This is a genomic window from Streptomyces sp. NPDC043746 (assembly GCF_056436485.1).
In genome coordinates, this window is sequence record NZ_JBWKCM010000015.1 from 1 (window position 1) to 46,506 (window position 46,506).

Genomic DNA, 46,506 nt, shown 5'->3' on the forward strand with positions numbered 1-46,506 from the left:
GTACTGCAGGGGGGACCCTGTGGGAGAGTAGGACGCCGCCGAACAATTTTTCTGGGAAAGCCCCGTACCGTATGGTGCGGGGCTTTCCTGCGTTCAGCGGCAGGTTGAGGCCCCGACCAGCTACAGATAGTGGCTGGCAGGGAGCCCCTTCTCAGAGACGGCCTGCGGCCTTCAGGGCCAGATAGGCGTCGGAGAGGGCCGGAGCGAGATCGTCCGGGGTGGCGTCCACGACGACGACGCCGTGGCGCTGGAGTTTCTCCGCCGTGCTGCGCCGTTCGGCCTGGGCCTGGGCGCCGGCCGCGGCGTCGTACACCGCGTCCACTGTGCCCCGGCTCTCCGCCATCTCCTCGATCCGCGGATCGGACACAGCTGCCAGCAGAATGGTGTGGCGTTGGGTGAGCTGAGGGAGCACCGGGAGGAGTCCCTCCTCGACGGCGGCGGTCTCCAGGCTCGTCAGAAGGACGATCAGCGAACCGCGGGGAGCGTCCGAGAGGGCTGTGGTGCTGAGGCCTCGGGCGTCCGTCTCGACGAGTTCGGGCTCCAGCGAAGCGAGGGTGCCGACGACCTTGGCGAGGACGTCGCCTCCCGTGGTCCGGCCCTGCACGCGGGCCCGTACGCGGCGGTCGTAGGCGAGGAGGCCCACGCGGTCCCCGGCACGTGTCGCGAGTGCGCTGAGGAGGAGCGCGGCGTCCATGGCCGCATCGAGGCGTGGGACGCCGCCCACCCGGCCAGCGGAGGTGCGTCCGGTGTCCAGGACGATCAGGATGTGCCGGTCGCGTTCGGGACGCCACGTCCGGACCGCGACTGCTGACTGGCGTGCTGTAGCCCTCCAGTCGATGGAACGCGTGTCGTCCCCCGGTACGTAGGCCCGCAGACTGTCGAACTCCGTGCCTTCACCCCGCGTCAGCACGCTGGTGCGGCCGTCGAGTTCCCGGAGCCGGGCGAGCCTGGAGGGCAGATGCTTACGGCTGGCGAACGCGGGCAGCACCCGCACGGTCCACGGGACGCGGTGGTGCCCCTGGCGCGCGGCGAGGCCGAGGGGGCCGTAGGAACGGACGGTGATGCGCTCGGCCTGGCGGTCGCCGCGACGGGTGGGGCGCAGCACGGTGGTGAGACGCCGCTGTTCGCCGGGAGGAACCGTCAACGCGTGGCGGGAGGAGGCCTGTTCGCTCCCCGTGGGCCAGCTGCTCGGCGGCCAGGCGTCGCGGAGCTGCGCCCGCAGCCGCCGTCGCGACGTATTGGTCACGGTGAGTTGCACTTCCGCCGCTTCACTGAGTCGAACGGATGTATCACCGGATCGGGTGAATCGGAGCGGGCGCACTGGCGCTGCCAGGGCATAGTCGCACAGAATCGCTAGTGAGAGCGGTGCGTTGACGGCGAGCATCCCGGTCCAGCTCGGAGCGAGGATGCCTACGGGGAGTGATCCCAGTGCGGCCAGCAGTGCGGTACGTCCGGTGAGGGCCATGGTCACCGCCTCATCGGGGTACGGGGACGTGGGCGAGCACCGAGGTGATGACGGAGTCGGGGGTTACCCCCTCCATCTCTGCCTCGGGCCGCAGGTGGATGCGATGACGGAGCGTGGGGAGCGCCAGGGCTTTCACATCGTCCGGGGTGACGTAGTCCCGGCCGGTGAGCCAGGCCCAGGCGCGTGCGGTCGAGAGCAGGGCGGTGGCGCCTCGGGGGGAGACGCCCAGAGCGAGCGAGGGGGATTCGCGCGTGGCACGACAGATATCCACGACATAGCCGGCGATCTCAGGGGAGACCGCGGTTTTGGCGACGGCTGAGCGGGCCGCCTCCAGGTCGGCGGGGTCGGCGACGGGCCGTATGCCTGCTGCCTTGAGGTCCCGTGGGTTGAAGCCGCCGGCGTGACGGGTGAGGACGTCGATCTCGTCCTGCCGGGAAGGCAGCGGCACCGTCAGCTTGAGCAGGAAGCGGTCGAGTTGGGCTTCCGGGAGCGGATAGGTGCCCTCGTACTCGACCGGGTTCTGGGTGGCGGCGACCAGGAAGGGGTCCGGCAGCGGGCGCGGTGTGCCGTCGACGGTGACCTGGCGCTCCTCCATCGCTTCCAGGAGGGAGGCCTGTGTCTTGGGAGGGGTGCGGTTGATCTCGTCCGCCAGCAGCAGGTTGGTGAAGACCGGGCCGGGCTGGAAGGAGAACTCGGCGGTTCGGGCGTCGTAGACGAGGGAGCCCGTCACATCGCTCGGCATGAGGTCGGGGGTGAACTGGACGCGCTTGGTGTCGAGTCGGAGGGAGGCGGCGAGTGCCCGGACCAGCAGGGTCTTGGCGACACCGGGGACTCCTTCGAGGAGGACGTGTCCTCGGCAGAGCAGGGCGACGACGAGTCCGGTGACGGCAGGGTCCTGGCCGACCACGGCCTTGGCGATCTCGGAGCGGAGGGCCTCCAGGGAGGCGCGGGCGCCGTCGGCGGGCTCCGGAGCCGCAGGGGTCGCCAGGACCGCTGTGGGGTCGGCCGGCTCGGGGGTCGGGGCGCTCATGAAGTGCGTACCTCTCTTTCGAGGGCGTCGAGGTGGTCGGCCAGCAGGACAAGGGCCGCGTCGTCGGCGGGGGCCGGGCCGAAGAGCAGGGTGCTCAGTTCGCCGTCCGGGGTGGTGGTACGGGCGGCCACGGCAGGGAGGAGGACGTGAGGAGTGTGGGCCTCGCGGGCGGTGACGCCGGTGAGGCGGGCGATGCGGGCGCGTGCGGCGGTTCGCAGCGATGCGGCTGCCCGGTCGCGGGCGTTGGTCTTGCGGTAGAGACCGGCGCGGCCTTCGGCGGATTCCGAAGCGCGGATGGAGACCGGCAGCTGTTCCATGACCAGGGGGCCGAGCCGACGGGACCGCCAGATCGCCGCGAGGACGGCGGCGAGGGTGAGTTGGAGTGTCCCCCAGAGCCAGCCGGAGGGGATCAGGTCGAGGAAGTCGCTCTCGTCGGCGGAGGTCTCCTCGCCGGTGCGACCGCCGTCGTCGGGGGAGCCGTCATCGGCGGTGGCGGATGGATCGGTGAGAGAGGGGAGGTACCAGACGAGATGGGGACGCGAACCGAGGAGTTGCAGGGCGAGAGAGGCGTTGCCCTGTTGGTCGAGACGCTCGTTGTGGAGGAAGTCGGGGGAGCCGAGCAGGACGGTGTCGCCGTCTCCGCGCGCCGGGCGTATCAGGAGGCTGGGGGTTCCGTCGCTCGGGTAGCAGGCGGTGGCGGAGGAGCCGGGAGCCGTGTAGCGGATGCCGCCCATGTCCGCCGTGCCGGCGCTGCGGGCGGCGGGGAGTGTGCAGGACGGAGGGATCGCGTCCACCGGGCGGTGGGATTCGGCGCGTACGCCGGGGGCCAGCCTGGACACGGCCGCTGGGCCGGGGGCGATCAGGAGGGTGCGGCCGGTGGAGGCGTTGGCCGCCTCGTGGAGTCGGCGCTGTTGCGAGGGGGTCAGGAGGTTGGGGCCGGTGACCAGGAGCGTGGTGTCGGATCCCACCGCCGTGGTGGCTTCGTCGAGGGTGGTCGCGACGGTGATGGACACCCCGCGTTCCCTGAGGAGTTCCGCCGCGGCGCGGCTGCCCTTCGGGCCGGGGGAACGGGGGTCGAGGTGCCCGTAGTCGGTGCCGGAGCGGACCGCGGCGAACGTGATGCCCGCGATCACGAGGACGAGCAGGGCGATCAGCGGTCCTCGCGCGCGCTTCCAGACCTGGTCGGGGGTGGGCGCGGTCGAGGTGGGGGAGGGGGCCGCGGTCATCCGGCGGCTCCTCGGGGGGCTCCGGAGAGTATGGGTTTCGCCTCGTCCAGCTCGGTGTCCAGGGCGCGCAGGGACAGGTATGCGGGTCGGCCCGCGGTGCGGCCGCCGTATGTGACGTCGTCGAACTCCCGGGCGGCGGAGCGGAGTCGGGTGGCGTGGTCGGGCAGGACGCGGCCCGCTTCCGCTGCGGCTTCGTCCGCCGTGCGGCCGGGGCGGAGGTCGAGCAGAGCGCGTTCCTCCAGGGACCGGACGATGGCCCGCATGCGTTCCTGGACCGCTTCGGTCCAGCGGAGGGCGGTGGCGTGGGCTTCGGCCGCGGCTCGGTGCTCGGCGGCGCTGCGGGGGCCCTCGCTCTCGAAAAGGGCGTCCGCGGTGGGGCGGGAGAAGCGTTGCGGGGTGCCGAGCCGCCACCAGAGCGCGACGGCGAGGCCGACGACGAGAAGGACCACGACGACGAGCCCCGCAGGGCCGCCGGGGGCGACGCTCGCGGCGGCGTCGAACACTCCCGTGACCAAGTCCCAGAACTTGTTCAGTGCGCGCTGGAGGAAGCTTGGATCGTGCTCGTGGTACATCGGCTTGGACAGCTCGGTCTCGGCGGCCTCCCGGGCCGGGACCCGCGGAGTGTCCACGGGTATGTCGCCCGCGCCGATGACCTGCCGTGCTGTTGTGGCGCCCCCCGCCCCCGACACCTCATCAGCTCCTAGGGGTGTCGGTGTCGTGGCCCGGGAGTCCCGCGGCCCGGGCCAGGTCGAGGTCGAGCGCCTCGCGGCGGATGCGCTGGTCGACGTAGAGCAGCGCCATCACCCCGGCGAGGAAGGGGTAGGCGAGCGTCGAGACGATCACTTCGCCGATGCCCGTGACGATCAGGAAGGGCCAGCTCAGGGAAGCGGCGCCGGCTTCGGGAAAGTCGCCTATGCCGACTGCGCCGGCGACGGCCATCAGGAGGACGACCAGGATGGAGACGGCCAGGCTGAGCAGGAGGACGATCAGCTGAGACAGGGCCAGGATCCCGAAGGTGCGCCACCACGCGCCGCGGACCAGCTTCGCCGACCTTCGCAGGGCCGCGATGATGCCCTGCCGCTCCAGCATCAGGGCGGGGGCGGCGAGGGCGAAGGTGATGTAGAGCCAGGGGACCACGACGCACGCGGCGGCGAAGCCGAGCAGTACGAGCACCGCGCCCGCCTTGCCGCCGACCAGGAGTCCGGGGGTGACGCCGACGGTCATGACGGTCAGGAGTACCAGCATCACCAGAAGGGTCAGCCCGATCAGGGGGAGGATCCGCGGGCGGGCTTCGGCCCAGGCCTCGGCCAGTGTGACGGGGCGGCCCAGCACCGAGCGGCTGATCACCACGGTGACGACGGAGGTGGTGAACAGCGTGGCGATCAGGGCGAGGAGAACGGCCGGGGTGAGGGAGACCAACGCTGTCCGGAGGGATTCGGAAGCCTGGCGGAGGGCTTCGGTGCCGGACGCGTTCGGGTCGATGTCGGTCGGCTTGGGCAGGAGATAGCGCTGCATGAGGACGACGGCGACCTGGACGACCACGGAGACCGCGAGGCTGAAGCCGAGTGCGGTGCGCCAGTGGGCGCGCAGGGCCGAGACGGAGCCGTCGAGGATCTCACCGAGGCCCAGGGGGCGCAGCGGGATGACACCGGGCTTCGCGGCCGGGGGCTGTGCGCCCCAGGGGCGGCGCTGCGGTCCACCGCCCCAGCCAGGGGCGGGCGGTCGCGCACCAGGGCCGCCGACGGGGTTGCCCGGCGGGGACCACTGCCCGGGAGGCGGCTGCTCGGGGGACCACTGTCCCGTCGGCGCGCTTCCGTCCTTGGGCTCGGAGGGGCGGGGAACGGCCGCCTCCTGGCCGTCGGAGGGGGCAGATCCGGGCGTCGCCCAGCCCGGAGAGTCGTTCATTCTCGCTCCTTCACCGTCCTGACCGCTCATCGGCGCGGCAGGTTGGCAGCCATCGTGCCACGGGCCGGTGCGCCGCGGACCGGGAGCCTTCTCTCCTTCGTGCCTTCATTTGTGGGCGGCTCACCGGGCAGACTGGGCGGATGGCTGATCAGGACGTGCAAACGCCGGTGGGCGAAGAGCCTCCCGCGCTTTCCGTGCTCCGTTGGGACGAACTTCCGGAGGGCCCCGTACTGGTGCTCCTCGACCAGACGAGGCTGCCCGCGGAGGAGGTGGAACTGGTCTGTACGGATGTGCCCGCGCTGGTGCGGGCGATCCGGACGCTGGCGGTGCGAGGGGCCCCGCTGCTCGGGATCGCCGGAGGGTACGGGGTGGCGCTCGCGGCGGCGCGGGGCTACGACGTGGCGGAGGCGGCCGGGCTGCTGGAGGGGGCGCGGCCCACCGCGGTGAACCTCGGTTACGGGGTGCGACGGGTGGCCTCGGCCTACGGGGCGGCGGCCCGCAAGGGGGCGGAGGCGTCGGAGGCCGCGGCCGTGGCCCTGGCCGAGGCGCGGGCGCTGCACCGGGAGGACGCCCGGGCCAGCGCGCGGATGGCGGAGCACGGGACGGCGCTGCTGGAGGAGCTGCTGCCGGGGCGGGGCTACCAGTTGCTGACCCACTGCAACACCGGGGCACTGGTCTCCGGGGGCGAGGGGACAGCGTTCGCGGTGGCGTTGCGAGTGCACCGGCAGGGGCGGCTTCGCCGCCTGTGGGTGGACGAGACCCGGCCGCTGCTCCAGGGGGCGAGGCTGACGGCGTACGAGGCGGCGCGCGGCGGGATGTCCTACAGCCTGCTCACGGACAGTGCGGCGGGGTCCCTGTTCGCCGCTGGGGAGGTGGATGCCGTGCTCATCGGGGCGGACCGCATCGCCGCGGACGGCTCGGTGGCCAACAAGGTGGGGAGCTATCCGCTGGCGGTGCTGGCGAAGTACCACCATGTGCCGTTCATCGTGGTGGCGCCGACGACGACCGTGGACATGGAGACGGCGGAGGGCACATCGATCATCGTCGAGCAGCGTTCCGGGCAAGAGGTGACGGAGGTCACATCGCCGCGGAGCGGGTCGACGGCGGGTGGAGGTGGGATGGTCGTCGCACCCCTCGGGGCCCCGGTGTACAACCCGGCTTTCGACGTCACGCCGCCGGAGCTGATCACGGCGATCGTCACCGAGGAGGGTGTCATTTCCCCGGTCACGGGGGTCGGACTGGCCGAGCTGTGTGCCAGGTCATCGCAGGTAACGATTAGCTAATGGGATGATGTCGATTATGAAGGGACGCGTCCTTGTCGTCGACGACGACACCGCACTGGCCGAGATGCTCGGGATTGTGCTGCGTGGAGAAGGTTTCGAGCCGTCGTTCGTAGCGGACGGCGACAAGGCACTGGCCGCATTTCGTGAGGCCAAGCCGGACCTGGTGCTGCTCGACCTCATGCTGCCCGGAAGGGACGGCATCGAGGTGTGCAGGCTGATCAGGGCCGAGTCCGGTGTGCCGATCGTCATGCTCACTGCCAAGAGCGACACCGTCGATGTCGTGGTCGGCCTGGAATCAGGTGCCGACGACTACATCGTCAAGCCGTTCAAACCGAAGGAGCTGGTCGCCCGCATCAGGGCCCGCCTGCGGCGGTCCGAAGAGCCCGCGCCGGAGCAGTTGGCCATCGGTGACCTGGTCATCGATGTGGCCGGTCACTCCGTGAAGCGGGAGGGACAGTCCATCGCCCTCACCCCGCTGGAGTTCGACCTGCTGGTCGCCCTCGCCCGCAAGCCCTGGCAGGTCTTCACCCGTGAGGTCCTGCTGGAGCAGGTCTGGGGCTACCGGCACGCGGCCGACACCCGGCTGGTGAACGTGCATGTCCAGCGGCTGCGCTCCAAGGTCGAGAGGGACCCGGAGCGGCCGGAGATCGTGGTGACCGTCCGGGGGGTCGGTTACAAGGCCGGGCCGAGCTGACATGGCCGAGGGCAGCGCTGCTCCGAACCCCGGGGAGCCGGGAGTCCGTACGGGGCGGGCTGCCGGTCCGGGACGGAAGGCTTCTCGTATGAGCCGTTTCCTGCAGGGCGGCCGGTTGTTCCAGGACCGGGCGCCTGGTGGTCCCGTGCCCCGTCTTCTGATGCGGTGGGTGCGCCGTCCGTTGCTGCCCGCCGTGCGGTTGTGGCGGCGCAATCTGCAGCTCCGTGTCGTCGCGGGCACGCTGCTGATGTCGATGGGCGTGGTGCTGCTGCTCGGCTTCGTCGTCATCGGGCAGGTCCGCAACGGCCTGCTCGACGCGAAGGGCAAGGCGGCCCAGACCCAGGCCGCCGGTGGCTTCGCCGCCGCCCAGGAGCGGGCGAACGCCTCCCTGGCCCCGGGCGGCCAGGGTGCCGAGGGCCCCGACGGGGTGACCGCCAGCACCTCCTGGCGCACCGAACTCGTCGATCAGCTCGCGAGTGGCGGCAAGAACGCCTTCAACGTGGTCGCCCTCAGCGCGGACTCGACCAACGAGGGCGCGGGCAGCCGTGCCCCCCGGGGTTCGGGCAGCGTCGAGGCGGCCAGCGTGCCTGAGCGGCTGCGCCAGGACGTGGGCAAGGGCCAGGGCGCCTTCCAGACGTACTCCCTGATCCGCTACTCCAACGGCAACGAGTCACAGCCCGGCCTCGTCGTCGGCAAGCGGCTCTACGACATCGACCAGCACCCCTACGAGCTGTACTACCTCTTCCCGCTCACGCAGGAGGAGAAGTCCCTGACGCTGGTCAAGACGACCCTGGCGACCGCCGGGCTCTTCGTCGTCGTGCTGCTCGGGGCCATCGCTTGGTTCGTGGTGCGTCAGGTCGTCACCCCGGTGCGGATGGCGGCCGGTATCGCGGAGCGGCTCTCCGCCGGGAAGCTCCAGGAACGGATGAAGGTCACCGGCGAGGACGACATCGCCCGGCTCGGTGAGGCCTTCAACAAGATGGCGCAGAACCTCCAGCTGAAGATCCAGCAGCTGGAGGAGCTCTCCCGGATGCAGCGGCGCTTCGTCTCCGACGTCTCGCACGAGCTGCGGACCCCGCTCACGACCGTACGGATGGCCGCCGACGTCATCCACGAGGCGCGCGTCGACTTCGACCCGGTCACCGCGCGTTCGGCCGAACTCCTCGGTGACCAGCTCGACCGCTTCGAGTCGCTCCTCTCCGACCTGCTGGAGATCAGCCGGTTCGACGCGGGCGCGGCGGCGCTGGAGGCCGAGCCGATAGACCTGCGGACCGTGGTGCACCGGGTGATCGGCGGTGCCGAGCCGCTCGCCGAGCGCAAGGGCAGCCGCATCCTGGTCGTCGGCGACGACCAGCCGGTGATCGCCGAGGCCGATGCCCGGCGCGTCGAGCGGGTGCTGCGCAACCTCGTGGTCAACGCCGTCGAGCACGGTGAGGGCCGGGACGTCGTGGTGCGGATGGGGGTGGCCCAGGGCGCGGTCGCCGTGGCCGTACGGGACTACGGGGTCGGGCTCAAGCCCGGTGAGGCGACCCGGGTCTTCAACCGGTTCTGGCGCGCCGACCCGGCGCGGGCCCGGACCACCGGCGGCACCGGCCTCGGCCTCTCCATCGCGGTCGAGGACGCCCGGCTGCACGGCGGCTGGCTCCAGGCCTGGGGCGAGCCCGGCGGCGGCTCCCAGTTCCGGCTGACCCTGCCGCGTACGGCGGACGAGCCGCTGCGCGGTTCACCGATACCGCTGGAGCCCGAGGACTCCCGGCGCAACCGCGAGAGCCGGGAGCGCGACGAGGCGCCGACGGGCGAGAACCGGCTGCTCTCCGTGCCGAGCCAGACCGGGGCGGCGATGCGCTCACCGCTGCCCGTACCGGGCTGTGGTCCCGCCGTGCCGCACCCGGCCCCCGCCTCGGTGCACCCGGCGGCCCTGCCCGGCAACGGGGCCAGGGTCGTGGCCCGCCCGGCACCGGAGCGCCCCGGCGGCGCCGACTCCCCGGCGCACCCTTCCGACCAGGAGGACACCACTCGTGGGTACTGACCGCCGTCGTGGCGGCCCCGGACGCGGCGTGCGGCTCACCGCGCTGCTCGGCTGCTCCGTCATCGTGCTCGCAGGCTGCGGGTCGATGCCGGTGACCGGTGACGTCAAGGCGGTCGACGCCTCGCAGCCGGGCGACTCCCAGGTGCAGGTGTACGCGGTGGAGCCCCGCGAGGGCGCGGCGCCCAGCGAGATCGTCGACGGCTTCCTGGAGTCGATGACCAGCGACGACCCCGGTTTCCGGACCACCCGCAAGTATCTGAGCCGGGCGGCCGCCGAGACCTGGCAGCCGAGCGAGGGCACCACCGTGCTCGCCCAGGCCCCCAACCGCAGCGGCCCCCTCCTCCAGGACGAGGAGCGCCGCGACGCCGAGACCTCCTACACGCTGACCGGCGAGAAGGTGGCGGCGGTCGACGCCCAGAGTTCGTACCAGCCGCTCGCCCCCACCGACTACTCCCAGGTCCTGCACCTGGTGCGGGAGGAGGTGGCGGACGGGAAGACCGAGTGGCGCATCGACATCGTGCCCGACGGCCTGGTCCTCGGGCAGTCCGACTTCAAGCGGCTCTACCGCTCCGTGAACAAGTACTACTTCGCCACCGGGCGGACGGACGGCCGCCCGGCGCTTGTCGCCGACCCCGTCTACGTACGCACGGGCACCGACCCGGTCACCCGCATGAGCACGGCGACGCAGACGGTCAGGACGCTGCTGGAGGGGCCGACGAACTGGCTGCGGCCCGTGGTCGACTCCCGGTTCCCCACCGGGACCGCCCTGCGCAAGGGCGTCGTCGCGCTGGCCCCCGACGACCAGAACGTGCTGAAGGTGCCGCTCAACGACAAGGCCGACAAGGCGGGCCGGGCGGCCTGCCGGATGATGGCCGCCCAGGTGCTCTTCACTCTGCGGGACCTGACCTCCGCCCGGGTCGAGCAGGTGGAGCTGGAGGGCGGCAAGGGCCGGCTCTGCGCGCTGGACGCGGACGAGGCGGCGAAGTTCTCCTCCGACAGCGGCTCCGACGGGCCCGACAGCCAGTACTTCATCGACGCCAAGGGGACGGTCCAGAAGATCCCCGGCGCCACCGGGGGCAACGGCACCCCCGAGGCGGTGCACGGCCCCCTCGGCACCGGCGCGGCCGCGATGGGCGCCGTCGGCGTGGCCCGGGACGAGCAGCGGGCCGCCGCGGTCTCGGCCGACGGGCAGCACCTCTACGTCGCCTCCCTGGTCGCGTCGGGCGAGCTGGCCCCGCCCGCGGTGACCAGCGCGGGCAAGAAGGCCACCGACCGGCTGTCGTCCCCGAGCTGGGACGGGCGGGGCGATCTGTGGGTCGCCGACCGCGACAAGGCGCGCCCGCGGCTGCTGCGGTTGGTCGAGGGCGAGGGCGAGCCGCAGGAGGTCCGGGTCCCGGGCCTGGACGGCGGGCGGATCGAGGAGCTGCGACTCTCGGCGGACGGGGTGCGCATCGCCCTGCTGGTCACGGCGGACGGGCACACGACGCTGAAGATCGGCCGGGTCGAGCGGCGCGGGACCCAGGAGGCGCCCGAGATCTCCGTCGAGGACCTGCGCCAGGCCGCGCCCCAACTCACGGACGTCTCGGCCATCTCCTGGTCGGGCCGCAGCCGTCTCGTGGTGGTGGGCAAGGAGGCGGGCGGCATCCAGCAGGTGCGGTACGTGCAGGCGGACGGTTCCACGCCGTCCTCCGGTGCCTCCGGAGTGCTGCCGGGGGTCAACCAGGTCCGGGCGGTCGCCGCGGCGGACGACGAGGTGCTTCCGCTGATGGCGGAGACCGAGGGCGACGGCATAGTGAAGCTCTCGCCGGGGGACAACTGGCAGACGGTCCTGGAGGAAGGCACCTCACTGGTCTACCCGGGCTGACGCCGGTTGCAAGCCCCTGGGGGGATCGGGCCTCCTGCCGGTGGTTGTCCACAGGGGTGGTCCGTCCTGCGGTGTGCGGGCACTGTGGAGCCATGCGGGAGTGGTGGGGGGAGTTCTCCGGTCTGGTCCTGCCGGTGGCCTGTGCGGGCTGCGGAAGAGCGCGTACGGAGCTGTGCTCGCTGTGCGGGTCGGCGCTGAGCGGGGCGGTTCCCCGGAGGGTGCGCCCCTCGCCCAGGCCTGCGGGGCTTCCGGCGGTGCATGCGGCGGCGCCGTACGAGAACGCCGTACGCGCGGTGCTGCTGGCCCACAAGGAGCGCGGGGCACTCGGGCTCGCGCGCCCCCTCGGACGGGCCCTGGCGGCCTCCGTACGGGCCGGGACGGGGCAGGTGGGGGCCGTGGGACCCCTGCTGCTGGTGCCCGTACCCTCAGCGCCCTCCGCCACCGCGGCACGCGGTCATGATCCGGTGCGGCGGATCGCCCGCTCGGCGGCGTGCGAGCTGCGGCGCACGGGGTGTCCGGCCCGGGTCCTGCCGGTGCTCCGGCAGCGCCGTGCGGTCGTCGACCAGTCGGGGCTGGGCGCCCGGGGAAGGCGGGCGAATCTCGCCGGGGCGCTGGAGGTGGCGGGCGGGGCGGAGCGGCTGCTCGGCCCCGGAAGGGTGGTCCTGGTGGACGACCTGTTGACGACGGGATCGACGCTGGCCGAGGCGGCGCGGGCCGTCGCCGAGGCGCTCGGGAGCCCCCGTGGTCCCTTCGGCGACCCGGTGTGCGCGGCGGCGGTCGTCTCTGCTTCTCCGTCCGCCTTCGAAATAAACCGGAACTGACCGAGAACTTGCATCGTTGCAGGTAATGGGAGGGCGAGACCCCTTGAACGGAGGTAAGTGCCGGTAGCGGGTGCCGATACCCGGGTGCGCAGGCTATGTTCGGTGGTGAGGAGCGGTGAAGGCCGAACCTCGATGAATGCACCTTGAGGTTTCGGGCAGGTAACTCACCGATGGACCGGAAGCAGCCGAGCCGGTGGGGTAGTGACCTCTCCGACGGGGGAGGAGGAGGCGAAAGTCACCGAGTCCGAGGCCCCTGGGGATCACCGGGGGCTGGTGCAAAAGGGAGATGCCCCGCCGTTTGAGCGGGGCGATCCGGGAACGGAGTTCTGCGTGGACATCGTCGTCAAGGGCCGCAAGACCGAGGTGCCCGAGCGGTTCCGCAAGCACGTGGCCGAGAAGCTGAAGCTGGACAAGATCCAGAAGTTCGACGGCAAGGTGATCAGCCTCGACGTCGAGGTGTCCAAGGAGCCGAATCCCCGTCAGGCCGACCGTTCCGACCGGGTGGAGATCACGCTCCGTTCGCGCGGCCCGGTCATCCGGGCGGAAGCGGCAGCGGGTGACCCCTACGCAGCGCTCGACCTGGCCACCGGAAAGCTGGAGGCCCGGCTGCGCAAGCAGCACGACAAGCGCTACAGCCGCCGCGGCAACGGCCGTCTCTCCGCCGCCGAGGTCGGGGACGTGGTGCCGGGTGTCGCCTCGTTCGACGAGGACGGCGAGTTGGTCGGCGAGCAGCCGTCGGAACCCGTACCGACCACGAGGGTCGGATCGATCGAGGTGCAGGGCGAAGGGCCGCTCGTGATGCGCGAGAAGACCCACACCGCCGCACCCATGGCGCTCGACCAGGCGCTCTACGAGATGGAACTGGTCGGACACGACTTCTACTTGTTCGTCGACTCCGAGACGAAGGAGCCCAGTGTCGTCTACCGGCGACACGCCTACGACTACGGCGTCATCCACCTGAGGACCGACCCGCTCGCCGCTGACGAAGCAGGCGGCGCGGGCGGTGCGCTCGGCGGCTGACGCCCCACCACCACGGTGCCCCTGGAGCGGTTTCACGCCACCAGGGGCACCTGCGCGCGGGTGCAGGATCACCGCTGGGGCGTCGCGGCATGGAATCATGGCGTCCCGAGCCAACCGGTGTTCGCCGGAACGCCGTTGGCGGACGACCGATGACTATCAGGCCGTGGCCTTCAGGGGGAGGAACGATGGTGGACACCTTCGGGCCCGTGCGCGGTGCGAGAGGCTCCGACGACGACGGCGCCCATGCCGTCGACGACGTGGACGGCCCCCCGCGCAAGGAGCCGATCAGGGTCCTCGTGGTCGACGACCACGCGCTCTTCCGCAGGGGGCTGGAGATCGTCCTCGCACAGGAGGAGGACATCCAGGTCGTCGGTGAGGCCGGAGACGGTTCGGAGGCGGTCGACAAGGCCGCCGACCTGCTGCCCGACATCATCCTGATGGATGTGCGGATGCCCAAGCGCGGAGGCATCGAGGCCTGCACCGCCATCAAGGAGGTGGCCCCCAGCGCGAAGATCATCATGCTGACGATCAGTGACGAGGAGGCCGACCTCTACGACGCGATCAAGGCGGGCGCCACCGGATACCTCCTCAAGGAGATCTCCACCGACGAGGTGGCGACGGCCATTCGCGCCGTGGCCGACGGACAGTCCCAGATCAGCCCCTCCATGGCCTCCAAGCTGCTCACCGAGTTCAAATCGATGATCCAGCGCACCGACGAGCGGCGGCTCGTCCCCGCCCCCCGGCTCACCGACCGGGAACTGGAAGTGCTGAAACTCGTGGCGACCGGCATGAACAACCGGGATATCGCCAAGGAGTTGTTCATCTCCGAGAACACGGTGAAGAACCACGTCCGCAATATTCTGGAGAAGCTCCAGCTGCACTCCCGCATGGAAGCCGTGGTCTATGCCATGCGGGAGAAGATCCTCGAAATCCGCTGACCCGCGGGACAGCACCTCAGCGGTGGGCCCGCTGGAGCGCCCGGCCGATCTCGTCCCTGAGCGGGTCGCGCAGCTCCGGGGCGTCGATCCGCTCCAGCCGGATGTCCGTACAGCCCACCCAGGCCGCCGCCTCCACCAGAGCCTGGGCCATCGGGGCGACCGCCTTCGGACCGGCCAGCGAGGCCTGCCGGGCGACCAGCGTGGTGCCCTCGCGCGCCGGGTCGATACGGCCCTGGAGCTTCCCGCCCGCCAGCAGCGGCATCGCGAAATAGCCGTGGACCCGCTTCTGCTTGGGGACGTACGCCTCCAGCCGGTGCGTGAAGCCGAAGATCCGCTCGGTCCGCGCCCGCTCCCAGACCAGCGAGTCGAACGGCGACAGCAGCGTCGTACGGTGGCGTCCGCGCGGCTCGGCGGCCAGCGCCTCCGGGTCCGCCCAGGCGGGCTTGGACCAGCCCTCCACCGTCACCGGCACCAGCCCCGAGTCCGCCACCACGGCGTCGAACTCCTCGCCCCTGAGCCGGTGGTAGTCCGCGATGTCGCTGCGGGTGCCCACGCCCAGCGACCGGCCCGCCAGCGCGACCAGCCGCCGCCGGCACTCGGTGTCGCTCAGATCGTCATGGAGCACCGCGTCCGGAATGGCCCGCTCGGCCAGGTCGTAGACCCGCTTCCAGCCGCGCCGCTCGGTGCAGACCACCTCGCCGTACATCAACGCCCGCTCGACGGCGACCTTGGAGGCCGACCAGTCCCACCACTCCCCGCCGTTCTTCGCGCCGCCCAGCTCGGTCGCCGTCAGCGGGCCCTCCGTACGCAACTGCTTGATCACCGTGTCGTAGACGCCGTCGGGCAGATCGTGGTGCCAGTGCGGGCGGGCCCGGTAGGCGCGGCGCCGGAACGCGAAGTGCGGCCACTCCTCGACGGGCAGGATGCACGCGGCGTGCGACCAGTACTCGAAGGAGCGCCCGCCCGACCAGTACGCCTCCTCCACCGCGCGCCTGCCCACCGCGCCGAGCCGGGCGTAGGGGATCAGCTCGTGCGAGCGGGCCAGCACGGAGATGGTGTCCAACTGGACGGCCCCGAGATGGCGCAGCACCCCGGGCACGCCCGCCCGGCGGTCCGGAGCACCCAGGAACCCCTGGGCGCGCAGCGCGATGCGGCGGGCCTGGTCGGCGGAGAGTTCGACTGCGGGAGGCGGCACAGGCGTCATGTGTCGAACCCTAGACCGCACCACTGACAGTCAGGGAGGGAGCACCGGCGGCGGCCTCACCGCGCTGTGTCCGGGGCGGCACCGTGCCGCTCGGGGAGGTACGGGTGGGTGCCCGGCAGTCCCAGGTCGGACGGGAGCAGCGCCGCCGTCCACGCGTCCCGCCGCACCCCCTTGTTGAGCAGCCCGGACCGCTGCTCGCCCTCCAGCCGGAACCCGGCCCGCAGGGCGACCGCCCGGGAGGCCACGTTGCCGATCTCGGCGCGCCACTCCAGCCGGTCCGCCCCGAGCGCGGTGAAGGCCCAGCGGGCGGAGCCGAGCACCGCCTCGGTGACGTACCCGCGATTGCGGTGCTCCCGGGAGGACCAGTAGCCGACCTCGTACGTCCCCGGCCGGCTGCGGCGGTCGACGGACAGCGCCCCGACGAGCGCGTCGCTCTCCTGCAGCACCAGGGCGAAGCTGTAGGCGGAGTCGTCCCGCCACCCCGCCGGGGCGAGCTGGGCGATGAACAGCTCCGCGTCGGTGAGCCGGTACGGGGAGGGGATCACCGTCCACCGCTGGATGTCGGGGTCCTGACAGGCCGCATGCACCTTGTAGGTGTCCTGCGGGCCGAACGGCCGCAGCAGAAGGCGTCGCGTGGTGAGAGTGATCGGCTCCATACAGTGATTCTCATGAGCGGGGATCCGTGACGCGAGCACTTTTGGGGCTTCCCGGCACCTTCCGCGCCTCTCGTCCGTTGTCCGGGAGGGTGCGGCAAGGTCCACGCGACGGCAGCCCTCCCGACGCGGTGGTGTCCTCGCTTACGATGGCCGTTGCGGTGGGGCCCACCTGCCGTGCCCGCGCCAGAGTCCATCACACGACCCAGTGCCAGGCCCGACCGGCAAGGAGACCAGCCTCAGTGTCCGTCTTCAACAAGCTCATGCGTGCAGGCGAAGGCAAGATCCTGCGCAAACTGCACCGCATCGCGGACCAGGTCAGCTCCATCGAAGAGGACTTCGTCAACCTCTCCGACGCCGAGCTGCGGGCGCTCACCGACGAGTACAAGGAACGGTACGCGGACGGCGAGAGCCTGGACGACCTGCTCCCCGAGGCGTTCGCCACGATTCGCGAGGCCGCCAAGCGCGTTCTCGGACAGCGCCACTACGACGTACAGATCATGGGCGGAACCGCCCTGCACCTCGGCTATGTGGCCGAGATGAAGACCGGTGAGGGCAAGACCCTCGTCGGCACCCTGCCCGCGTATCTCAACGCGCTCTCCGGCAAGGGCGTGCACCTGATCACGGTCAACGACTACCTGGCCCAGCGCGACTCCGAGCTGATGGGCCGGGTCCACAAGTTCCTGGGCCTGACCGTCGGCTGCATCGTCGCCAACATGACCCCGGCCCAGCGCCGTGAGCAGTACGCCTGCGACATCACGTACGGCACGAACAACGAGTTCGGTTTCGACTACCTCCGCGACAACATGGCGTGGTCCAAGGACGAGCTCGTCCAGCGCGGCCACAACTTCGCCGTGGTCGACGAGGTCGACTCGATCCTCGTCGACGAGGCCCGTACGCCGCTGATCATCTCCGGCCCGGCCGACCAGGCCACCAAGTGGTACGGCGACTTCGCCAAGCTGGTGACCCGTCTCACCAAGGGTGAGGCGGGCAACCAGCTCAAGGGCATCGAGGAGACCGGCGACTACGAGGTCGACGAGAAGAAGCGGACCGTGGGCATCCACGAGTCCGGCGTCGCCAAGGTCGAGGACTGGCTCGGTATCGACAACCTCTACGAGTCGGTCAACACCCCGCTCGTCGGCTATCTGAACAACGCCATCAAGGCGAAGGAACTGTTCAAGAAGGACAAGGACTACGTCGTCATCGACGGCGAGGTCATGATCGTCGACGAGCACACCGGCCGTATCCTCGCCGGCCGCCGCTACAACGAGGGCATGCACCAGGCGATCGAGGCGAAGGAAGGGGTGGACATCAAGGACGAGAACCAGACCCTCGCCACGATCACCCTCCAGAACTTCTTCCGCCTCTACGACAAGCTCTCCGGCATGACCGGTACGGCGATGACCGAGGCCGCCGAGTTCCAGCAGATCTACAAGCTCGGCGTGGTGCCGATCCCGACCAACCGGCCGATGGTCCGGGTCGACCAGTCGGACCTGATCTACCGCACCGAGGTCGCCAAGTTCGCCGCCGTCGTCGACGACATCGCGGAGAAGCACGAGAAGGGCCAGCCGATCCTGGTCGGCACCACCTCGGTCGAGAAGTCCGAGTACCTCTCGCAGCAGCTCTCCAAGCGCGGTGTCCAGCACGAGGTCCTCAACGCCAAGCAGCACGACCGGGAGGCGACGATCGTCGCCCAGGCCGGCCGCAAGGGCGCGGTCACGGTCGCCACGAACATGGCCGGCCGAGGCACCGACATCAAGCTCGGCGGCAACCCGGACGACCTCGCCGAGGCGGAGCTGCGCCAGCGCGGCCTCGACCCGGTGGAGAACGTCGAGGAGTGGGCGGCCGCGCTGCCCGCCGCGCTGGAGGCGGCCGAGCTGGCCGTGAAGGCGGAGTTCGAAGAGGTCAAGGAACTGGGCGGGCTGTACGTCCTCGGCACGGAGCGGCACGAGTCGCGCCGGATCGACAACCAGCTGCGCGGTCGTTCCGGCCGTCAGGGCGACCCGGGCGAGTCCCGTTTCTACCTGTCGCTGGGCGACGACCTGATGCGCCTGTTCAAGGCCCAGATGGTCGAGCGCGTCATGTCGATGGCGAACGTCCCCGACGACGTCCCGATCGAGAACAAGATGGTCACCCGTGCCATCGCCTCCGCCCAGTCGCAGGTCGAGCAGCAGAACTTCGAGACGCGCAAGAACGTCCTGAAGTACGACGAGGTGCTCAACCGGCAGCGTGAGGTCATCTACGGCGAGCGCCGCCGCGTCCTGGAGGGCGAGGACCTCCAGGACCAGATCCGGCACTTCATGGACGACACGATCGACGACTACATCCGGCAGGAGACCGCCGAGGGCTTTGCCGAGGAGTGGGACCTGGACCGGCTGTGGGGCGCCTTCAAGCAGCTCTACCCGGTGAAGGTCACCGTCGAGGAGCTGGAGGAGGAGGCCGGGGACCTGGCGGGCGTCACCGCCGAGTTCATCGCCGAGGCCGTCAAGAACGACATCCACGAGCAGTACGAGGAGCGCGAGAAGACCCTCGGCTCCGACATCATGCGCGAGCTGGAGCGGCGCGTCGTCCTCTCCGTGCTGGACCGCAAGTGGCGTGAGCACCTCTACGAGATGGACTACCTCCAGGAGGGCATCGGCCTGCGGGCCATGGCGCAGAAGGACCCGCTGGTGGAGTACCAGCGCGAGGGCTTCGACATGTTCAACGCCATGATGGAGGGCATCAAGGAGGAGTCCGTCGGCTACCTGTTCAACCTGGAGGTCCAGGTCGAGCAGCAGGTCGAGGAGGTTCCGGTGCAGGACGCGGCCGAGCGCCCGTCGCTGGAGAAGGAGCCCGCCACCCCCCAGATCCGGGCCAAGGGCCTGGAGGCCCCGCAGCGCCCCGACCGGCTGCACTTCTCCGCCCCCACGGTGGACGGCGAGGGCGGGGTCGTCGAGGGCGACTTCGCCACCGACAGCGCCGGTGCGACACGCTCCACCGACGGCATGACGCGCGCCGAGCGCCGCAAGGCGCAGAGGAACAGCGGTGGCAGCGGCGGTCGCCGCCGTAAGAAGTAGCAGCGGCGGTGCCGCAGCGGCAGGGGCCGGACACCTCGGGGTGCCCGGCCCCTGCCGTCGTGCGAGGGTCACCGCCGTCCCGGGCCGACGGGGACCAGGGGCTCGCCGCCCAGTTCCACGGCGGCGCAGCGCCAGCGCTGGTCGGCGCCCTGTTCCAGGCGGAAGGCCATGGCCTGGACCCTGTCTCCCGCCGCGATGCTGGCGAACGCCTCGACCACCCCGGTGGCGGGCTGGGCGCCGTGGCAGTGGCGCAGCACCGGGCGGGTGCCCCGGGCGGCCCCGAGCGGGACGCCGGGGGCCAGTTCGGCGAGCTGGTCGTAGGCGTCACCGATGGTGTGGCCGAGCATCCAGTGCACCGGGCGCTGGCCGCTGAGGACCGCGAGCAGCCGTTCCGCGAACCACTGATGGGGCCGGGGCGGGCGGTGCGGCTGAAGCCGCCGGGATCGCTGGGGAGGTACGGCCTGGGGCCTGCGCCGATCGTGGCGGCCGGCGGGCCTGGAGTTGTTCGTGCTCATGTTCATCGCCCCCGTGACGTGAACCGGGCCCGGTTGATACCGGGCGGTAACTTGTGCTGGGGATCTTCTACGGGGGCGGTCGGCAACACCGCAAGGGGCTCCCGCGCCCAGTCGGGGGTCCGGCGCGATTCACCTATCCGGGGCACGGTCCTTGTGCCGCAAGGGCCGGAGCGGGGGTGACGGGGCGCCGGGCGTGGACGGGTGCCCCCGGTTGCCGAAACCCGAAAGGGGGCTCCCCACGTATCCTGAACGCGTCTTCCGACTACGAAAGCGGCCTGCCATGCGCGTGTACGTCCCCCTGACCCTCTCCGGTCTCGCAGCGGCACACGCGGCCGGCGAGGTCGGCCCGGGGCCGCTGACGGCCTACGCGGTCACGCCCGGGCTGCGCGAGTGGTACGTCTCCGACGACATCGAGGAGCTGGAGTACGCGGCGCTCAGCCGGGCCGCCGCCGCTTCGCTCCGGCTGATCGCCGGGGACCCGGGCGCGGCCCGGCGCCGGATCGTCGTCGCCGTCGACGTCCCCGACGGGGCCGCCACCACCGACCCCGACCAGGGGCTGAGCGCCGCCTCGCTCGGCGAGGTGCGCCTCGCCGCCGCGCTGCCGCTGGCCAAGGCGGCCGCGGTGCACGTGGACGCCGACGAGGCCGAGAAGGACGTGGCCGCGGCAGCGGCGGCCCTGGGGGCGGCGGACCTCGGGGACGACGACGCGCAGTTCACGGTGGACGGGGCGGAGGACCACGAGCTGCTCTGGTTCGGCGTCCAGGAGATTCCGCAGCTCATCGGTTGACGCCCCGCGCACGGCCGGCGCTTCTGCGTTGTCAGACCCTGCGGGTACGTTTTCTGTATGACACCCGGGAAGACACGCACCCATCTGGTCTGGGACTGGAACGGCACGCTGCTCGACGACATCCACGCCGTCATCCACGCGGCGAACGCGGCCTTCGCCGAGGTGGACCTGGCGCCGCTCACCCTGGAGCAGTACCGGGAGACGTACTGCGTGCCCATACCCCGCTTCTACGAGCGGCTCCTGGGCCGGCAGCCCACCGCGGCCGAGTGGGAGCGGATGGACGACATCTTCCACCGGTACTACGCGGAGCGCCGGGTCACCTGCGGGCTCACCGCCGGGGCGGAGGAGCTGCTCGCGCGCTGGAAGCTGGCCGGGCACAGCCAGTCGATCCTGAGCATGTACGGGCACGAGCACCTCGTGCCGGTCGTGCGCGGGTACGGGATCGAGTCCCACTTCGTCCGGGTCGACGGGCGGACGGGTCCCTCGGGCGGAAGCAAAGCGCTCCACATGGAGCGGCACTTCGAGGAGCTGGCGTGCTCGGGCGGGATATCCCCGGAGAACTCGGTGGTCATCGGGGACGCGGTGGACGACGCGGTGGCGGCGGCGCACGTGGGGGCGCGGGCGGTGCTGTACACCGGGGGGGCGCACAGCCGGAGCAGCCTGCTGGCGGCCGGGGTGCCGGTGGTGGACAGTCTGGGGGAGGCGGTGGCGCTGGCGGAGACGTTTTCCGCGTAGCGGGTGTGGTGAGGGCGTGCGGGGGCGGTGCGGCGGGGCGCGGAGCGCTGCCCCGGGCCCGGTCCTCAGGCGCCGGACGGGCTGAAGAGTGGCCTCAGACGCCAGACGGGCTGGATTTGCCGGGCGAGCTGGTTTGGTTCGGTGGCTGGGGCAGCTGGGCGTGAAAAGACGTCCTCAAACGCCGGACCGGCTGGACTTGGCCGGACGGCCGGACAGGCCGGATGTGGGCGGGTCGGGCTGGGGCGGCTGCGGTGAGCGGATGTGGCTGGATGTGGTCGGGTCAGCTGGATCGGCTGGTTGCGCGGAGCACCCTCAGGAACTCCCGCATCCACGCCGGGTGGTCCGGCCAGGCCCGGGAAGAGATCAGGGGGCCGTCCACCACCGCCTCCGTGTCCTGGAACTCCGCGCCCGCGCTCTGCATGTCCGGCTCCAGTGCGGGGTACGCCGTGACGCGGCGGCCGCTGAGGTTGCCGGTGGCCGCGGTGATCAGGGGGCCGTGGCAGATCTGGGCGACCGGGCGGTCCGCGGAGAAGAAGGCGCCGATGATCTTGCGCAGCTCGGCGTTGTTGCGAAGGTACTCCGGGGCCCTGCCGCCGGGGATCACCAGGGCGATGTAGGCTCCGGGGTCCACCTCGGAGAAGGCCAGGTCGGCGGGGAGGGTGTAGCCGGGCTTCTCCGTGTAGGTGTCGTAGCCGGGCTCGAAGTCGTGGACCACGAAGCGCAGCGTCTTGCGTTCGGGGGCCGCGATATCGACCTCGTACCCTTCCTCCAGCAGCCGCTGGTAGGGGTAGAGCACTTCGAGGGACTCGGCGGCGTCGCCGGTGACGATGAGGACCTTCTCGGGCATGACGCGCTCCTCAGGGCTCGTGGGGCTGTTTCCGCGCCCCCGGTAACAGGTTGCCCCCGTTGCGTACATTCGCCAAGGCCATGCACCGCACTGTCCGAAGTGTCGAAGTTCGATGTCTTCTTTTGTACACATGCGGCTCATGACGGGGTGGGGTGAAGGGGCGATAGCCTGGTGCCGTGATCAGCGCGATATGCCTCGGGGGCAGCGAAGCCCCCGGCCGCCGCCCGGAGTGCCACCGCACCCGGGCGATCCGCGATCTCCCGACCCCGGACCGGCCGCCACGCACGGCCCACACGGTCCCGGGTGACTCTCGAAGCGGCATAGCGTCGACCCCGACCGGAACCCCTGTGTCGTGGCGGTACGTCGCCTTTCTCACCTACGTCACGCAACGGCGCGCGACAGGAGCCAGAGGACATGCAGACCAAGCTGGACGAAGCCAAGGCCGAGCTGCTCGCACGGGCTGCCCAGGTAGCTGACAACGCCTCGGGCGGTGGTGTCGGTGGCCCGGGCGGTACCCCCCGGGTGCGGGTCGCCGCCGACGAGGACGCCCGTCCACGTCAGGACGCGGCGCTCGCCTACCTTCAGCGCTACTACCTGCATACGGCTCCCGAGGACCTCAGCGGCCGGGACCCGGAAGACGTCTACGGCGCCGCCGCCTCGCACTACCGGCTCGCCGAGAACCGTCCGCAGGGCACCGCCAACGTCCGCGTGCACACGCCGACCGTCGAGGAGAACGGCTGGACCTGCAGCCACTCGATCGTCGAGGTCGTCACGGACGACATGCCGTTCCTGGTCGACTCCGTCACCAACGAGCTGTCCCGGCAGGGCCGCGGCATCCACGTCGTGATCCACCCACAGGTCACCGTCCGCCGCGATGTCACCGGCAAGCTCATCGAGGTCCTCTCCGGGGGCCCCGGCACCCCGAAGGCCTTCAAGGCGGGCCGGAGCACCAAGGCCGAGCTGCCGCACGACGCGCTCGTCGAGTCCTGGATCCACGTCGAGATCGACCGCGAGACCGACCGCGCCGACCTCCAGCAGATCACCACCGACCTGCGCCGCGTCCTGTCCGACGTACGGGAGGCCGTCGAGGACTGGGGGAAGATGCGCGACGCCGCCCTCCGGATCGCCGACGACCTGCCGGGCGAGCCGCTCGACGACCTCCCCGACGAGGAGGTCGAGGAGGCCCGCGAGCTGCTGCGCTGGCTCGCCGCCGACCACTTCACCTTCCTCGGCTACCGCGAATACGAGCTGAAGGACAGCGACGCCCTCGCCGCCGTACCCGGCACCGGCCTCGGCATCCTCCGCTCCGACCCGCAGCACAGCGTGGACGAGGACCACCCGGTCAGCCCGTCCTTCGACCGGCTCCCCGCCGACGCCCGCGCCAAGGCCCGCGAGCACAAGCTGCTGGTCCTGACGAAGGCCAACAGCCGGGCCACCGTGCACCGCCCCAGCTACCTCGACTACGTCGGAGTGAAGAGGTTCGACGCCAAGGGCAACGTCGTCGGTGAGCGCCGCTTCCTCGGCCTCTTCTCCTCCGCCGCCTACACCGAGTCCGTGCGCCGGGTGCCCGTCATCCGCCGCAAGGTCGCCGAAGTGGTGGAGGGCGCGGGCTTCTCGTACAACAGCCACGACGGCCGCGACCTGCTCCAGATCCTGGAGACCTACCCGCGCGACGAGCTGTTCCAGACCCCCGTCGACCAACTCCGCGCCGTCGTCACCTCCGTGCTCTACCTCCAGGAGCGCCGCCGACTCCGGCTCTACCTGCGCCAGGACGAGTACGGGCGCTACTACTCCGCGATCGTCTACCTCCCGCGCGACCGGTACACCACCGGCGTACGCCTGCGGCTGATCGACATCCTCAAGGAGGAGCTGGGCGGCACCAGCGTCGACTTCACCGCCTGGAACACCGAATCGATCCTCTCCCGGCTGCACTTCGTCATCCGGGTCCCCCCGGGCACCGAACTGCCGCATCTCACGGACGCCGACGCCGACCGCATCGAGGCCCGCCTCGTCGAGGCCGCCCGCTCCTGGGCCGACGGCTTCGGAGAGGCCCTCAACGCCGAACTGGGCGAGGAGCGCGCCGCCGAACTCCAGCGCCAGTACGGCCACTCCTTCCCCGAGGGCTACAAGGCCGACCACTCGCCGCGCGCCGCCGTGGCCGACCTGGTCCACCTGGAGACCCTCAAGGAGGGCCACAACGACTTCGCCCTCAGCCTGTACGAGCCGGTCGGCGCGGGCCCCGGCGAGCGCCGCTTCAAGATCTACCGGACCGGCGAGCAGGTCTCCCTCTCCGCCGTCCTCCCGGCCCTCCAGCAGCTCGGCGTCGAGGTCGTCGACGAGCGCCCCTACGAGCTGCGCTGCGCCGACCGCACGCACGCCTGGATCTACGACTTCGGGCTGCGGATGCCGCAGGCCGGCAGCGGCGGCCACCTCGCCGACGACGCGCGCGACCGCTTCCAGGAGGCGTTCGCCGCCGTCTGGAAGGGCGAGGCGGAGAACGACGGCTTCAACGCGCTGGTGCTCGGCGCCGGGCTGAACTGGCGCCAGGCCATGGTGCTGCGCGCCTACGCGAAGTACCTGCGGCAGGCCGGTTCGACCTTCAGCCAGGACTACATGGAGTCCACGCTCCGCAACAACGTCCACACCACCCGGCTGCTCGTCTCGCTCTTCGAGGCCCGGATGTCGCCCGGCCGCCAGCGGGCGGGCACCGAGCTGACCGACGGGCTCCTGGAGGAGCTGGACGGGGCCCTGGACCAGGTCGCCTCGCTCGACGAGGACCGCATCCTGCGCTCCTTCCTCACCGTCATCAAGGCGACCCTGCGCACCAACTTCTTCCAGAACGCGGACGACGGCACCCCGCACGCGTACGTCTCGATGAAGTTCGACCCGCAGGCCATCCCGGACCTGCCCGCGCCCCGCCCCGCGTACGAGATCTGGGTCTACTCGCCGCGCGTGGAGGGCGTCCACCTGCGCTTCGGCAAGGTCGCCCGCGGTGGTCTGCGCTGGTCGGACCGGCGGGAGGACTTCCGTACGGAGGTGCTCGGCCTGGTCAAGGCGCAGATGGTGAAGAACACCGTCATCGTGCCCGTCGGCGCCAAGGGCGGCTTCGTCGCCAAGCAGCTCCCGGACCCGTCCGTGGACCGGGACGCCTGGTTCGCGGAGGGCATCGCCGCCTACCGCACCTTCATCTCGGCGCTCCTCGACATCACCGACAACATGGTGGCCGGCGAGGTCGTGCCGCCCGCCGACGTCGTCCGCCACGACGAGGACGACACCTACCTCGTCGTCGCCGCCGACAAGGGCACCGCCAGCTTCTCCGACATCGCCAACGAGGTCGCCGTCACCTACGGCTTCTGGCTCGGGGACGCGTTCGCCTCCGGCGGTTCGGCCGGATACGACCACAAGGGCATGGGCATCACCGCCCGGGGCGCCTGGGAGTCCGTCAAGCGGCACTTCCGGGAGCTGGGCCACGACACCCAGACCCAGGACTTCACCGTCGTCGGCGTCGGGGACATGTCCGGTGACGTGTTCGGCAACGGCATGCTGCTCTCCGAGCACATCCGCCTGGTCGCCGCCTTCGACCACCGGCACATCTTCATCGACCCGGCCCCGGACGCGGCCACCTCGTACGCCGAGCGCCGCCGCCTCTTCGAGCTGCCCCGCAGCTCCTGGGCCGACTACGACACCGACCTGCTCTCCGCGGGCGGCGGCATCCACCCGCGCAGCGCCAAGTCGATCCCGCTGAACAACCACGTCCGCGAGGCGCTCGGCATCGACGCCTCGGTCAGCAAGATGACGCCCGCCGAGCTGATGCAGGCCATCCTCAAGTCCCCCGTCGACCTGCTGTGGAACGGCGGCATCGGCACGTACATCAAGGCCGTCTCCGAGTCGAACGCCGACGTCGGTGACAAGGCCAACGACGCGATCCGCGTCAACGGCGAGGAGCTGCGGGCCAAGGTCGTCGGCGAGGGCGGCAACCTGGGCGCCACCCAGCTCGGCCGGATCGAGTTCGCCCGCAGCGGCGGCCGGATCAACACCGACGCGATCGACAACAGCGCCGGGGTGGACACCTCCGACCACGAGGTGAACATCAAGATCCTGCTCAACGGGCTGGTCCGGGACGGCGACATGACCGTCAAGCAGCGCAACAAGCTGCTGGCCGACATGACCGAAGAGGTCGGCGCGCTCGTCCTGCGCAACAACTACGCGCAGAACGTCGCCCTCGCCAACGCCTCCGCCCAGGCCCCCTCCCTCCTCCACGCCCAGCAGCGCTTCATGCGCCGCCTGGAGCGGGACGGGGCGCTCGACCGGGACCTGGAGTTCCTCCCCGCCGACCGGCACATCCGCGAGCTGCTGGGCAACGACACCGGACTCACCCAGCCCGAGCTGGCCGTGCTGCTCGCCTACACCAAGATCACGACGGCGGACGAGTTGATCTCCACCGTCCTGCCCGACGACCCGCACCTCCAGAAGCTCGTGCACGCCTACTTCCCGAGCGAGCTGCGCGAGCGGTTCCCCGAGGCGGTGGACGGGCACGCGCTGCGCCGCGAGATCATCACGACGGTGCTGGTCAACGACACGGTGAACACCGCCGGTTCGACCTTCCTGCACCGGCTGCGGGAGGAGACCGGGGCGTCGATCGAGGAGATCGTACGGGCCCAGTTCACGGCCCGCGAGATCTTCGGACTCGCTCAGGTGTGGGACGCGGTCGAGGCCCTGGACAACCAGGTCGCCGCCGATGTCCAGACCCGGATCCGGCTGCACTCGCGGCGCCTGGTCGAGCGCGGTTCACGCTGGCTGCTGGGCAACCGGCCGCAGCCCGTCGCCATCGCGGAGACCATCGAAGGGTTCCGGGACGGGGTCGAGCAGGTCTGGAACGAGCTGCCCAAGCTGCTGCGCGGTGCCGACCTGGACTGGTACCACTCGATCCTGGACGAGCTGACGGCCGCCGGGGTGCCGAGCGAGCTGGCGGTCCGGGTCGCCGGATTCTCCTCCGCCTTCCCGGCGCTGGACATCGTCGCCATCGCGGACCGCACGGGCAAGGACCCGCTGGAGGTCGCGGAGGTCTACTACGACCTGGCGGACCGGCTGCGGATCACCCAGCTCATGGACCGGATCATCGAGCTGCCGCGGGCCGACCGCTGGCAGTCCATGGCCCGTGCATCGATCCGCGAGGACCTGTACGCGGCGCACGCGGCGCTCACGGCGGACGTGCTGAGCGTGGGGAACGGGACCTCCACGCCGGAGGAGCGGTTCCGGGCGTGGGAGGAGAAGAACGCGGCGATCCTGGCGCGGTCGCGGTCGACGCTGGAGGAGATCCAGGGGTCGGACGCGTTCGATCTGGCGAATCTGTCGGTGGCCATGCGGACGATGCGGACGTTGTTGCGTACGCACGCGTAGGCGTTGCCGTACGGGGTGAGGGGGCCGGTGCCGTCGGTGGCGCCGGCCCCCTCGGCGTGGAGGTCCGTCCTCGAACGCCTGACGGGCTGAAAGATGTCCTCAAGCGCCGGACGGGCTGGATGCGTGCGGACGGGCTGGGGGAGCGCGTGGGGACAGCCCCTACGCGCGCTTCGTGAACGCCTCGTACGCCGCCACCACTTCCTTCGCCGGGCCGTCCATCCGCAGGGTGCCCGCCTCCAGCCACAGGGCCCGGTCGCAGGTCTCGGTGATGGACTTGTTGCTGTGGCTGACCAGGAAGACCGTGCCCGCCTCGGCGCGCAACTCCTGGATGCGGTCCTTGCTGCGGCGCTGGAACTTCGCGTCGCCCGTGGAGAGCGCCTCGTCGATCAGGAGCACGTCATGGCTCTTGGCCGCCGCGATGGAGAAGCGGAGGCGGGCGCCCATGCCGGAGGAGTACGTCCGCATCGGCAGCGTGATGAAGTCGCCCTTCTCGTTGATGCCGGAGAAGTCGACGATGTCGTCGTAGCGTTCGCGGATCTGCTCGCGCGTCATCCCCATCGCCAGCCCGCCCAGCACCACGTTCCGCTCGCCCGTCAGATCGCCCATCAGGGCCGCGTTCACCCCGAGCAGCGACGGCTGGCCCCGGGTGTGGACCTTGCCCCGGCTCGGCGGGAGCAGCCCCGCGATGGCCTTGAGCAGCGTCGACTTGCCCGAGCCGTTGGAGCCGATCAATCCGATCGCCTCACCCTTGTACGCGGCGAAGCTGACCCCCTTCACGGCGTGCACCTGGCGTGCGCCGGGGGTACGGCGGCGCGAGGCGATCCGGCTGAGCGCCGAGGTCGCGCTGCCCCTGCCCGTGCGGGCGCCGTTGACCGTGTACGAGATGTGGACGTCGTCCACCACGACGGTCGGGACGCGGAGGTCGTCGGCGATGTCCTTGGGCTCAGCCACGTCCGTACGTCTCCTCCGCCTTCCAGAAGTACACGAACCCCGCCACCCCGCACAGCAGCGCCCACCCCGCCGAGACCGCCCACGCGTGCGGCGGCAGCTGCCCCGCGCCGTAGCTGTCGATGAGCGCGAACCGCATGAGGTTGATGGAGAGCGCCGCCGGGTTGTACTCCAGCGCCACCATCACCGCGTGCGGCACCCGGTCGCCCGCCAGCAGCTGTTCCAGGCTCCACATCACCCCGGACGCGTACATCCAGGTCCGCAGCACGAACGGCATCAGCTGCGCGATGTCCGGGGTCTTCGCCGTCAGCCGTGCCACCGCCATCGAGACTCCGGTGTTGAACACCGCCTGGAGGGCGAGGGCCGGGACCGCCAGCAGCCAGGACGGGCGCGGGTACTGCCCGAAGGCCAGCAGGATCAGCGCCAGCGCGCCCAAGGAGAACAGCAGCTGCTGCAACTGCTGGAGCGCCAGCGCCACCGGCAGCGAGGCCCGGGGGAAGTGCAGGGCCCGGACCAGCCCGATGTTGCCGCTGATCGCCCGGGTGCCCGCGGTGATCGAGCTGCTGGTGAAGGTCCAGACGAAGACCCCGGTCACCAGGAACGGGACGAAGTCCTCCACCCCGTGCCTGGTGTTCAGCAGGACACCGAAGATGAAGTAGTAGACCGCCGCGTTCAGCAGCGGCGTCATGATCTGCCAGATCTGGCCCAGCTTCGCCTGGCTGTACTGGGCCGTCAGCTTGGCCGTCGCGAACGCGGAGATGAAGTGTCGTCGGCCCCAGAGCTGCCCGACGTACGCCGGCAGCGAGGGCCGGGCTCCGCTCACCTTCAGCCCGTGTCGGGCGGCGAGGGCCGCCAGCTCGCCGGGAGCGTAGGTGGGGGCGCCCGGCGCGGGGGTGCTCACCGGGGGTGGCGGGGCTGCTGTCTGGCTCACCACGAACGATCACTTTCGGCGAAGGAGGGGAGGGGGAAGAAGCGGCAGAAGCGGGAGGAAGAGGGCGGAAGGTGGAGGAGGGACGGTACGGCCTCGTAGGGACGCCCTCGTTGGGACGGGACCGTATCGTCGTAACGCCGAGAGTAGGACGCTTGTACGTCGCAACGCAACCGTCCCGTCGTGGCGCACTATCATTCGGGCCATGACCACCGAACGCGGAACCCGCCGCCGCGCCCCCGCGGGCGCCGCCGTCCTGCGCGAGGACGTCACCGACGCCATCCGCGCGGCCGTCTTCGAGGAGCTGGCCGCGGTGGGGTTCGCCCGGATGTCCATCGAGGGCATCGCGCGGCGCGCGGGCGTCGGCAAGACCGCCGTCTACCGCCGCTGGAAGTCCAAGCTCGCTCTCGTCCTCGACCTGGTCGCGGCCGTCGCCGCGCAGGGGATGCCCGCCCCGGCCACCGGTTCGCTGTACGGCGATGTGCGCGCCGTCCTGGAACTCGCCGCCTATGCCCTGCGCCACCCGGTCGCCTCGCAGGTCATCCCGGACCTGCTGGTGGAGGCCGCCCGCAATCCGGAGATCTCCGAGGCGATCAAGGCCGCCCTCCTCGACCAGCAGCAGGGCGTCGCCGCCGTGGTGGTGCGGGAGGCGGTGGCCCGGGGCGAGCTGCCCGAGGGGAGCGATCCGGACCGGGCGCTCGACCTGATCGTCGGACCGCTCTACTGGCGCCTGGTCGTGGTCCGGGGCGAGCTGCCGAAGGGGTACCTGGACGATCTGGCCACCTCGGCGGTCGCCGCCCTCCGGAGCGGTGACCCGGCCGGGAGCTGAGCAGGTCCCATGGGGGGGGCCGGGCCGGCCCCGGCGGGGCGCAACCGATCCCGCTGGAGGGAGTCGGCCCCGCGGGAACCGGGCCGATCCGGCCTGCCGGCCGGGCGCTCAGGCGGTCCTGCTGGGGGTCAGCCGGCCTTCCAGGGAGCGGGTTCGGTCTTCCGGCGGGCACCGAGCCCCGCCGGTGCGCTCACCGCTCCGGTACGCGAGCCCCGCCGGTGCGCTCACCGCTCCGGTACGCGAGCCCCGCCGGTGCGCTCACGGCTCCGGTACGCGAGCCCCGCCGGTGCGCTCACGGCTCCGGTACGCGCCGACGTCCTGCCCGTACGGAAACGTCACCGCTCCGGTACGCGCGCCAGCACCTCTCCCGTACGCGGGCTGTAGGCCAGCACCGACGCGTCCCCCGGCAGCTTCTGGAGCCGGGTCAGCAACACCCACCGCACCCCGTAGCGCCCGGTGATCCGGTCCCGCTCCTCCTGCGGGGTCGCCGCCTTCAGATACTCCGCCACCGCCCGGCCCCGGGCCTGTCGCTCCGCCGCCGGGAGCCCCGCGTCCGGCAGTCCTTCCGCGAGGACGTACGCCCCGTGCCCGGCCAGCGCGTACATCGCCGGGCGGCTGTCCGTCAGCACCACCTCACCGGGCGGGATGTGCGCGGTGGCCCAGGTGTACGGCTCCCCGGTCACCGGGGCCCCGCCGGTCGCCGGGCCGCTCGTGGTCCCGGCCGAAGGGCGGGCCTGCTCGGCGGTGAGCCCGTTGTAGTACGGCCACGCCGCCGCCACGGACGCCGCACAGAGCCCGGCCAGCGCCCACCGCCGTACCGTCGGCCTGATCCGGGTCCGCTGCACCACCGCGACCAGCGCGACCACGCCAAGCGCCGCCCCGAACGCCGTCGGCGGATGCACCAGCAGGACGAGCCCGAGCAGCACCCCGATCCCGGCCGCCTCCGCCCACCGGGGGGACCGCCCCGGCAGTCGCCCGGCGACCGGGCGGGGGACCCGGGTGACCGCGCGCCCGGTCCACGCCCACAGATGCAGGGTGACCGCCACCGCGAACGTGCTCGGCGCGCTCCACCGTCCCGGGTCGGCCCAGTGGATCAGGGCCAGCGGGATCAGGGCGAGGACCGGCACCCAGCGGTTCGGGGTCAGCACGCGGGCCAGTCGGCCGATCCCGGTCAGCAGCAGCGCCAGGTCCACCGCCGCCGACAGTGCCAGCACGGTCTGCCCGGAGAGCCCGCTCGCCCGGGCGGCCAGGCCCTGGAGCACGGCGTACGGGGAGTAGTGCGCGCTGGCGACGGCGGGCAGGTCCGTCATCGGGAACGCGGGGTGCAGCAGGCTGACGCGCAGCCGTTCGACGACGGCCGCGTTCAGCCCGGCCTCGCAGCACATGGGCACCTGCCAGGCCGCCGCCGAGAGCACCGCCCACAGCAGACCGCCCAGCAGGACGTAGGGCGAGGGCAGCCACCGGGGCGCTACGACGTACTCGTCGACGCCGTCGGCCCCCGCGCGCGGGGGCGCGGAGGGAGGAGCGTCGGACGGGGCGGGGGTGGCGGAAGAGGGGAGGGACACAGCACATGGGTTCCGTGTCCGGGCCGGTCCCTCCCGGCCGCCACTCTTCCGGGGGAAGCAGGGAGGCGAACCGGCAGCGGACCCGGCGCCCGGGCCCCGAAAGCCCGGGCAGACGCCGCGCACGGTGTCCCGGTGGGGCTCCGGGCCGTCCGTGTGCAGGAGCATGGGGAGGCCCGTGCCGTTCGGTGGATGAGCATCGGGAGGCCCGCCAGCGTGACGTCGGACACCGGCCCCGCGTACTCCGTGACCAGCACGTCGCCGACGGGCGGCCCGGCCTCCAGCACCTCGCCCCGTACGCCGGTGACCTGCGTGGCAACGGGGTGCGAAGCGGCTGGGGAGGGCAGTACCGGCCGTTGGGCCGACCGGTGCGCCAGGTGGCGAGATGCCGGCCGTCGGAGTAGGGGGTGCCGGTCGGGCCGGTGCCGAGGCGGCCGAGCGGGGGGCAGTGCCAGCTGGACGGCCGTCCGTCCGGGGCGCCGCTCGAACCGGGCGTGCAGGTGGTCGTCCGTGACGACGCGGCGTGCGCGCGCGGCGCCTCGTCCCAGGCGCCGCCCGCGCCACCTACGGAGAGGACGGTGACGGTGAGCGGGAACGGGTACGTGCGCGGGGACGCGGCGGCCGACGTGGTGGTGCGCCGGGCGCCGGGTCGGTGCGCCTCGCGCTGGATCCGTGCACCGTACGCTCCGCTTCTCGACCGGAGCGCCGGTCCCGCCACGATGGTCGGCCGGCCGTTGTTCCGCCGCTCAGGGGCGAGGACCGGGCCCCGCAGGGCGCGCGGGGCGGCCGTCCCGGTGGAGGGCCCGGCGGCCCGCGGGGGGTGCGCGGTGAGGCGGCCCGGTCCCGGAGAACGGGGCCGCCTCGGACCGTTCGTACGGCTGTACGTGCCGCCGTACGAACGGTCCGGTCAACAGGCTTCCTCACGAGGCCACTCGACCGGCTACTTGACCGCCCCCGCCATGACGCCCGAGACGAACTGTCGCTGGAAGGCGAAGAACACCGCGAGGGGGATCACCATCGACACGAACGCGCCCGGCGCCAGTACGTCGATGTTGTTGCCGAACTGCCTCACCTGCTGCTGCAACGCCACGGTGATCGGCGGCGAGTCGGAGCCCGCGAAGATCAGCGCCACCAGCATGTCGTTCCACACCCACAGGAACTGGAAGATCCCGAGCGAGGCGATCGCCGGACCGCCCAGCGGCATCACGACCCGGGTGAAGAGGCGGATCTCGCCCGCCCCGTCGAGCCGCGCCGCCTCCAGCAGTTCGCGAGGGATCTGCGCGAAGAAGTTCCGCAGCAGGAAGATCGCGAACGGCAGCCCGAAGGCCGTGTGGAACAGGACCACCCCGAGCGTCGTCTCGAAGATCCCCAGGGTGCCGAAGAGTTCGGAGACCGGGATCAGGGCGACCTGCACGGGCACCACCAACAGGCCGACGACCACGAGGAACCACCAGTCCCGGCCGGGAAAGTCCAGCCAGGCGAAGGCGTATCCGGCGAACGAGCCGATCACCACCACCAGGACGGTGGACGGGACGGTGATCATCACGGTGTTGAGGAGCGAGCCGGTGATCGTCGAATTGTCCAGCAGGCGCTGGTAGTTGGAGAAGGTCAGCTCGGACGGGGCGGTGAGGACCTGCCACCAGCCGGTGGCGGCGATGTCCTCGGACCCCCGGAGCGAGGAGAGGAACAGCCCGATCGTCGGCATGATCCAGAACAGGGCGACCAGGACCAGGAGGACCCGTATCACCCCGCCGCCGGCCCGGGCGGCGATCCGGGCACCGAGGGACCGGGTGGGTCCGGGCTTGGTGGGCGTACTCATCGCTGCCTCTCCTTCCGTATCCGCCGGATGTTGAACAGCATCACCGGCAGCACCAGGAGCAGCAGAAGCACCGCGATGGCGCTGCCGATGCCCAGGTCGGCGTCCGTGCCGAAGGAGGAGCGGTACAGCTGGAGGGCCAGGACGTTGGCGTCGTCCTGGGTGGAGCCCGGCGCGATGATGAAGACCAGGTCGAAGACCTTCAGCACGTTGATCATCAGCGTCACCAGCACCACCGCCAGCACGGGCGCCAGCATCGGGACGGTGATCCGGCGGAACACCTGCCACTCGTTGGCGCCGTCCACCCGGGCCGCCTCCAGGAGTTCGCGCGGCAGCCCGGCCAGACCGGCCGCGATCAGCACCATCGCGAACCCGGCCCACATCCACACGTAGCTCCCGATGATCGCGGGGGTCACGAGTGTCGGGCCGAGCCAGTCGACCCCGTTGTACGGCTCGCGGAAGTTGTCCGCGGGCAGCCGCAGTCGGGCCCCGTCCGCCGACGCGGGCAGGGTGAACACCCCGTCGGCCCCGGCGGTCGCGGTGGCGACGACCCTGCCGTCCCGGACCGCCTCCACCTTCAGTCCCTTCAGCCCCAGCTCCTGGGGGTCGACGACATTGGGCTTCCCGCCGCCGCCCCGGGTGAAGTCCAGCCAGGCGGTGCCGGTGATCGCGTCCCCGTCCGCCACCGGGTCGGCCTGGGCGGGGCGGGCGTCGGCGGGCATCGCGGCCGGGGCCACGCCGACCAGCGGCACCTGGACCGGCACCCCCGCCCGTACCGGTTCCTTGGAGACGTACGACCCGTCCTCGCCCTTCTCCAGCGGATGGACGGGCAGCGGCCGCGCCTTGGGGAAGCCGGCCGACTCGCTGAACACGTCGTGCACGCTCACCGCGACGGCGTTGGCCACCCCGCGCTCGGGCGCCTGGTCGTAGACGAGCCGGAAGATGATGCCCGCCGCCAGCATCGAGATCGCCATCGGCATGAAGACGATCAGCTTGAACGCCGTGCCCCAGCGGATGCGTTCGGTCAGCACCGCGAAGATCAGGCCCAGCGCGGTCGCGACGGTCGGGGCGAAGACCACCCAGATGGCGTTGTTCTTCACCGCGGTGAGGATCGTGTCGTCGGTGAAGAGCGCCGTGTAGTTGTCGATCCCGGCGAAGCCCGTACCGGCCTGGTCGAAGAACGACCGGTAGACCGAGTAGCCGATCGGGTAGACCACCAGCGCGCCGAGCAGCACCAGCGCGGGGAGCAGGAACGCGGCCGCGATGACCTTGCGGGTCCCGGTCACGCCCCGGGCCCCGGGCCTCGGGGACGGGGGCTGGTCCGTGGAGGCGGAGGGCGCCGCGCCGGCGCCCTCCGCGTTCGTCGTCGCCACCGCGTCAGCCCTTGTACGCCTTGGCGGCCTCGGACTCCAGCTTCGCTTGAGCCCCCGCGATGTCCTTCGGGTTCTTCAGGAAGTCCTGGAGGATCTTCCACTGGCCCTTCCCGGGCGTCCCGCCGAACGACTGCGGGGCCTGGTCGGACATGTCGAAGCGGACGTCGTCCCCGGCCCCGACGAGCGCCTCGGCCATCGTGCGCTGCACGTCGTTGGGGTACGCGGCCGAGTCCAGGTTCCTGTTGGGCGAGATGAACCCGCCCGCCTCGGCCCAGATCCTCGCCGCGTCCGCCGAGGCCAGCCAGGTCAGCAGCGCCTGGGCGCCCTTGCTGTCCTTCAGCGCCACGGCCGCGTCGCCGCCGGTCACCACGGGGGAGTCCGCGCCGACCGCCGGGAACGGGAAGACCTTCGCGTCCGTACCGATCTTCGCCTCGGTCTGCGCGATGTTGATGGAGACGAAGTCGCCCTCGAAGACCATGGCGCCCTTGGGCTGGTCGCCCCCGGTGAACGTCTGGGTCACCGAGGCCGGGAACTCCGTCTGGAGAGCCCCGTCCGCGCCGCCCGCGATCAGCTCCGGCCTGCCGAACAGCTCGGCCAGCGTGGTCAGCGCGTCCTTGACCGACGGGTCGGTCCACGGGATCTCGTGCCGGGCCAGCTGGTCGTACTTCTCCGGGCCCGCCTGGGAGAGGTAGACGTTCTCGAACCAGTCGGTGAGCGTCCAGCCGTCGGCGCCCGCGACGGAGACCGGGGTGACACCGGAGGCGGATATGGTCTCCGCGGTGGTGATGAAGTCCTTCCAGGTCTTCGGCTCACTCGCGCCCGCGTTGTCGAACGCCGCCGCGTTGTACCAGATCAGCGACTTGTTGGCGGCCTTGAAGTACACCCCGTACTGCGTGCCGTCGACCGCGCCGAGGTCCTGCCAGACCTTGGCGTAGTTCTTGGTCAGCTGGGCCTTGGCTTCCTCACCGACCGGCTTGGCCCACTTCCTGGCCACCGCCTGCTGGATGGCGCCGACCTGCGGGATCATCGCGACGTCCGGGGGCTCGCCGCCCGCGATCTTCGTACCGAGGAAGTTGACGATCGGGTCCTGGGCCGGGACGAAGCTGACCTTCGCCCCCGTACGCTTCTCGAACTCGCCCAGCACCTTGGTGAAGTTGGCCTGCTCGGGCCCTGTCCAGACCGCGGCGACGGAGATGTTCTCGCCGTCCAGCTTCGGCAGGGTGACGGTGGGGGCGCTGTCCGTGCCCTTGTCCGTCCCGCCGCCCGACTTCTTCGCACCGCCGTCGTCCCCGCAGCCGGTCAGCGCCAGCGCGCCGACCGCCGTGAAGACGAGGGCCGCCCTGCGTAGGGAAAGGGTTGTCCGCATCTCTGCCCCGTCTCTTCCGTACGCGCCCGACCACGCTGTCGTCGCCCCGGGCCCGCGTCGTCCGTGCGCACAGTCCTACGCTCGGCGCACCGGCCCCGCAATACCGCAGCCTGGCCCAACGCGTTGATCGTGATGGGCTCGTGACGTCGCGTCAGCACATGGCGGGGGATGTGGCGGAATGAGGTGAGGAAGGGGGTGGGCGGGGGTTGGGCGGGGGCAGGAGTGGCAGGTCGGGGGTGTGTTGCGGGGGTCGGGTCGGGGTGTGCGCGGGTCTACGGGCTCCGGGGCCTTCGGGCTCACGGCGGGGGTGCGTAGTCGGGCTCACCGGCTCACCGGCTCACCGGCTCACCGGCTCACGTCGGGAACGGGATCAGCGGGGACAGCCGCTCGGCGTTCACCGAACGGGCCGCGCGCTCCAGGGCGCTGGCGAGCAGGGCCAGGTCCGTCGGGCCGTTGCCCAGCTCGCGGACCGGGCGGCGGGTCGGAGGGTCGCCCATCCGCTCCCACTCCAGCGGTACGACGGTGGGCCGCAGCGTCGCCGTACGCGGGATGCGGCCCGTGACCCTGCCCCCCTGGAACGGGGTCACCCGGCCGTCCGGGTGTCCCAGCCTGCCCCGGCCCGGGGCCGGTTCGTCCGGGGAGGGCGGCAGGACGGGGGCGTCCAGCACGATGCGCAGCCTCGCCCCACGGGCCAGCTCCGTGTCCTCCGTGCGGTCCGGGCGCGCCGAGGTGGCCACCAGGTGCACCCCGAGTCGGCCGCCGTCCCGGGCCACGGCCTCCAGCGCCCGTACCACGGAACCGGCGGCGGGCCGGCCGGGGCTGCCGAGCCCCGGGGCGACCAGTGCGTCGAAGTCGTCGGCCAGCACCACCAGGCGCGGCAGCGGGGAGGGCCCCGGGTCCGACGCCCGGGCGGCGACCGGGCGCAGCCGCAGGGTCCCGCTGGCCGGGGAGTCCAGGTCGCCCCGGCCCTCGGCGCTGCTCGGCGGACGCCTGCTCACGACCCGCCGGGGATCCGCCTGCTCGGCCGCCTCCGCGTGGCGGGCGTGCCAGGTGGCGAAGTCCAGGGGCCCGAGCAGCTCGGCGCGGCGCTTCAGCTCACCGCCCAGGGCCTGCGCGAACTCCCGCATCCGGACCGGGTCGGAGGCGACGAGGTGGGTGAAGACGTGCGGCAGCTCCGTACAGGGGAGCAGCCCCTCGCCGCGCTCCTCGGGCTTCCCGCCGGCGCCGTCGACCAGGAGGATGCCGAGCCGGTCGGGCCGGGCGGAGGAGGCGAGCGAGGCCGCGACGGCCCGCAGCAACTCGGTGCGCCCGCTCCCGGCAGGACCCTCGATGAGCAGGTGCGGCCCCTCGTCGGCGAGATCGACGCTGAGGGGCCCCCGGGGCCCGGCGCCGAGCACGAGCACGGGCCGACCGGAGTCACCCGCCTGCGGCGCGTGCCCCGGAGCCTCCCCGCCCTGCGGGCCGATCCCGGGGACGCGGCTGGAGTCGCGGCCGTCGGCGCCGGAGTAGGGGGTGCGCTCCGCGTCCCGCGCGTGGGTGCCGGGGTACGGCGTGCGGCTGGAGTTCCTGCTTTCCGTGCCCGGGTAGGGGGTGCGGGCCGAGCTCCGGCTGTCCGCCCGCGGGTACGGCGTCCGGCCGGAGCCCCGGGCTTCGGGGACCGGGTACGGGGTGCGCCCGTAGTCCAGGTCGTCCGTGTCCGGGTACAGCGTGCGACTGGACTCCCGGTTGCCGGCTCCTGGGTACGGGGTGCGGCCGGAGTCCCGGTCGCCCGCGCCCGGGTAGGGCGTGCGGCCCGAACCCCGGCTGTCCGTCCCCGGGTACGGCGTACGCCCGGAGTCCTGGTGTGCGGTCGAGGGGTACGGCGTGCCGGTGGAGTCCCTGGCGTCCGAGCCCGGGTACGGGGTGCGGCCGGAGTCCCGGTCGCCCGCGCCCGGGTACGGCGTGCGGCCCGAACCCCGGCTGTCCGTCCCCGGGTACGGCGTGCGACTGGACTCTCGGTTGCCGGCTCCTGGGTACGGGGTGCGGCCGGAGTCCCGAGCACCCGTCCCCGGGTGCGGGGTGCGCCCCGAGCGCCGGTCGTCCGTCCCCGGGTAGGGCGTACGGGCCGATCCTGGGGTGTCCTGGGGGCGGCGGGCCTCGGTTGCCGTGCGCTGGGGGCCCACGCGGGGGCCCGCACTCAGGGTGCGGCCCGAGCCGGGGCCCTCCAGGTCCGTCCGGGAGGGGGCGGCGGCGGGGCGGGGGACCGAGGCGCCCGGCTGGTCCTCCGCCGTGGAGGCCCAGCGGGCCATGAGCGACGCCGGGGTCGCGCGGGCCAGACCCAGCTCGTCCAGCAGCCGGGCCGAGGGCGGCAGCGCGGCCGTCGTCGGGCGGCCCGCCAGCGCGGCCGAACCCTCGTCGCGCAGGGGCGCCAGCGCCCGCCCGAACCGCTCGGCCCAGGCCGCCGACACCGCGTCCACCGCCGCCACCGTGCCGTGGCCCGCCGCCCGACCGCCCGCCGTACGCAGCAGCCGCAACGCCGTCGCCACATCGCCGCTCAGCATCGCGACCGCCCCGCACTCGCGGAAGGCGATCGAGGCCCGGCAGGCGGCGTCGTACGTCGCGGCCACCGGGGAGGTGGGCGAGGCCGCCGGGGTCTCCGCCAGACAGATCAGATGGATCCCGGCCGCCGCCCCCGCACCGGCCAGCCGGGCCGTCGCCTCGCGCAGCGCAGCCGTACCGGGGTCGCCGTCCAGCACGACCACCGTGTGCGGGCCCTTGTGCGCCCGGGCGGCGTCGGCCACCTCGGCGCGGTCCAGGTTCGGCCAGCCGGGGCCGAGCGGGCCCTCGTCCAGGCGGCGGACCAGCTCGGCCGTCCGGGCGGCCGCCTGCTCACGGTCGTACGCGAGGAGGAGCCGGCAGTCCTGCCCGTGCATCGGGCGCAGATGCGGCAGCCACCCCAGCCAGGACCACTCCCGCCGCCGCTCGTCCAGGGAGCGGGAGCGGTCCGTGGAGATGAGCACGATCTCCAGGTCGAAGGGGGAGTGCAGGGCAGCGAGCTGCGCCACCGTGGCACGGGCCAGCCCCGCCAGCCGGGCGCGCGGCCCGGCGAGCCCGAGCGAACCGGCCTCCCGCAGCCCCACCGTCACCGGCACCGACGGCACATCGGCCCGGTCGGTCGTCCCGAGCCGTACCACCAGCGCCTCCGGGTGCCCGTCGTGGCGCTCCCACAGGCGGGGCCCCGGGCCCAGCGCCGTCAGCAGCACCGCCGCCGGGTCCGGCCAGGTGCCCTCGGGCGCGGACGGCACGGCGGAGAAGGGCGAGAGCGGCGACACGGGCGAGGCCAGATGACCGGAGTCACCACCGGCACCGAAGGAACCCGAGGAACCGGAGGAATCCGCAGCGCCGAAGGGTTCGAAGGAGCCGCCGGAAGCACCGACGGAACCGGATGAACCGGCGGAAGCGGGTGAACCGGGCGCATACCCGCTCGAGGCGTACGTGCCCGAGCCCGAGGCCCTCGCCGTGTGGCCGTGGCCATCGCCGTAGGAGTGATCGGTCTCCGGCCGCCCCTCCCGGCCCGGCCGCTCCGCCCTCTGCGTCTGCTCGCCGCCCCTGCCGCCGCCACCGCCCTTGAGCCGCCGGGCCCAGGCGCCTATGCCGCCACGCCGGGGCGCCTCCCCGCCTTCGGGCGCGCGCTGGGACGATCCCGTGCCGGGAGCGCTGTGACCGGGGCCGGGCTCCTGGCCCTCGTAGCCGTACGCCACCGGTTCCGCGCGGGAGGCGTCGGAGGCACGGGCCCCCGCCCGATCCCCGTACGCCGGGCCCGCCCCCTCGCCGAGCACCCCGGGCCCGCCGAACCCGCCGGACCCGGCGCCGAAGGCCCCGGCCGCCCCCGGACCCTGGTGGACCGGCCCGTGCGAGGCCGACTCCGCGCGGCTCACCCGCAGGTGGCCCTCGCCGTCCGGGGCCGTCGGCAGGGTCGCCGTGCGCGGGTCCGCCGTGAGCCGGAGGGTCGACTCACCGAGCCGCAGCAGGGCGCCGGGCGGGAAGCGGACGGGCCGGTCGCGGACCTCCGCGCCGTCCAGGGAGGTGCCGTTCGTCGAGCCGAGGTCCGCGACCGAGACCCGGCCGTCCTCCGCCACCGTCACCGCGCAGTGCAGCCGGGACACGTCCGGGTCGTCCAGCGGGACGTCGGCCTCGGCGGAGCGGCCGATCCGGATCTGCCCGCCGTGCAGCAGGTGGACCCCGCCTGCGTCCGGCCCGGCGACCACGTGGAGCCGGGCCGGAACGGCGTCGTCCGTCGCCTCGTCCTCGCCGGGGACCTGGAGCGAGAGCACCGTCCCGTCCACCAGCGGCGGCTCACCGAGGGCTATCCGCTGGGCGTCCAGCCGCTCCCGCCCGGCGAAGAGGACCACCGCCCCGCCGCCCTGGGACCCCTCGGGCCCGGAGACCGCCTGGGCGAGGCCGGAGGCGACCGCGGCCAGTGCCGTCCCGGCGGGGGCGGTGACGAGCACATCGCAGGCGCGCGCCGGGGTCTGGCCGCTGCGCGGCGCGAGGACGGTCAGCCGGATCTGCATCGCCGTCGGCGGTCCCTTCTGCGCGGGGTGCCCGGCAGGGGAAACGCCCTGTGATTCCCCCCGCCCGGCACGGACAGGTCGTCCGTACAGGTCGTCACGGACCCCGGGCTCCCGACCCGTCAGATCCGTGCTTGGAGGCATCCTCGCACCTGCCACCGACAACACGCCCGGCGGTCACCTTCAAATGATCTTGAATGGTCGGCTGTGGGCGCAAAAGTGCCCGCTTGCGTCCGGTTCCCGACCCCTCTCCCCGGCCCTTCCCGACCCCTCTCCCCGGCCCTTCCCGACCCCTCTCCCCGGCCCTTCCCGACCCCTCTCCCCGGCTCCTCCCGCGCTTCTTCCCGTCGCTTCTGAGCGCTCCGGAGCGCGAGCGCACCCCCGCGCCCCGCCCCGCGCCGGTTCGCGCTCCGGCCGCCCGCGGCAACCAACCGTCCGGTCTGCGCGTCTTCCCCCGAAACGCGACCTTCGGAACCTCTCCCCAAGAGCCATCCCGCCCCCTCGTCCGGCGGCATTAGAGTGGGCCGGGACATCCGGGCCGGAGCACTGGGCCGGACATCCGGGCGGGCCCCGGGGGACCGCAAGCACCACGATCAGCAGGGAGCGCATGACGTGCGGCCGGTAGGCAGCAAGTACCTGCTCGAGGAGCCGCTCGGACGCGGCGCCACGGGCACCGTCTGGCGAGCCCGCCAGCGGGAGGCCGCGGGCGCCGAGGCGGCCGTCGCCGGTCAGCCCGGCGAGACCGTGGCGATCAAGGTCCTCAAGGAGGAGCTGGCCAACGACGCGGACGTCGTGATGCGGTTCCTGCGGGAGCGCTCGGTCCTCCTGAGGCTCACGCACCCGAACATCGTGCGCACCCGCGACCTGGTCGTCGAGGGCGATCTCCTCGCCCTGGTGATGGACCTGATCGACGGCCCCGACCTGCACCGCTACCTCCGCGACAACGGCCCGCTAACCCCGGTCGCCGCCTCCCTGCTCACCGCGCAGATCGCCGACGCGCTCGCCGCCAGCCACTCCGACGGCGTCGTCCACCGCGACCTCAAGCCGGCCAACGTGCTGCTCGACGAGCGCGACGGCGGCATGACCCCGATGCTCACCGACTTCGGGATCGCGCGGCTCGCGGACTCCCCGGGGCTGACCCGGACCCACGAGTTCGTCGGCACCCCCGCCTACGTGGCCCCGGAGTCCGCCGAGGGGCGCCCGCAGACCTCCGCCGTGGACATCTACGGCGCGGGCATCCTGCTGTACGAGCTGGTCACCGGCCGCCCGCCGTTCGCCGGGGGCACCGCCCTCGAAGTCCTGCACCGGCACCTCAGCGAGGAACCCCGCCGCCCCTCCACCGTCCCCGAACCGCTCTGGACGGTCATAGAGCGCTGCCTGAGCAAGGACCCGGACCGGCGGCCCAGCGCCGAGAACCTGGCCCGTGCGCTGCGCACGGTCGCCGCCGGCATCGGCGTCCACGCCAACTCGGCCCAGATCGCCGCCGCCGAAGGGGTGGGCGCCCTGCTCGCCCCGGACCCGGCGCCCACCGCCGTCCCGGAGACCCCGGGCGCCGCCGACCCGACCCAGGTGCTGCCGAGCAGCGCGGGCTCGTACGACCCGGCCGCCGCCACCAGCGTGCTGCCGCAGAGCGGCCCCGGTGGCAACCAGGGCCACGCCGATCCGACCGCCGTCCTGCCGCCCGTTCCGCCGCAGCACCCCGACGGGCAGCCGGACAGCCCGCACCCCTGGCAGTCCCAGCTCCAGGCCGCCCGCGACCGCAACGAGCAGACGCAGGTGCAGTACCTGGACCCGAGCCAGGACCCGCTGCGCCGCCGCCCCCAGCGCCAGGCGCCCCAGCAGCCTCCTCAGCGTCAGCAGCCCCAGCAGCGGCCCCCGCAGCACCCGCAGCAGCCGCTCCAGCAGCAGTACCCGGCCCCGCAACACCAGCAGCATCAGCCCCAGCGCTACCAGGCGCCCCCGCAGCCCCAGCGGCAGCAGTACGCGCCCCAGCCGCAACCACCCCAGCAGCCTCAGCAGCCCGCCGCGCGCCCGCCGCGCGAACCGCGTCCGCCGAGGCAGCGCGGCGCCAACCCGATGCGCATCCCCGGGCTCGGCTGCCTCAAGGGCTGCCTGTTCACCGTGGTGCTGCTGGTCATCGCCGGCTGGCTCATCTGGGAGCTGACCCCGCTTCAGGACTGGGTCGCCCAGGGCAAGGGGTACTGGGAAGCCATCGGTGACGCCATCGGCCAGGTCACCGACTGGATCTCCCAGATCGGTGAGGCCACCGGCGAGTCCGGCGGCGGCACGGGCGGAGCCTGACGGGGCAAACCATGTCCCTTTGTCGACTTCTCCGGGCGGATTCCGCCCGGAGAAGTGCGGTTCGGTGCCATCCCGGGCACGCAGCACCCCGAGCGCCGCGTAACTTTGTCGACCGGGGGTCCACCGCCAGCCGCTGAGGGAGCAGTCTTGGCACGCAATATCGGCAGCCGGTACACGGCCCACCAGATCCTGGGGCGCGGCAGCGCCGGCACGGTGTGGCTCGGTGAAGGGCCCGAGGGGCCGGTCGCCATCAAGCTGCTCCGTGAGGACCTCGCGTCCGACCAGGAGCTGGTCGGCCGCTTCGTACAGGAACGCACCGCCCTGCTCGGGCTCGACCACCCCAACGTGGTCGCCGTCCGGGACCTCGTGGTGGACGGCAACGACCTCGCCCTGGTCATGACCCTCGTACGCGGCACCGATCTGCGCACCCGCCTGGACCGCGAACGCCGCCTCGCACCCGAGGCCGCCGTCGCGATCGTCGCGGACGTGGCCGACGGCCTGGCCGCCGCCCACAAGGCCCAGATCGTCCACCGGGACGTCAAGCCGGAGAACATCCTGCTCGACATGGAGGGCCCCCTCGGCCCCGGCGGCGCCCACCCGGCCCTGCTCACCGACTTCGGCGTCGCCAAGCTCATCGACACCCCGCGCCGCACCAAGGCCACCAAGATCATCGGTACGCCGGACTACCTGGCCCCCGAGATCGTCGAGGGCCTCCCGCCGCGCGCCGCCGTGGACATCTACGCGCTCGCGACCGTGCTCTACGAGCTGCTCGCCGGGTTCACCCCCTTCGGAGGCGGCCACCCCGGCGCGGTCCTGCGCCGCCATGTCACCGAGACCGTCGTCCCGCTCCCCGGCATCCCCGAGGAGCTGTGGCAGCTCCTCGTCCAGTGCCTGGCCAAGGCCCCCGCCTCCCGGCTGCGCGCCTCCGAGCTGGCCGCCCGCCTCCGCGACCTGCTCCCGCTCCTGGCCGGCATCCCGCCGCTGGACGTGGACGAGCCCGGCGGCGACGAGGCGGAGCAGCAGCCGGCCGCGTACGACGAGCAGCAGTACACCCCCTCCGCGGAGGAGCCGCGCCGCCGGGGCGCGGTCCCCCTGGTGCCGGGCTCCGCCCCGGACTCCAACCGGGACACCCACACGAGCATGCGCGTCCCCGCGCCCGACGAGCTGGCCGGCGGCCCCCTCGGCACCGCCCGCGCCCCGCGCGCGCCCGGAAAGCCGCGCCCCGGCTCCGCCCGCAACAAGGCGGCGGCCGTCCGCAAGCGCCGGATCACCCTGGGCGCCGCGGCCGTCCTGCTCTGCGGGGCGGTGGCGGTCGGCGGCTGGCTGGCCGCGGGCGGCGGCGACGGGGACCCGGCGGGCCCCCAGGACAGCGAGAACTCGGCCCCGGCGACCCCGTAGGAGCCCTGCGGGGTCGCCTGCGCGGGGACAGGGCTCCCGGGGGAGGCGGAGCTTCATCCGCCATGCCGTTACGCTGGACCCGTGGCAGTCGTCGATATTTCCGAAGAGCTGAAGTCCCTCTCCTCGACCATGGGGTCGATCGAGGCCGTCCTGGACCTGGATGCGCTGAGGGCGGACATCGCCGCGCTCGAGGAGCAGGCAGCGGCGCCGTCTCTGTGGGACGACCCGGAGGCGGCCCAGAAGATCACCAGCAAGCTTTCGCACCTCCAGGCCGAGGTCCGCAAGGCCGAGGCACTGCGCGGTCGCATCGACGACCTCGGGGTCCTCTTCGAGCTGGCCGAGGACGAGGGCGACGCCGACGCGCTGGCCGAGGCCGAGGCCGAGCTGGAGTCGGTGAAGAAGGCGCTGGACGAGATGGAGGTGCGCACCCTCCTGTCCGGCGAGTACGACGCCCGCGAGGCGCTCGTCACCATCCGCGCCGAGGCCGGTGGCGTCGACGCCGCCGACTTCGCCGAGAAGCTCCAGCGCATGTACCTCCGCTGGGCCGAGCAGCACAACTACAAGACCGAGATCTACGAGACGGCGTACGCCGAAGAGGCCGGCATCAAGTCGACCACCTTCGCCGTCCAGGTCCCGTACGCCTACGGCACGCTCTCCGTCGAGCAGGGCACCCACCGCCTGGTCCGGATCTCGCCCTTCGACAACCAGGGCCGCCGTCAGACGTCCTTCGCGGGCGTCGAGGTGCTCCCCGTGGTCGAGCAGACCGACCACATCGAGATCGACGAGTCCGAGCTGCGCGTCGACGTGTACCGCTCCTCGGGCCCCGGCGGACAGGGCGTCAACACCACGGACTCCGCGGTCCGTCTGACCCACCTGCCCACCGGCATCGTCGTCTCCTGCCAGAACGAGCGCTCGCAGATCCAGAACAAGGCGTCCGCGATGAACGTCCTCCAGGCCAAGCTCCTTGAGCGCCGCCGCCAGGAGGAGCAGGCGAAGATGAACGCTCTCAAGGGCGACGGCGGCAACTCCTGGGGCAACCAGATGCGTTCGTACGTCCTCCACCCGTACCAGATGGTCAAGGACCTGCGTACGGAGTTCGAGATGGGCAACCCCGAGGCGGTCTTCAACGGCGAGATCGACGGCTTCGTCGAGGCCGGCATCCGCTGGCGCAAGCAGCGCGAGAAGTAGCCTCCCGCCGTACGAGGGTTGGGCCCGGACAGGGAACTGTCCGGGCCCTTCCGCGTTCGGCGCGCCGGGGTGAGATGGGAGGCGAGTTGAGGGGAAGCTGTGCCCGATGCGTCACAGTCGGGCTGCCGAATAGTCGTCAAGAACCCCTATAAGGGTGCGTACTGCACGGAACGGCCTTGACGGAATCCTTAACTCTGGCCAGGGTGCTGGAGCAGCATGCGTATGTCTGGGACGGGTGTGAACCGGGGGTCGGCGGGGGTGACCACGACATGACGTGGCCTTCGCCGAAAGCGATGAGCGATTCCCCGAGGGCCGCCGTGGCTCGCATATGGCTGCTCCACTGACGAGATCAGCTACTGGGGGTAGCAACAGATGACGAAGAAGACGCGCGTTCGCGTCGCGCGGATAGCCGCTGGTGCGGTTATTGCCGCAGGTGCCTCGCTGACCGCCGCGGGTGCGGCGCAGGCGGTCGGCATCGGCGTCGACACCGGCATTGCCGAGGTGTCGATCCAGACGGGCGACAACCCGGCCGGCGGTGCCGACCAGGGCGGTGCGTCCGGTGAGAGCCCCATCGGCGGCGCCGACCAGGGTGGCACGTCCGAGGGTGGCGACCAGGGCGGCACGTCCGAGGGTGGCGACCAGGGCGGTAACGCCAACGGTGGCGACCAGGGTGGCAACGCCAACGGTGGCGACCAGGGTGGCAACGCCAACGGTGGCGACCAGGGTGGCAACGCCAACGGTGGCGACCAGGGTGGCAACGCCAACGGTGGCGGAC

General features: G+C 72.3%; 31 protein-coding genes and 1 pseudogene. 16 read left to right on the plus strand and 16 right to left on the minus strand.

Going from position 1 to position 46,506, the window contains the following annotated elements; genetic code table 11:
* Window positions 1-151: 151 nt before the first annotated feature.
* Genes AC0682_RS17710 through AC0682_RS17730 form a run of 5 tightly spaced genes read right to left on the minus strand, consistent with a single transcriptional unit; the run spans window position 152 to window position 5,626 of the window.
* Window positions 152-1,465 (minus strand): DUF58 domain-containing protein, encoded by a 1,314-nt coding sequence (locus tag AC0682_RS17710; protein ID WP_478533766.1) that lies wholly within the window; start codon window positions 1,463-1,465, stop codon window positions 152-154.
* A 10-nt stretch (window positions 1,466-1,475) separates the two neighbouring features.
* Entirely contained in the window at window positions 1,476-2,495 is a 1,020-nt protein-coding gene (locus AC0682_RS17715) for an AAA family ATPase (protein ID WP_478533767.1), read from the minus strand.
* The gene (locus AC0682_RS17720; RefSeq protein ID WP_478533769.1) at window positions 2,492-3,721 is read right to left on the minus strand and encodes a DUF4350 domain-containing protein; all 1,230 of its coding nucleotides are present in this window, start codon (window positions 3,719-3,721) and stop codon (window positions 2,492-2,494) included. The genes AC0682_RS17715 and AC0682_RS17720 overlap by 4 nt, the downstream gene beginning before the upstream one ends.
* The gene (locus AC0682_RS17725) at window positions 3,718-4,410 is read right to left on the minus strand and encodes a DUF4129 domain-containing protein (protein ID WP_478533770.1); all 693 of its coding nucleotides are present in this window, start codon (window positions 4,408-4,410) and stop codon (window positions 3,718-3,720) included. The genes AC0682_RS17720 and AC0682_RS17725 overlap by 4 nt, the downstream gene beginning before the upstream one ends.
* A 4-nt stretch (window positions 4,411-4,414) precedes the next feature.
* The gene (locus AC0682_RS17730; RefSeq protein WP_478533771.1) at window positions 4,415-5,626 is read right to left on the minus strand and encodes a DUF7847 domain-containing protein; all 1,212 of its coding nucleotides are present in this window, start codon (window positions 5,624-5,626) and stop codon (window positions 4,415-4,417) included.
* A 140-nt stretch (window positions 5,627-5,766) separates the two neighbouring features.
* On the opposite strand from AC0682_RS17730, the gene mtnA reads away from it, so the two are divergent.
* The 7 genes from mtnA (at window position 5,767) to AC0682_RS17765 (ending at window position 14,275) form a co-directional block, all read left to right on the plus strand.
* A complete protein-coding gene (mtnA, locus tag AC0682_RS17735; protein ID WP_478533772.1) occupies window positions 5,767-6,909 on the plus strand; it encodes an S-methyl-5-thioribose-1-phosphate isomerase in 1,143 nt (380 codons plus the stop codon).
* A gap of 4 nt (window positions 6,910-6,913) precedes the next feature.
* The gene (mtrA, locus tag AC0682_RS17740; protein ID WP_266915499.1) at window positions 6,914-7,603 is read left to right on the plus strand and encodes a two-component system response regulator MtrA; all 690 of its coding nucleotides are present in this window, start codon (window positions 6,914-6,916) and stop codon (window positions 7,601-7,603) included.
* Window position 7,604: 1 nt separating this feature from the next.
* Window positions 7,605-9,632 (plus strand): MtrAB system histidine kinase MtrB, encoded by a 2,028-nt coding sequence (gene mtrB / locus AC0682_RS17745; protein WP_478533773.1) that lies wholly within the window; start codon window positions 7,605-7,607, stop codon window positions 9,630-9,632.
* Window positions 9,633-9,660: 28 nt separating this feature from the next.
* A complete protein-coding gene (locus tag AC0682_RS17750) occupies window positions 9,661-11,496 on the plus strand; it encodes an LpqB family beta-propeller domain-containing protein (protein WP_478533906.1) in 1,836 nt (611 codons plus the stop codon).
* A 92-nt stretch (window positions 11,497-11,588) separates the two neighbouring features.
* The gene (locus AC0682_RS17755) at window positions 11,589-12,317 is read left to right on the plus strand and encodes a ComF family protein (RefSeq protein WP_478533774.1); all 729 of its coding nucleotides are present in this window, start codon (window positions 11,589-11,591) and stop codon (window positions 12,315-12,317) included.
* 330 nt (window positions 12,318-12,647) lie between these two features.
* Window positions 12,648-13,337 (plus strand): ribosome hibernation-promoting factor, HPF/YfiA family, encoded by a 690-nt coding sequence (gene hpf, locus AC0682_RS17760; protein WP_254812435.1) that lies wholly within the window; start codon window positions 12,648-12,650, stop codon window positions 13,335-13,337.
* Window positions 13,338-13,522: 185 nt separating this feature from the next.
* Entirely contained in the window at window positions 13,523-14,275 is a 753-nt protein-coding gene (locus AC0682_RS17765; protein WP_478533775.1) for a response regulator, read from the plus strand.
* A gap of 16 nt (window positions 14,276-14,291) precedes the next feature.
* Here AC0682_RS17765 and AC0682_RS17770 read toward each other — a convergent pair whose 3' ends face one another.
* Both AC0682_RS17770 and AC0682_RS17775 read right to left on the minus strand, forming a co-directional pair.
* Window positions 14,292-15,479, minus strand: coding sequence for a winged helix-turn-helix domain-containing protein (locus AC0682_RS17770; protein WP_478533777.1), 1,188 nt, complete (start codon window positions 15,477-15,479; stop codon window positions 14,292-14,294).
* A 56-nt stretch (window positions 15,480-15,535) separates the two neighbouring features.
* Window positions 15,536-16,135, minus strand: coding sequence for a GNAT family N-acetyltransferase (locus tag AC0682_RS17775; protein WP_478533778.1), 600 nt, complete (start codon window positions 16,133-16,135; stop codon window positions 15,536-15,538).
* Window positions 16,136-16,374: 239 nt separating this feature from the next.
* Here AC0682_RS17775 and secA point away from each other — a divergent pair, with 239 nt between their 5' ends.
* The gene (secA, locus tag AC0682_RS17780; RefSeq protein WP_478533779.1) at window positions 16,375-19,188 is read left to right on the plus strand and encodes a preprotein translocase subunit SecA; all 2,814 of its coding nucleotides are present in this window, start codon (window positions 16,375-16,377) and stop codon (window positions 19,186-19,188) included.
* Between the two features lie 68 nt (window positions 19,189-19,256).
* Here secA and AC0682_RS17785 read toward each other — a convergent pair whose 3' ends face one another.
* Window positions 19,257-19,703: an Rv3235 family protein gene (locus AC0682_RS17785; RefSeq protein ID WP_254812440.1), complete on the minus strand. Its 447-nt coding sequence runs from the start codon at window positions 19,701-19,703 to the stop codon at window positions 19,257-19,259.
* A 280-nt stretch (window positions 19,704-19,983) separates the two neighbouring features.
* Here AC0682_RS17785 and AC0682_RS17790 point away from each other — a divergent pair, with 280 nt between their 5' ends.
* Both AC0682_RS17790 and AC0682_RS17795 read left to right on the plus strand, forming a co-directional pair.
* Window positions 19,984-20,490, plus strand: a complete 507-nt coding sequence (locus tag AC0682_RS17790) for a DUF6912 family protein (protein ID WP_254812441.1) — start codon at window positions 19,984-19,986, stop codon at window positions 20,488-20,490.
* Between the two features lie 57 nt (window positions 20,491-20,547).
* Complete coding sequence (locus AC0682_RS17795; protein ID WP_478533781.1) at window positions 20,548-21,225, plus strand: HAD family hydrolase; 678 nt, start codon at window positions 20,548-20,550, stop codon at window positions 21,223-21,225.
* A 280-nt stretch (window positions 21,226-21,505) separates the two neighbouring features.
* Here the strand turns inward: AC0682_RS17795 and AC0682_RS17800 are convergent, their stop codons facing one another.
* Window positions 21,506-22,072: a DJ-1/PfpI family protein gene (locus AC0682_RS17800; RefSeq protein ID WP_478533783.1), complete on the minus strand. Its 567-nt coding sequence runs from the start codon at window positions 22,070-22,072 to the stop codon at window positions 21,506-21,508.
* Between the two features lie 414 nt (window positions 22,073-22,486).
* Between AC0682_RS17800 and AC0682_RS17805 the strand changes: the two genes are divergently transcribed.
* The gene (locus tag AC0682_RS17805; RefSeq protein ID WP_478533785.1) at window positions 22,487-27,472 is read left to right on the plus strand and encodes an NAD-glutamate dehydrogenase; all 4,986 of its coding nucleotides are present in this window, start codon (window positions 22,487-22,489) and stop codon (window positions 27,470-27,472) included.
* A 159-nt stretch (window positions 27,473-27,631) separates the two neighbouring features.
* Here AC0682_RS17805 and AC0682_RS17810 read toward each other — a convergent pair whose 3' ends face one another.
* Window positions 27,632-28,405, minus strand: a complete 774-nt coding sequence (locus AC0682_RS17810) for an ABC transporter ATP-binding protein (protein WP_478533907.1) — start codon at window positions 28,403-28,405, stop codon at window positions 27,632-27,634.
* 10 nt (window positions 28,406-28,415) lie between these two features.
* Window positions 28,416-29,321, minus strand: a complete 906-nt coding sequence (locus AC0682_RS17815) for an ABC transporter permease (RefSeq protein WP_478533909.1) — start codon at window positions 29,319-29,321, stop codon at window positions 28,416-28,418.
* Between the two features lie 232 nt (window positions 29,322-29,553).
* Here AC0682_RS17815 and AC0682_RS17820 point away from each other — a divergent pair, with 232 nt between their 5' ends.
* Window positions 29,554-30,177 (plus strand): TetR/AcrR family transcriptional regulator, encoded by a 624-nt coding sequence (locus tag AC0682_RS17820; protein WP_478533787.1) that lies wholly within the window; start codon window positions 29,554-29,556, stop codon window positions 30,175-30,177.
* A 335-nt stretch (window positions 30,178-30,512) separates the two neighbouring features.
* On the opposite strand, the gene AC0682_RS17825 is transcribed toward AC0682_RS17820, so the two are convergent.
* From AC0682_RS17825 to AC0682_RS17845, 5 genes are all read right to left on the minus strand, one after another.
* On the minus strand, window positions 30,513-31,742 hold the full coding sequence (locus AC0682_RS17825) for a hypothetical protein (RefSeq protein ID WP_478533788.1): 1,230 nt from the start codon (window positions 31,740-31,742) through the stop codon (window positions 30,513-30,515).
* A gap of 937 nt (window positions 31,743-32,679) precedes the next feature.
* Window positions 32,680-33,558 (minus strand): carbohydrate ABC transporter permease, encoded by an 879-nt coding sequence (locus tag AC0682_RS17830; RefSeq protein WP_478533789.1) that lies wholly within the window; start codon window positions 33,556-33,558, stop codon window positions 32,680-32,682.
* Complete coding sequence (locus tag AC0682_RS17835; protein ID WP_367891567.1) at window positions 33,555-34,841, minus strand: carbohydrate ABC transporter permease; 1,287 nt, start codon at window positions 34,839-34,841, stop codon at window positions 33,555-33,557. The genes AC0682_RS17830 and AC0682_RS17835 overlap by 4 nt, the downstream gene beginning before the upstream one ends.
* 91 nt (window positions 34,842-34,932) lie before the next feature.
* Complete coding sequence (locus tag AC0682_RS17840; protein ID WP_478533791.1) at window positions 34,933-36,294, minus strand: ABC transporter substrate-binding protein; 1,362 nt, start codon at window positions 36,292-36,294, stop codon at window positions 34,933-34,935.
* 353 nt (window positions 36,295-36,647) lie between these two features.
* Window positions 36,648-40,847 carry an FHA domain-containing protein gene (locus AC0682_RS17845; RefSeq protein WP_478533793.1) on the minus strand — a complete coding sequence of 1,400 codons (4,200 nt, stop codon included), beginning with the start codon at window positions 40,845-40,847 and terminating at the stop codon, window positions 36,648-36,650.
* 609 nt (window positions 40,848-41,456) lie between these two features.
* Here AC0682_RS17845 and AC0682_RS17850 point away from each other — a divergent pair.
* The 4 genes and pseudogenes from AC0682_RS17850 to AC0682_RS17865 all read left to right on the plus strand — a co-directional run.
* Window positions 41,457-43,145: a serine/threonine-protein kinase gene (locus tag AC0682_RS17850; RefSeq protein ID WP_254812448.1), complete on the plus strand. Its 1,689-nt coding sequence runs from the start codon at window positions 41,457-41,459 to the stop codon at window positions 43,143-43,145.
* A gap of 147 nt (window positions 43,146-43,292) precedes the next feature.
* Window positions 43,293-44,543 carry a serine/threonine-protein kinase gene (locus AC0682_RS17855; RefSeq protein WP_254812449.1) on the plus strand — a complete coding sequence of 417 codons (1,251 nt, stop codon included), beginning with the start codon at window positions 43,293-43,295 and terminating at the stop codon, window positions 44,541-44,543.
* A gap of 81 nt (window positions 44,544-44,624) precedes the next feature.
* On the plus strand, window positions 44,625-45,731 hold the full coding sequence (gene prfB / locus AC0682_RS17860) for a peptide chain release factor 2 (protein WP_254812450.1): 1,107 nt from the start codon (window positions 44,625-44,627) through the stop codon (window positions 45,729-45,731).
* Between the two features lie 372 nt (window positions 45,732-46,103).
* Window positions 46,104-46,506, plus strand: a pseudogene (locus tag AC0682_RS17865) (hypothetical protein); the annotation flags it as partial.

Excerpts from the sequence above, each read along its gene's own strand:
- AC0682_RS17710 (WP_478533766.1), bottom strand. The coding sequence starts at position 1,465 with ATGGCCCTCACCGGACGTACCGCACTGCTGGCCGCACTGGGATCACTC.
- AC0682_RS17715 (WP_478533767.1), bottom strand. The coding sequence starts at position 2,495 with ATGAGCGCCCCGACCCCCGAGCCGGCCGACCCCACAGCGGTCCTGGCG.
- AC0682_RS17720 (WP_478533769.1), bottom strand. The coding sequence starts at position 3,721 with ATGACCGCGGCCCCCTCCCCCACCTCGACCGCGCCCACCCCCGACCAG.
- AC0682_RS17730 (WP_478533771.1), bottom strand. The coding sequence starts at position 5,626 with ATGAACGACTCTCCGGGCTGGGCGACGCCCGGATCTGCCCCCTCCGAC.
- mtnA (WP_478533772.1), top strand. The coding sequence starts at position 5,767 with ATGGCTGATCAGGACGTGCAAACGCCGGTGGGCGAAGAGCCTCCCGCG.
- mtrA (WP_266915499.1), top strand. The coding sequence starts at position 6,914 with ATGATGTCGATTATGAAGGGACGCGTCCTTGTCGTCGACGACGACACC.
- mtrB (WP_478533773.1), top strand. The coding sequence starts at position 7,605 with ATGGCCGAGGGCAGCGCTGCTCCGAACCCCGGGGAGCCGGGAGTCCGT.
- AC0682_RS17755 (WP_478533774.1), top strand. The coding sequence starts at position 11,589 with ATGCGGGAGTGGTGGGGGGAGTTCTCCGGTCTGGTCCTGCCGGTGGCC.
- AC0682_RS17765 (WP_478533775.1), top strand. The coding sequence starts at position 13,523 with ATGGTGGACACCTTCGGGCCCGTGCGCGGTGCGAGAGGCTCCGACGAC.
- AC0682_RS17770 (WP_478533777.1), bottom strand. The coding sequence starts at position 15,479 with ATGACGCCTGTGCCGCCTCCCGCAGTCGAACTCTCCGCCGACCAGGCC.
- AC0682_RS17775 (WP_478533778.1), bottom strand. The coding sequence starts at position 16,135 with ATGGAGCCGATCACTCTCACCACGCGACGCCTTCTGCTGCGGCCGTTC.
- AC0682_RS17785 (WP_254812440.1), bottom strand. The coding sequence starts at position 19,703 with ATGAGCACGAACAACTCCAGGCCCGCCGGCCGCCACGATCGGCGCAGG.
- AC0682_RS17790 (WP_254812441.1), top strand. The coding sequence starts at position 19,984 with ATGCGCGTGTACGTCCCCCTGACCCTCTCCGGTCTCGCAGCGGCACAC.
- AC0682_RS17795 (WP_478533781.1), top strand. The coding sequence starts at position 20,548 with ATGACACCCGGGAAGACACGCACCCATCTGGTCTGGGACTGGAACGGC.
- AC0682_RS17800 (WP_478533783.1), bottom strand. The coding sequence starts at position 22,072 with ATGCCCGAGAAGGTCCTCATCGTCACCGGCGACGCCGCCGAGTCCCTC.
- AC0682_RS17805 (WP_478533785.1), top strand. The coding sequence starts at position 22,487 with ATGCAGACCAAGCTGGACGAAGCCAAGGCCGAGCTGCTCGCACGGGCT.
- AC0682_RS17820 (WP_478533787.1), top strand. The coding sequence starts at position 29,554 with ATGACCACCGAACGCGGAACCCGCCGCCGCGCCCCCGCGGGCGCCGCC.
- AC0682_RS17830 (WP_478533789.1), bottom strand. The coding sequence starts at position 33,558 with ATGAGTACGCCCACCAAGCCCGGACCCACCCGGTCCCTCGGTGCCCGG.
- AC0682_RS17840 (WP_478533791.1), bottom strand. The coding sequence starts at position 36,294 with ATGCGGACAACCCTTTCCCTACGCAGGGCGGCCCTCGTCTTCACGGCG.
- AC0682_RS17845 (WP_478533793.1), bottom strand. The coding sequence starts at position 40,847 with ATGCAGATCCGGCTGACCGTCCTCGCGCCGCGCAGCGGCCAGACCCCG.